53 protein-coding genes (2 of these 53 only partly in view) are annotated in these 56,343 nt (G+C 71.3%); 23 read left to right on the top strand and 30 right to left on the bottom strand.

Translation table 11 applies throughout. The annotated features are described in order from the left end of the window. The 5 genes from FDF13_RS04760 to FDF13_RS04745 all read right to left on the bottom strand — a co-directional run. On the bottom strand, positions 1–443 hold the 5' portion of the coding sequence (locus FDF13_RS04760) for an arginase family protein (RefSeq protein WP_137318660.1). The gene continues 454 nt to the left of window position 1, outside the view; only the first 443 of its 897 coding nucleotides appear in the window; its start codon is at positions 441–443; the stop codon falls past the left edge of the window. Between the two features lie 38 nt (positions 444–481). Next, positions 482–883 carry a Rid family hydrolase gene (locus FDF13_RS04755; RefSeq protein WP_137318659.1) on the bottom strand — a complete coding sequence of 134 codons (402 nt, stop codon included), beginning with the start codon at positions 881–883 and terminating at the stop codon, positions 482–484. 140 nt (positions 884–1,023) lie between these two features. Then, the gene (locus tag FDF13_RS04750) at positions 1,024–1,206 is read right to left on the bottom strand and encodes a hypothetical protein (protein WP_137318658.1); all 183 of its coding nucleotides are present in this window, start codon (positions 1,204–1,206) and stop codon (positions 1,024–1,026) included. Between the two features lie 90 nt (positions 1,207–1,296). Continuing rightward, positions 1,297–1,419 (bottom strand): hypothetical protein, encoded by a 123-nt coding sequence (locus FDF13_RS15455; RefSeq protein WP_265809202.1) that lies wholly within the window; start codon positions 1,417–1,419, stop codon positions 1,297–1,299. Further along, the gene (locus tag FDF13_RS04745; protein WP_137318657.1) at positions 1,416–1,820 is read right to left on the bottom strand and encodes a hypothetical protein; all 405 of its coding nucleotides are present in this window, start codon (positions 1,818–1,820) and stop codon (positions 1,416–1,418) included. Before FDF13_RS04745 ends, FDF13_RS15455 begins: the two co-directional genes overlap by 4 nt. A 225-nt stretch (positions 1,821–2,045) precedes the next feature. Here FDF13_RS04745 and FDF13_RS04740 point away from each other — a divergent pair, with 225 nt between their 5' ends. The 3 genes from FDF13_RS04740 to FDF13_RS04725 all read left to right on the top strand — a co-directional run bounded on the left by FDF13_RS04740 (position 2,046) and on the right by FDF13_RS04725 (position 4,121). Next, positions 2,046–2,585, top strand: a complete 540-nt coding sequence (locus FDF13_RS04740) for a cell wall-associated hydrolase (protein WP_137318656.1) — start codon at positions 2,046–2,048, stop codon at positions 2,583–2,585. 155 nt (positions 2,586–2,740) lie between these two features. Beyond that, complete coding sequence (locus FDF13_RS14675; protein ID WP_175406861.1) at positions 2,741–3,589, top strand: hypothetical protein; 849 nt, start codon at positions 2,741–2,743, stop codon at positions 3,587–3,589. Between the two features lie 139 nt (positions 3,590–3,728). Further along, positions 3,729–4,121, top strand: a complete 393-nt coding sequence (locus FDF13_RS04725; RefSeq protein ID WP_137318654.1) for a helix-turn-helix transcriptional regulator — start codon at positions 3,729–3,731, stop codon at positions 4,119–4,121. 16 nt (positions 4,122–4,137) lie between these two features. Here the strand turns inward: FDF13_RS04725 and FDF13_RS04720 are convergent, their stop codons facing one another. The 3 genes from FDF13_RS04720 to FDF13_RS04710 form a co-directional block, all read right to left on the bottom strand. Further along, entirely contained in the window at positions 4,138–5,070 is a 933-nt protein-coding gene (locus FDF13_RS04720) for a DMT family transporter (RefSeq protein ID WP_137318653.1), read from the bottom strand. An 18-nt stretch (positions 5,071–5,088) separates the two neighbouring features. Next, on the bottom strand, positions 5,089–6,384 hold the full coding sequence (locus FDF13_RS04715) for a pyridoxal phosphate-dependent aminotransferase (RefSeq protein WP_137318652.1): 1,296 nt from the start codon (positions 6,382–6,384) through the stop codon (positions 5,089–5,091). Between the two features lie 135 nt (positions 6,385–6,519). Beyond that, on the bottom strand, positions 6,520–8,016 hold the full coding sequence (locus FDF13_RS04710; RefSeq protein WP_137318651.1) for a glutamate--cysteine ligase: 1,497 nt from the start codon (positions 8,014–8,016) through the stop codon (positions 6,520–6,522). 149 nt (positions 8,017–8,165) lie between these two features. Between FDF13_RS04710 and FDF13_RS04705 the strand changes: the two genes are divergently transcribed. Continuing rightward, positions 8,166–9,443 (top strand): M20 family metallopeptidase, encoded by a 1,278-nt coding sequence (locus tag FDF13_RS04705; RefSeq protein WP_254668908.1) that lies wholly within the window; start codon positions 8,166–8,168, stop codon positions 9,441–9,443. 153 nt (positions 9,444–9,596) lie between these two features. Here the strand turns inward: FDF13_RS04705 and FDF13_RS04700 are convergent, their stop codons facing one another. Beyond that, positions 9,597–10,571 carry an FkbM family methyltransferase gene (locus tag FDF13_RS04700; protein ID WP_137318650.1) on the bottom strand — a complete coding sequence of 325 codons (975 nt, stop codon included), beginning with the start codon at positions 10,569–10,571 and terminating at the stop codon, positions 9,597–9,599. Between the two features lie 307 nt (positions 10,572–10,878). On the opposite strand from FDF13_RS04700, the gene menC reads away from it, so the two are divergent. Together menC and mmuM are read left to right on the top strand one after the other, a co-directional pair. Beyond that, positions 10,879–12,000, top strand: coding sequence for an o-succinylbenzoate synthase (gene menC, locus FDF13_RS04695; protein ID WP_137318649.1), 1,122 nt, complete (start codon positions 10,879–10,881; stop codon positions 11,998–12,000). Between the two features lie 143 nt (positions 12,001–12,143). After that, positions 12,144–13,148: a homocysteine S-methyltransferase gene (gene mmuM / locus FDF13_RS04690; RefSeq protein ID WP_175406860.1), complete on the top strand. Its 1,005-nt coding sequence runs from the start codon at positions 12,144–12,146 to the stop codon at positions 13,146–13,148. Between the two features lie 28 nt (positions 13,149–13,176). On the opposite strand, the gene FDF13_RS04685 is transcribed toward mmuM, so the two are convergent. The 3 genes from FDF13_RS04685 to FDF13_RS04675 all read right to left on the bottom strand — a co-directional run bounded on the left by FDF13_RS04685 (position 13,177) and on the right by FDF13_RS04675 (position 17,343). Further along, positions 13,177–13,974, bottom strand: a complete 798-nt coding sequence (locus tag FDF13_RS04685) for a thioesterase family protein (protein ID WP_137318647.1) — start codon at positions 13,972–13,974, stop codon at positions 13,177–13,179. 82 nt (positions 13,975–14,056) lie between these two features. Beyond that, positions 14,057–15,085, bottom strand: a complete 1,029-nt coding sequence (locus FDF13_RS04680) for a cation diffusion facilitator family transporter (RefSeq protein ID WP_137318646.1) — start codon at positions 15,083–15,085, stop codon at positions 14,057–14,059. Positions 15,086–15,348: 263 nt separating this feature from the next. After that, entirely contained in the window at positions 15,349–17,343 is a 1,995-nt protein-coding gene (locus tag FDF13_RS04675; protein ID WP_137318645.1) for an SPFH domain-containing protein, read from the bottom strand. 320 nt (positions 17,344–17,663) lie between these two features. On the opposite strand from FDF13_RS04675, the gene FDF13_RS04670 reads away from it, so the two are divergent. After that, entirely contained in the window at positions 17,664–18,782 is a 1,119-nt protein-coding gene (locus FDF13_RS04670) for a serine hydrolase (RefSeq protein ID WP_137318644.1), read from the top strand. Between the two features lie 32 nt (positions 18,783–18,814). Continuing rightward, on the top strand, positions 18,815–19,747 hold the full coding sequence (locus tag FDF13_RS04665; RefSeq protein WP_137318643.1) for a dihydrodipicolinate synthase family protein: 933 nt from the start codon (positions 18,815–18,817) through the stop codon (positions 19,745–19,747). A gap of 44 nt (positions 19,748–19,791) precedes the next feature. Here the strand turns inward: FDF13_RS04665 and FDF13_RS04660 are convergent, their stop codons facing one another. Further along, positions 19,792–20,250 (bottom strand): DUF3817 domain-containing protein, encoded by a 459-nt coding sequence (locus tag FDF13_RS04660; protein WP_137318642.1) that lies wholly within the window; start codon positions 20,248–20,250, stop codon positions 19,792–19,794. A 166-nt stretch (positions 20,251–20,416) separates the two neighbouring features. Next, the gene (locus tag FDF13_RS04655) at positions 20,417–22,177 is read right to left on the bottom strand and encodes a M20/M25/M40 family metallo-hydrolase (protein WP_137318641.1); all 1,761 of its coding nucleotides are present in this window, start codon (positions 22,175–22,177) and stop codon (positions 20,417–20,419) included. Between the two features lie 304 nt (positions 22,178–22,481). Here FDF13_RS04655 and FDF13_RS04650 point away from each other — a divergent pair, with 304 nt between their 5' ends. The 7 genes from FDF13_RS04650 (at position 22,482) to FDF13_RS04620 (ending at position 29,790) form a co-directional block, all read left to right on the top strand. Then, positions 22,482–23,405: a hypothetical protein gene (locus FDF13_RS04650; RefSeq protein WP_137318640.1), complete on the top strand. Its 924-nt coding sequence runs from the start codon at positions 22,482–22,484 to the stop codon at positions 23,403–23,405. Positions 23,406–23,596: 191 nt separating this feature from the next. Then, the gene (locus FDF13_RS04645) at positions 23,597–24,691 is read left to right on the top strand and encodes a VIT1/CCC1 transporter family protein (RefSeq protein ID WP_345029237.1); all 1,095 of its coding nucleotides are present in this window, start codon (positions 23,597–23,599) and stop codon (positions 24,689–24,691) included. A 48-nt stretch (positions 24,692–24,739) separates the two neighbouring features. Beyond that, complete coding sequence (locus FDF13_RS04640) at positions 24,740–25,087, top strand: hypothetical protein (protein ID WP_137318638.1); 348 nt, start codon at positions 24,740–24,742, stop codon at positions 25,085–25,087. Further along, positions 25,084–25,839, top strand: coding sequence for an alpha/beta hydrolase fold domain-containing protein (locus FDF13_RS04635; RefSeq protein ID WP_175406859.1), 756 nt, complete (start codon positions 25,084–25,086; stop codon positions 25,837–25,839). Before FDF13_RS04640 ends, FDF13_RS04635 begins: the two co-directional genes overlap by 4 nt. Positions 25,840–25,849: 10 nt before the next feature. Continuing rightward, complete coding sequence (locus FDF13_RS04630) at positions 25,850–26,848, top strand: aminodeoxychorismate lyase (RefSeq protein WP_254668907.1); 999 nt, start codon at positions 25,850–25,852, stop codon at positions 26,846–26,848. 13 nt (positions 26,849–26,861) lie between these two features. After that, on the top strand, positions 26,862–27,176 hold the full coding sequence (locus FDF13_RS04625; RefSeq protein ID WP_137318636.1) for a DUF4235 domain-containing protein: 315 nt from the start codon (positions 26,862–26,864) through the stop codon (positions 27,174–27,176). A gap of 253 nt (positions 27,177–27,429) precedes the next feature. Next, a complete protein-coding gene (locus tag FDF13_RS04620) occupies positions 27,430–29,790 on the top strand; it encodes a (Fe-S)-binding protein (RefSeq protein WP_137318635.1) in 2,361 nt (786 codons plus the stop codon). A 144-nt stretch (positions 29,791–29,934) separates the two neighbouring features. Here FDF13_RS04620 and FDF13_RS04615 read toward each other — a convergent pair whose 3' ends face one another. The 5 genes from FDF13_RS04615 to FDF13_RS04595 all read right to left on the bottom strand — a co-directional run bounded on the left by FDF13_RS04615 (position 29,935) and on the right by FDF13_RS04595 (position 34,758). Further along, on the bottom strand, positions 29,935–30,720 hold the full coding sequence (locus tag FDF13_RS04615) for a 2-keto-4-pentenoate hydratase (RefSeq protein WP_137318634.1): 786 nt from the start codon (positions 30,718–30,720) through the stop codon (positions 29,935–29,937). Between the two features lie 63 nt (positions 30,721–30,783). Continuing rightward, positions 30,784–31,554, bottom strand: coding sequence for a type I 3-dehydroquinate dehydratase (gene aroD / locus FDF13_RS04610; RefSeq protein WP_137318633.1), 771 nt, complete (start codon positions 31,552–31,554; stop codon positions 30,784–30,786). A 31-nt stretch (positions 31,555–31,585) separates the two neighbouring features. Then, positions 31,586–32,890 carry a Dyp-type peroxidase gene (locus tag FDF13_RS04605; protein ID WP_137318632.1) on the bottom strand — a complete coding sequence of 435 codons (1,305 nt, stop codon included), beginning with the start codon at positions 32,888–32,890 and terminating at the stop codon, positions 31,586–31,588. A gap of 222 nt (positions 32,891–33,112) precedes the next feature. Further along, complete coding sequence (locus FDF13_RS04600) at positions 33,113–33,793, bottom strand: copper chaperone PCu(A)C (RefSeq protein WP_217494901.1); 681 nt, start codon at positions 33,791–33,793, stop codon at positions 33,113–33,115. A 359-nt stretch (positions 33,794–34,152) separates the two neighbouring features. Beyond that, a complete protein-coding gene (locus FDF13_RS04595) occupies positions 34,153–34,758 on the bottom strand; it encodes a hypothetical protein (RefSeq protein WP_137318630.1) in 606 nt (201 codons plus the stop codon). Positions 34,759–35,278: 520 nt separating this feature from the next. Here FDF13_RS04595 and FDF13_RS04590 point away from each other — a divergent pair. The 4 genes from FDF13_RS04590 (at position 35,279) to FDF13_RS04575 (ending at position 40,730) form a co-directional block, all read left to right on the top strand. Then, positions 35,279–36,820: a glycine betaine/L-proline ABC transporter ATP-binding protein gene (locus tag FDF13_RS04590; protein WP_137318629.1), complete on the top strand. Its 1,542-nt coding sequence runs from the start codon at positions 35,279–35,281 to the stop codon at positions 36,818–36,820. Between the two features lie 3 nt (positions 36,821–36,823). After that, positions 36,824–37,687: a proline/glycine betaine ABC transporter permease gene (locus FDF13_RS04585; protein WP_137318628.1), complete on the top strand. Its 864-nt coding sequence runs from the start codon at positions 36,824–36,826 to the stop codon at positions 37,685–37,687. 106 nt (positions 37,688–37,793) lie between these two features. Beyond that, a complete protein-coding gene (locus tag FDF13_RS04580) occupies positions 37,794–38,804 on the top strand; it encodes a glycine betaine ABC transporter substrate-binding protein (RefSeq protein WP_137318627.1) in 1,011 nt (336 codons plus the stop codon). A gap of 237 nt (positions 38,805–39,041) precedes the next feature. Beyond that, positions 39,042–40,730, top strand: a complete 1,689-nt coding sequence (locus FDF13_RS04575; RefSeq protein WP_175406858.1) for an HNH endonuclease signature motif containing protein — start codon at positions 39,042–39,044, stop codon at positions 40,728–40,730. 121 nt (positions 40,731–40,851) lie between these two features. On the opposite strand, the gene FDF13_RS04570 is transcribed toward FDF13_RS04575, so the two are convergent. Next, on the bottom strand, positions 40,852–41,313 hold the full coding sequence (locus FDF13_RS04570) for an isochorismatase family protein (RefSeq protein ID WP_137318625.1): 462 nt from the start codon (positions 41,311–41,313) through the stop codon (positions 40,852–40,854). Positions 41,314–41,428: 115 nt separating this feature from the next. Here FDF13_RS04570 and FDF13_RS04565 point away from each other — a divergent pair, with 115 nt between their 5' ends. Next, positions 41,429–42,742: a magnesium and cobalt transport protein CorA gene (locus FDF13_RS04565; RefSeq protein WP_137318624.1), complete on the top strand. Its 1,314-nt coding sequence runs from the start codon at positions 41,429–41,431 to the stop codon at positions 42,740–42,742. A gap of 103 nt (positions 42,743–42,845) precedes the next feature. Here the strand turns inward: FDF13_RS04565 and FDF13_RS04560 are convergent, their stop codons facing one another. Then, entirely contained in the window at positions 42,846–43,760 is a 915-nt protein-coding gene (locus FDF13_RS04560) for a LysR family transcriptional regulator (RefSeq protein ID WP_137318623.1), read from the bottom strand. Between the two features lie 132 nt (positions 43,761–43,892). Here FDF13_RS04560 and FDF13_RS04555 point away from each other — a divergent pair, with 132 nt between their 5' ends. From FDF13_RS04555 to FDF13_RS04545, 3 genes are all read left to right on the top strand, one after another. Continuing rightward, positions 43,893–45,212 (top strand): aromatic ring-hydroxylating dioxygenase subunit alpha, encoded by a 1,320-nt coding sequence (locus tag FDF13_RS04555; protein ID WP_137318622.1) that lies wholly within the window; start codon positions 43,893–43,895, stop codon positions 45,210–45,212. Beyond that, entirely contained in the window at positions 45,209–46,669 is a 1,461-nt protein-coding gene (locus FDF13_RS04550; protein ID WP_254668906.1) for a flavin reductase family protein, read from the top strand. The genes FDF13_RS04555 and FDF13_RS04550 overlap by 4 nt, the downstream gene beginning before the upstream one ends. A 132-nt stretch (positions 46,670–46,801) precedes the next feature. After that, the gene (locus FDF13_RS04545) at positions 46,802–47,590 is read left to right on the top strand and encodes an HpcH/HpaI aldolase/citrate lyase family protein (protein WP_137318621.1); all 789 of its coding nucleotides are present in this window, start codon (positions 46,802–46,804) and stop codon (positions 47,588–47,590) included. Between the two features lie 114 nt (positions 47,591–47,704). Here the strand turns inward: FDF13_RS04545 and FDF13_RS04540 are convergent, their stop codons facing one another. The 9 genes in view from FDF13_RS04540 to FDF13_RS04500 are tightly spaced (each overlapping or abutting the next) and all read right to left on the bottom strand, a layout consistent with a single transcriptional unit that may run on beyond the window. After that, entirely contained in the window at positions 47,705–48,385 is a 681-nt protein-coding gene (locus tag FDF13_RS04540; RefSeq protein WP_137318620.1) for a hypothetical protein, read from the bottom strand. Continuing rightward, entirely contained in the window at positions 48,385–50,019 is a 1,635-nt protein-coding gene (locus FDF13_RS04535) for a sensor histidine kinase KdpD (RefSeq protein ID WP_137318619.1), read from the bottom strand. Before FDF13_RS04535 ends, FDF13_RS04540 begins: the two co-directional genes overlap by 1 nt. Beyond that, positions 50,016–50,768 carry a response regulator transcription factor gene (locus FDF13_RS04530; RefSeq protein ID WP_137318618.1) on the bottom strand — a complete coding sequence of 251 codons (753 nt, stop codon included), beginning with the start codon at positions 50,766–50,768 and terminating at the stop codon, positions 50,016–50,018. The genes FDF13_RS04535 and FDF13_RS04530 overlap by 4 nt, the downstream gene beginning before the upstream one ends. Then, a complete protein-coding gene (gene mnhG / locus FDF13_RS04525; protein WP_137318617.1) occupies positions 50,765–51,157 on the bottom strand; it encodes a monovalent cation/H(+) antiporter subunit G in 393 nt (130 codons plus the stop codon). The genes FDF13_RS04530 and mnhG overlap by 4 nt, the downstream gene beginning before the upstream one ends. After that, positions 51,154–52,041, bottom strand: coding sequence for a monovalent cation/H+ antiporter complex subunit F (locus FDF13_RS14960; RefSeq protein WP_217494900.1), 888 nt, complete (start codon positions 52,039–52,041; stop codon positions 51,154–51,156). The genes mnhG and FDF13_RS14960 overlap by 4 nt, the downstream gene beginning before the upstream one ends. Continuing rightward, positions 52,038–52,658 (bottom strand): Na+/H+ antiporter subunit E, encoded by a 621-nt coding sequence (locus FDF13_RS04515; protein WP_137318616.1) that lies wholly within the window; start codon positions 52,656–52,658, stop codon positions 52,038–52,040. The genes FDF13_RS14960 and FDF13_RS04515 overlap by 4 nt, the downstream gene beginning before the upstream one ends. Next, on the bottom strand, positions 52,655–54,232 hold the full coding sequence (locus FDF13_RS04510) for a Na+/H+ antiporter subunit D (protein ID WP_137318615.1): 1,578 nt from the start codon (positions 54,230–54,232) through the stop codon (positions 52,655–52,657). Before FDF13_RS04510 ends, FDF13_RS04515 begins: the two co-directional genes overlap by 4 nt. Next, positions 54,232–54,906 carry a Na(+)/H(+) antiporter subunit C gene (locus FDF13_RS04505; protein ID WP_137318614.1) on the bottom strand — a complete coding sequence of 225 codons (675 nt, stop codon included), beginning with the start codon at positions 54,904–54,906 and terminating at the stop codon, positions 54,232–54,234. Before FDF13_RS04505 ends, FDF13_RS04510 begins: the two co-directional genes overlap by 1 nt. Beyond that, on the bottom strand, positions 54,903–56,343 hold the end of the coding sequence (locus FDF13_RS04500) for a Na+/H+ antiporter subunit A (RefSeq protein WP_368074053.1). The gene runs 1,610 nt beyond the window's last position; only the last 1,441 of its 3,051 coding nucleotides appear in the window; its start codon lies off the right edge, out of view; its stop codon occupies positions 54,903–54,905. Before FDF13_RS04500 ends, FDF13_RS04505 begins: the two co-directional genes overlap by 4 nt.

Genomic DNA, 56,343 nt, shown 5'->3' with positions numbered 1-56,343 from the left:
TCGTAACCGGTGGCGTTGGTGTCAGTGTCGGGATGCGAGTCGATCCAGACCACGGCTAGATCCTCGCAATATTGCTTCGCGAGGGCGGCGAACGGAGCCACGCTCACCGAGCATTCCCCACCGAGGGTGAGGATGCGATCGGCCTCGTGCCGGGCGATAGCTTCCTGCGCGGCAGCCAGAGAGTCGATGACCTCCTGACGGGATTCAACGCCGTCGGTGGAGTCGCTCTCGCTGTCGGCGACGGGCACGACTTCGGTGGGGCCGTCGTGGTCGGGCAGGATCGCCAGCAGCACGCGCGAGCCGAACGCGTATCCGCACCTGGCCTCATCCAGGGAGAACTCCGACAGCATCTCGGCGACCCCGTTGCGGCCCGCGCCTTGCCACTGCGGCCAGACCAGGCGCAGCGTGCTCGTGGCCTCGGTATCGTTCACGTTCTCGGTCATGTAGTTCGCTTCTCCTCGTCAGGTCTCGGTGCGATGTCTCAGTCGTGGATGATCGCGGTGATCTCGATCTCGACGCGCATCTTCTCGTCACCGAGCGCTGCGACACCGATGTTGGTCCAGACCGGTGGCTGCTCGGGCATGTACTGGCGCAGCTTCGAGGCCATGTAGGCGACCGTCTCGGCATCGATGTCGACGTGGTAGGAGCGCACGTTGACCACATCCGCCCAGCCCGCACCGGCAGTGGCGAGGGTGCGCTCGATGTTCTCGAACGCCTGGTCGGTCTCCTCGGTCAGGGTCCCGGGGAACTCCCACTCGTCATTCCAGCCGCCCTGACCTGCCAGCTCGACCCGGTCACCGATCTTCACAGCTTGCGAGTAGTGGAACAGTTCCCGATTGCGGTCGCCATAACCGGGGGTGGTGAAGAACTCGACGCCGCTCATTCTGTGGATGCTCCCCTCGTTCTCGGTGCAGCTTTTCGCACATGAGCTACTCACATGCGGTGACCAACAATCGTATCGACTGGCCACCGACCCGAGCGAACTCGCGGTCAAGACGCTCCCGTCTGCACGAACACACACCACTACATAGAGCAAAGAACCCAGAACACCATGTAGTACGGGATCAGGATCGATTCCGTGTATTCGGTGAGCCACGCCAGGCCCTCCGGACTCGCCTCGGTGCGGTCGGCCTCGCGGATGATGACGGGGACGAAGATCGCGGTGGCGCCGACGACGCCGACGAGCCCGGCGATGTTCGCGCGCACGGTGTCGGAGTAGCGACGCGGGATCGCGCGGGCGCCCGTCCGCTCCTCCCGGCGGCTGCGCCGCGTCGACGCGGTGTCGGTGTCGGCGGATCAGGTGTCAGCAGCGTCGGCACCGGCCGCGGCACCGGTGGTGGCGGTCCCGGCGTCATCGGCGGCGGGATCGGACCCTGCCGCCCCCGCCTCGGCCGAGGTGCCCTCGCCCCGGGTGGTCACGGCGCGTCCGGCCGGTCCCCCAGGGGCCCGTTGCTCGCCGGGCCGGGCCCCTCGGCCACCGGACCCGGCGCCTCGGGACCGGTCGCCCCGGGACCGGTCGCCTCGTGGCGGGCGGAGCGGTCGATCGGCCGGTTCCACGAGCCGTCGCGCTTCTGCGCCCGGCGCAGCTCGCGCGCCTCCGCGCGGGCGGCCTCCTCGATCTTGAGCCGCTTGTCGCGCTCCTCGTGGTCCTCGCTCGGGCTCCGGTACTCCCAGACGAGGAGCACGGCGACGAGCACGACGCCGGCGATCGTCCCCAGTCCCAGGCTGCCCCAGGGGCGCGGCAGGCTGCCGAGCCCGAACGCGAGGTGCACCCCGGAGGTGACGGCGGCGGCAGCGAGGATGGCGACGATGTAGCGCATGCGCTCATCATTCCAAGGCTGCACACAACCGGCAAACAGGCGGGCCATGCCGCACGCGGATGCCGATCGCGCAGGCCGCCCGGAAATCGGACGGTTGAAGCCTTAGTCTCAGTTCACCGGACCTTCATCCCGGACCGGCCGCCGACCCCTTGAGACCCGGCCGGGCACCTTGCCACGGTGGGTGGTGTCCAGCGAAGCCGAGCACACCGACAGGAGAGATCCCGAATGCTCACCCGCACCGCAGGAACCACTCTGGCCGCAGCCGGGCTCGTCGCCGGCGGAGCGCTCGTCGGCCCGACCGTCATCGCCCCGGAGACCTCCGGCACCGTCGCAGCGGCCCAGTCCGTCGAGGACCGGAGGCAGAACATCATCGACCGCGCGAAGCACTGGACCGACCAGGGCGTGCCGTACGACATGACGAAGTACGCCGCGGACCCCGACGGCGTGAACTACCGGACGGACTGCTCCGGGTTCGTGTCCATGGCCTGGGGACTCGACACCTCGCTGAGCACCGTCACCCTGCTCGAGGTCGCCCACGAGATCCCCAAGGACGACCTCCAACCCGGCGACATCCTTCTCAAGGGCGGACCGGGCACCGCCGGGGCGGCCGGTCACGTGACGATCTTCAACGGCTGGGCGAACGCCGAGCGCACCGCCTACCACGGACTCGAGCAGGCCGGGGCCACGGGAGCCGTCGAGCGCGTGATCTCCTACCCCTACGATCAGGACGATTCGTACGTCCCCTACCGCGGCAACGGGCTCTGAGCCCCGCGCCCGGATCCCGGCCGCCACCCCGGCACGGGATCCGGGCCCCGCACCCCGGCGCGTGCCGGGCACCTGCAGACCCGGGTACCCGGCACGCGCCGTGCCGTCACCGCGCTTCCCCGAACCTCCCAGCCGGCGTCGCTACGATGGTCGCGATGTCCCAGCGCACGTCTGCCCGCCCTGCCCCGCGCCGTACCGCCCCCGCGGTGCGGCGCTCCGCCGCGTCCGCCGCGACCGGGCGGGACAGCGGGCGGGCGAGCCGCCGGGATGGTGACCGGGAGAGTCGCCGGAACGGTGGCCGCGCGGCCGGGAGGGCGCAGCCGAGGTCGGCCGGTCGTGCCGCCGGGCACGCGGCAGGAGTTGCCGGCCGGCGCGCGACACCCCGCAGCACCTCGACCCGCAGCGCTTCGTCCCGCAGCACCGCTCGCCGCCGCCCGGCCCGCCGCTCCGGGGGCGCCCGCGGCCCGCTCATCGGGCTCGCGCTCGCCGCGGGTTTCCTCGCGGTCGTCATGGCGTTCAGCTGGGCCGGCGGCCTCGTCGCGCCCGTCCCCTCGCAGATCCGACAGTGGGAGTACAGCAGCGTGGACCGACTCAACCGGGCCCAGATCGACAACGCCCGCACGATCATCGCGGTGGGCCGCGGCGGCGACATGTCCGACGACGCGATCACCATCGCGCTCATGACCGCCATGCAGGAGAGCTCCCTGCGCAACCTCGACCACGGCGACCGCGACTCGCTCGGGCTGTTCCAGCAGCGCCCGTCCCAGGGCTGGGGCACCCCGGACCAGGTGCGGGACCCCGTGTGGGCCGCGAAGTCCTTCTACGGCATCAACGACCGGGGGTCCAACCCGGGGCTCGTGCACATCCGCGGCTGGGAGTCGATGACCCCGACGGAGGCCGCGCAGGCCGTCCAGCGTTCCGCCTACCCCGACGCCTACGCCCAGTGGGAGGGCCTCGCCGCGGAGCTCCTCAGCACGCAGGACGACGTGGCGCCCATCGTCTGAGTCCGCGGCGCAGGATCCGGAGGCACGATCCGGGGGTGGACGGGCCGGGCCGCACCCGCGGGAGCGCGGCGCACCGGTGCGGACACCGCGCACGCGGACGCGCCGACCGCACCCGCGCCCGAGGTGTAGCATTCCATCCATGACTCACCCGGTGCGCACGCACACCCATCCCGGAACCGACTCCCACAGCCACGGCGTCGAGGAGAGCAGCGGGTCCGCCGACGGGCTCGGGCACGTCGACGATCTCGCCGCGATCGAGCGCACCGCCGAGGTGTTCAAGGCCCTCGCCACCCCCTCGCGCCTGCGCATCCTCCTCGTCCTGTCCCACGGGCAGTCGACGGTGACGAACATCGTCGACATCACCGGGCTGTCGCAGCCGCTCGTGTCCCAGCACCTCAAGCTGCTGCGCGGGCTCCACCTGGTGAGCGTGCAGCGCCTGGGACGCGAGGCGATCTACTCCCTCATGGACGACCACGTCGCCCACATCATCCTCGACGCGATGGCGCACACCACCGAGCCCCTCGAGGGCTGAGGGCCGACCCCGGCGTTCACCCCCGGCGTGCGGACCAGCGCTGCGCCAGGCGCCGTCCGCCGGACACCCACCACACGCTCAGCGCGACGAGCGCCATCCCCGCGAGCTGGGCGAACGTCGGCTGCTCGCCGGCGAGCACGACCCCGAGCAGCAGCGCCGAGGCCGGCTGCAGGAGCATGAGCGAGGCGCTGACCTCGGGGCGCACCCCGGTGGCGGCGGCGCTCAGCAGCAGCCACGGCAGCACCTGGCCGAACACCGCGAGCGCGACGAGCCAGCCCACCGACTCCGCCGCCGGGATGACGGACAGGGTCCCGGCCGCGCTGCCGAGGACGAGCACGGTGAGCGCGGCGGTGCTCGTCGCCACCGCGACGGGCACCGCGATGAAGCGGCCGTCGACGGCCCGGCACCGGTGGTTGCCGTAGAGGTACACCCCGTAGCAGACCCCGGCGAGCACCCCGAGCACACCGCCGCGCAGCGGGTCGACGGCGAAGGGGTCCGCGCCGAGCACCCCGGCGGCGAGCACGAGCCCGGCGAGCATGACGGGCAGCGCGAGGACGAACTGGCGGGAGGGCCGGTCGCGGTGGAGGAGCCACAGCAGGCCGGGGAAGACGAACACCTGGGTGCTGATGAGGAGCGTGGACACCGCCGCCCCGGTGTCGAGCACCGACTGCGCCCACATCATGAAGTCGAGGCCGAGGAACACCCCACCGCCGGCGGCCAGGCCGAGCACCGCCGCGCGCGGCCGGCCGCGGCGCCGGATCTCGACGAGCGCGAGCGGCAGCAGCACGAGCGCGGCGAGGAAGCAGCGGTGGAACGCCGCGGTCGACGCGTTCGCCTGGGAGAGCGCGACGAGCACCGCGGACGAGCCGAGCATCACCGCGCCCGCGACGACGAGCGCAGGCGCCGCCGGGACGGGTGCCGGCGCCGGTGATGCGGGCGCGGGGGGCATGCGGTGCTCGAACCGGGCTCAGGCCGGAGCGGGGCCGCCGGCCGGTCCCTCGCCGGTCCCGCCTGCCGCACCGGTCGCCGGGGCCGCGCGGACGGTGAGGCGCTGCTGGAAGGCGCGGATCCGTTCGAGCGCGGCATGCGTCCGGTCCGGTCCCACGGCGAGCGAGAGACGCACCCACCGGTTCCCGTTGACGTTGTCGAAGTCGAGGCCCGGGGTGAGCGCCACGTGCTCCTCCTCGAGGAGGGCCGCGCACCACTCGGTCGCGTTCCGGTACGGCCCGAGCACGTCGTCGATCCGGGCGTACATGTAGAAGGCGCCGTCGGCAGGGGCGATGTCGAGCCAGCCGAGGTCGTCGAGCGCGTCGAGCACGTACTGGCGGGCGGCGGCGAAGCCGGCCACGGCGAGCTCCCCCTCGGCGTATGCGGCCTCGGAGAACGCCTCGATCGCGGCGTGCTGGGCCGGCACCGGCGGGCACAGGGTGAGATTGCCGGTGATCGCGAGGCAGGGTGCCACGAGGTCCTGCGGCAGGATGGCCCACCCGAGCCGCCAGCCGGTCATGCCCCAGAACTTCGAGAACGAGGAGATGACGATCGCATCGTCGTCGAAGGCGAGCGCGGTCTCCCCGATCGAGTCGGTGAAGGTGATGCCGTGGTAGATCTCGTCGGAGATCAGCTGCACGTCGTTGGCCCGGCACCAGTCGCTGAGCTCGGTGAGCTGCTCGGCGTCGAGCATCGTGCCCGTGGGGTTCGCCGGGGAGGCGACGAGGAGCCCGGACAGCGGCGATTCGGCGTGCGCGGCCGCTAGCAGCTCGACGGTGGGCTGGAACCGCTCGTCGACGCCGCAGTCGAGCTCCACGACCTCGCAGCCGAGCGCGGTGAGGATGTTCTTGTACGCCGCATAGCCGGGGCGGGCGAGTGCGACCCTGTCGCCGACGTCGAACAGGGCGAGGAAAGTCATGGAGAACGCACCGGAGGACCCGGTGGTGACGAAGATCCGCTCGGCCGGGACGTCGAGGCCGTACCAGCGCCGGTAGTGCCCGGCGATCGCCTCGCGCAGCGGGCGCACTCCCTGGACCTGGGAGTAGCCGAGCTCGGTGCCGTCGCTGAGCACCTCGGCGGCGCGCGCCCGGACCCCGGCCGGGGCGCCCTGCGCGGGCTCGCCGACGCACAGCGAGATGACGTCGGCGCCCTCGGCCTTGAGCTCGGCGACGCGCTCGATGATGTTCATCACCGCGAAGGGCGGGACCCCGCGGGCGCGCTCGGACACGCGGGTGCGGGAGACGGGACGGGCGGGTGCGGCGGGGGTGTCGGTCATGACCTCACTGTGCCACACGCGCCGGAGCGGCGCCCGGACCCCGGTGAGGAACCCGCGTCCCGGTCCCGGCCGCGCGCCCCGGTCGCGGCCGCGCGCCTCGCCCGCAGAGGTGGGCCCGTCTGCGGGGGTCGACGCTCAGACCTCGCCGACGGGCCAGGTATGGACCGGGGCCTCAGTGCGCTGGTGGGCGATGTAGAGCTCCATGAGGCGGGCGAGCGCGGCCCGCCGCTCCGGGGAGTCGGGTTCGGTGACGCGCGGCTTGAGGGCGTTGAGGGTGCGCAGCTGCCAGGTCGCGCCGTTCTGCCGGGTGCGGGCGCGCTCCTCGATGATCGTCATGTAGTGGTCGATCATCTCCGCATCCGCATCGAGCATCTCGAGCCCCTTCCGGGCGCGCGGTGCGAGCCCGGTGCGGATGAGCTCGGCGACGTCGACGCGTCCCGCCTTCGGCCACACGACTCTGGAGTACAGGCCTGACCGGGCGGCGGAGAAGAAGTTGCCCTCGGCCTCCGGGAAGGACAGCCGGGACCACACCGGCCGGTTCTCCTCGGTGAGGTACTTGACGAGCCCGTAGTAGAAGGCAGCATCGGCGACCATGTCCGCCACCGTGGGGCCGGCGGGCAGCAGCCGGTTCTCCACCCGGATGTGCGCGAGGTCGTCGCCGCTGGGTGCGTAGATCGGCCGGTTCCAGCGCCACACGGTGCCGTTGTGGAGGTTGAGCGCATGGAGGGTCGGGGCATTGCCCTGCATGACGGGGGTGCCGGCGTCCTCGCGGGACTCCGGGAGCATCGGCGGGAAGTAGCGGACGTTCTCCTCGAACAGGTCGAACACGCTTGTGATCCACCGCTCCCCGAACCACACGCGCGGGCGCACGCCCTGCGTGACGAGCTCCGGGGTGCGGGTGTCGATCGACTGGGTGAAGACCGGAATGCGGTTCTCGTGCCACAGCTTGCGGCCCATGAACAGCGGGGAGTTCGCGCTCAGCGCCACCTGGATCCCGGCGATCGCCTGCGAGGCGTTCCATGCGCCGGCGAACCGGTTGGGCGCGACCTGGAGGTGGAGCTGCATCGAGGTGCACGAGGACTCGGGGGCGACATCGGCGAAGTCGTGCTGGTAGAACTCGCGGTCGGTGACGTCGATCCGCACGAGCTCGCCGCGGGCGTCGAGCACAGCGTTGCTCAGCGCCCGGTACCGGTTCTCCTCCGTCATCCACGCGGGGTCCTCGAGGAACTCGGTGGTCAGAGTGGGGAGGGTGCCGATCATCCCGATCTGCGCATCGTGCGCCCGGGCCCCGGCGTGGGCGGCGGCGAGGCGGGCGCGGAGACCGGATTCGAGCTCGCGCAGGCCGGTGCCCGACACCTGGAGGACCGGGTGGTTGAGCTCGATGTTGTAGGAGCCGATCTCGCTCTGGAACTCGTCCGAGTCGATCGCGGCGAGCACCTTGTCGTTGACGCGGAACGGCTGCATGTCGGCGTCGACGAGGTTGAGCTCGAGCTCCATGCCGATCGTCCCGTGGTCGACGAACGTCGCCTCCTGGAGGTAGGAGTCGAACGTCTCGAGGTCCGCGTTGAGGAGCTCCCGGTAGCGCGTCCGCTGCTCGGGGGAGTATCGCTGAGAGGAAACCGCATCGCCCATGACAGTAGACAACCACACTTGTGGACGCGCGCGCACCGGTTCTGCACGGATTCGGGTGGCCCCTCCCCTGCCGGACCCGGTGGACGGGGGGGCCGGGTACTAGAGTGAATCGGGCCAGCCGATCCCATCCGCGACCCCCAGGAGACCCCGTGACCCAGCCCGCCGCCCTCGCCGACCTCGACCGCAGCGCCCTCGTCGCCGCCGCGCAGAACTCCCTGCCGCAGATGCTCGCCGACATCGAGCGGGTGATCTCGATCGAGACGCCGAGCGACGACCAGGAGGCGGTGGCCCGCGGAGCGGCGGACTTCGCCGCGCTCATCGAGGAGCGCCTGGGCGTCGCGCCGGAGTCGCTCGTCGTCGACGGCACCACTCACCTGCGGCTGCGCTTCGGCGACGGCCCCGCGCGGGTCGTGCTCGTCAACCACCAGGACACGGTGTGGCCGCACGGCACGCTCGAGCGCCTGCCCTTCAGCACCGAGGACGGGATCCTCCGCGGGCCCGGCAGCTTCGACATGCTCACCGGTGCGATCATGAGCGTCTGGGCCACCCGGCTCCTCCTCGCCGCCGCCGGCGTCCCCGTGCCGGACACGGAGAGCACGACCACCGCCTCGGGCGCGGGAGCAGCGGCGACCGGCGGGGCCTCGGCAGACGCCGGCGCCTCGGGACCGGTCCCCTCCCCCGCCGAGGCGCTCGCCGGGCTGTCGATCCTCGTCACCGGGGACGAGGAGATCGGCTCGGTGACCTCCTCGGACCTCATCCGGGCCGAGGCGAAGGAGGCCCGCGCCGTGTTCGTCATGGAGGCCTCCGCCGACGGTGCGCTCAAGCTCTCCCGCAAGGGCACCTCGATGTACACGATCCTCGTCCACGGGAAGGCCGCACACGCCGGGCTCGAGCCGGAGAAGGGCATCCACGCCGGGCTCGAGCTCGCCCATCAGATGCAGGTCGTCGCAGGCCTCGCCGACCCCGCGGAGCAGACCACCGTGACGCCGACGAAGTTCTCCGGCGGGACCACGACGAACACGGTGCCGGCGCTCGGGCAGTTCGACGTCGACGTCCGCGCCCTCACCGCCGAGGAGCAGCAGCGCGTCGACGACGCGATCCGCGGCCTCACGCCGAGCATCGACGGCACCCGGATCGCCGTGCGCGGCGGGATCAACCGGCCGCCGTTCGAAAAGGAGATGTCGGCGGCGCTGTTCGACCGCGCCGTCGCGCTCGCCGCGGAGATCGGGATCGAGGAGCCGCGCGGAGTGCCGGTGGGCGGCGCCTCGGACGGGAACTTCACCGCCGGTGACGGCATCCCCACCCTCGACGGCCTCGGTGCGGTGGGCGACGGCGCGCACGCCGAGCACGAGCACGCGATCATCGAGCGCATCCCGCCGCGCACCGCTCTCCTCGCCGCCCTCGTCGCCGACGGCCTGACGGACTGAGCGTCGCGTGTATACACGTGCCGGCAGGACAGCGACACGTGCATGGGCCTCCCGGTGCACCCCAGTGCGGATACTCGCGGGTAATCGCACTGCATTGCACCGGGCACCCCATCTGGGGCTCCGCTCGCGGGCCTGGCTCGGACCGCGGTCGCCTCAGGCGATGATGCGGCCGAGGTCCGCCTCGAGCGCGGCGGGGGTGCGGGCGGAGAACAGCCAGTCGCGGTGGACGGGATCCGGGACGATGCGCTCGCGCGCGGCGATGTCGTCTGCCCGGACGAGGTACCAGCGGTAGCCGTGCGGGGCGAGGAGCGCCTCGAGCGCCCGGCCGTCGGCCTGCCCGTGGAGCACCTCGCACAGGATGTCGGGACGGTGCCGGGCGAGGAGCTCCTGGCCGTGCTCGAGCACCGCGTCCTCCGCACCCTCGACGTCGATCTTCATCACCACCTGCCCCGGCGCATCCGCGCGCTGTTCCGCTTCGACCTCGGGGAGCTCGAGCGGGAGCAGATCGTCGAGGGCGAGGAACTCCACCTCGGAACCCTCGGCGAACTCCATGTGCGCGGAGTAGAAGGAGGGGAGCGCGGAGCCGCCCTCCCCGCTCGGCACCCGCATCCGCGTGCCCGAGGCGCCCACCCCGGTGGGGTGCACGCGCACCCGGTCGGCGATCCCGTTGCGATCGACGTTCCTCTGCAGTCCGGCGACGACCGCCGGCACCATCTCGAAGGCGTGCACCCGCAGCCCGGGGTTCGCCGCTGCAGCCGCCACGGTGAACACACCCGTGTACGCACCGACGTCGAGGAGGACCGCGGCCCGGCGGGCGAGCGCGGTGACGATGTCGAGGGCGAGCGCATCGGCCGGATCGGGACGGCGCCCGCCGCTCCAGTAGAACTCCTTGGCGATCTCGCAGCGGCCCGGGTCGACGAGCACGAAGCGGGCCCCAGCCGCCGTCCCGGCCACCTCGGCGAGACCGGCAGGGGCGGGCAGACGGCCGACACGGATACCCGGGACCAGCCGGGCGGCCACACGCAGGAGGGGATGGAGCGGCCGGGCGGACAGCCCGGTCTTGACGAGAGGCTTGAGGCCGAACCAGCGCTGTCGTCGGCCGGCGAGGGTGCGTCTGTAATCCGTCATCGGATGTCTCCCACGGTCCGCGCGGCATCTGCGACCGCGCTGTCCTGAGTATCGCTGTCCTGAGTCGTCGTGCGTCCTGTGTCGTCGTGGTCCTGCCACGGTACTACGGGACGCCGAGGCGAGGCCCGCGCTGCAGGACGACTCCGAGCGGCCGCACCGACCGACCCCCTCCAGGGCGGCCCCCGCCGGCCATCTGTCCCGCGTCCGCGCCGGTTGTTAGGGTGGGTGGAAGCGACCGACAGTCTCTCCCGCGCCTGCCCGCGTTCCGGGCCCGCGCCCGCCGCACCCGCGCAGAAGGAAGTGCCCCATGCAGCTCACCGGACTCACGCTCCACCGCCTCTCGATCCCCCTGGTCACCCCGTTCACCACCTCGTTCATGACGGAGACGGAGAAGGACTGCTACCTCGTCGAGGCGCGGTTCGACACCCCGTCGGGCCCGGTCACCGGCTGGGGCGAGTCGGTGGCGATGATCGCCCCGCTCTACTCCGAGGAGTACATCGACGGCGGCATGGCCGTCACCCGCGACTGGCTCGCGCCGATCCTGTTCGACGTCGAGGACCTCACCGCGGAGACCGTCGGCTGGCACCTGCGCCACGTCATCGGGCACCGGATGTCGAAGTCGGCCCTCGAGATGGCCGTCATCGAGGCGCAGCTCAAGCAGGCCGGCCTATCGTTCCAGCAGTACCTGGGCGGCGTGGTCGACACGATCCCCTCCGGCGTCTCGGTCGGCATCCAGGACACCGTCGAGGACACCGTGCGGGTCATCGGCGAGTACCTCGAGGAGGGCTACGCCCGCATCAAGCTCAAGATCAAGCCGGGCGCGGACATCGCGCCGGTGGCCGCGGTGCGCAAGGCTTTCGGCGACGACTTCCTGTTCCAGGTCGACGCCAACGCCGCCTACACCCTCGTCGACGCCGCGCACCTGAAGAAGCTCGACGACTACGGCCTGCTCCTCATCGAGCAGCCGCTCGGTGAGGCGGACATCCGCCAGCACTCCGAGCTCGCGAAGCTCATGGACACCCCGATGTGCCTCGACGAGTCGATCGTGTCGGCGGAGGCCGCCGCAGACGCCATCGCGCTCGGCGCCACCTCGGTCATCAACATCAAGCCCGGGCGTGTGGGCGGGTTCATCGAGGCCAAGCGGATCCACGACCTCGCCTCGGCCCACGGCGTCGCGGTGTGGCACGGCGGCATGGTCGAGACCGGCCTGGGCCGGGCCGCGAACGCGGCGATGGCCTCGTTGCCGGGCTTCACCCTGCCCGGTGACGTGTCCGGCTCGAAGCGCTTCTTCCACGAGGACATCACCGAAGAGATCGTCATGCACGACGGCGTCGTCGACGTGCCGACCGGCCCGGGCTTCGGCGTCACGATCGACCCGGAGAAGCTGCGCCGCTTCACCACCGACACGATCGAGATCACCCGGAAGTGACCGCAGGGCCGGGCGGGTCGCGGCCCTGGGAGCCGAGGTCGGGCCGGACCGTACCCGGGCAGCCGGGACCGGGCGGGTCGGATGGGCCCGACCGCCCCTTCGCGGCCGCACTGAACCGGGCGCGCACGGAGCATCGGGCGCTCGTGCTCGACGGCGCCTCGGGCACGGAGCTCGAACGCCGGGGCGCGGATGTGTCCGGCGACCTGTGGGCGGCCGCGCTCCTCGAATCCGATCCCGGCCTCGTCACCGCCATGCACGTCGCCTACCTCGACGCCGGGGCCGAGGTCATCGAATCGATCTCCTACCAGGCGACGGTCCCGGGGCTCGTCGCCGCGGGGAATCCGGAGGACCGGGCCCGCGCGCTGCTCGCCCGCTCCTGGGATCTCGTCGCGCAGGCGGCCTCCGGCCGTCGCACCCCGGACGGCCGCCCGGTGCTCGCGGCCTCCTCGATCGGGCCCTACGGCGCGTACCTCGCCGACGGCTCCGAGTACACCGGGGACTACCCGGCAGGTGTCGACGCGACGCACCTCCGGGAGTTCCATGCCGAGCGGATCGAGGTGCTCGCTGCGGCCGGCTGCCGGCTGTTCGCGTGCGAGACGATCCCGCACGCCGCAGAGGTCGCCGCACTCGTGGCCGTGATGCGCGAGCACCCGGAGGCCGAGTGGTGGCTCAGCCTCTCGATCCGCACGGACGCCCACGGCGGGATCACGCTGGCCGACGGCACGCCCCTCTGCCGGGCCCTCGCCGTGCTCCCGGCGTCCGGTTCGCCGGGTGGGCCTGCGGCCGTGGGCATCAACTGCTGCCCGGCCCGCCTCGTCGCCCCGGTCCTCGCCGAGGTGCGTGCAACCGGGCACGCGGGCCTCGCCTACCCGAACTCCGGGGAGACCTACGACGCCGCGACCGGCACCTGGTCGCCGCCGGACAGCGAGCACGCAGGCGATACGCCACCGGCCGGTCCGGTGCCGACCGATGAGCACCCGGCCGGTGACGGCACAGACCCGGCAGGCGGACACTCGACCCACGACGCGGTGGACCCGGTCGGCTTCGCGGCGGCGGCCGCGGACTGGGTGGGGGCCGGTGCGGCGATGATCGGCGGGTGCTGCCGGACCACGCCCGCAGTCGTCCGCGCCCTCGCACAGCGCACCTGACCTTGCACTGCGCGCCTGACCAGCAGGCTCACCGCATGTTCTGTGCGACCATCGTCTGCAGACCGTAGCCGATCCCGCCGTGGACGTCGGTGAGCTCGGTGTGGACGACCCCACCCTGACCGGGAGTGACGATCGACTGGGCGTTCATCCGGATCCACTCGCCCTCGGGCTCGCGGTCGAGCACGACGTGGAGGTCGCAGTTGATGAGGCGGTGGCGGGCCGGGTCGACGGGCAGGCTGACGCCGCCGCCGGAGTCGGCGAGGACGAGCGCGCGCTGCCAGCCCGTGGGCTCCTCCCCCTCGACGAGTGCGTTGTGCTGCCGGCCCCACACGAGTGCGGGCGACCGGTCCCCGCCCTCGATGAAGCGCCATTCGACTGCGGTGCCATAGCCGCCGGTGTGGGCACCCGGGATCGTCGCGAGGCGCTCCTCGGGAACGGGGAGGTCGTCGGGCAGCACAGCGGGGTCGTCCGGATCGCGCCGTCCGGGCACCGCAGGGTAGTTCTCCGGTGCGGCCAGGATGCGCCAGGCGCGGGCGAGCAGCGCCGGTCGTCCGCCGGCCGAGGCGGTGGCGGACACGAGCTCCATCGAGCGGCCGCTGCGGATGACCTCGGTGGTGATCTCGAGCGCGGCGACCGGCACGGGCCCGAGGATGTCGATACGGACGTCGGCGAGCCGCTGGCCCTCCTTGGGGTCGACGGCGAGCATCTGCCGGGCGAGCAGCGCGGCGGGCGGGCCGGCGTGCTGGAAGTCCGGGCTCCACGGCCCCGCGGTCATCGGCGTCGACTCGAACCGGGCCTCGTCGAGCTGGCGGTAGAAGGCCTCCATCGGCAGTGCTCCTCACGTCGTCGGGGGGTCTGTTCCGACCCTACTGCACCCGTGACGCACGTCACCGGCCCGGCGCCGCAGGTCACACATCCCGCGCCGATGGACACCGGCTCGGCGTCGCCGGCCACCGGCTCGGTGCATCGACCGGCGCGAACCCGGCCGCCCCGGCGCACGCCGCGGCGTCCCCGGCCGGTTCGAGCTGGAGGGTGGTGTGGGTGAGCGCGGGGCTGAAGTGCGCGGCCAGGCAGGAGCGCAGATCGCGCAGGACCGGGCCGGCCCGCCCGGACTCGAAGCACGCCTCGGCGACGACGACGTGCGCGGTGAGGACGGGCAGGCGGGAGTCGATGAGCGCGATGTGGAGGTCGTGGACGTCGAGCACCTCGGGCCGCTCGGTGAGATGGCGGTGCACCTCGGCGAGCTCGATCTCCGCCGGCACGCTCTCGAGCAGGATCCGGACCACCGCCCGCAGGATGACGAGCGCGCGCGGGACTATGACGAGGGCGATGAGGATGCCGGCCACCGCATCCGCGCGGCCCCAGCCGGTGGTCCAGATGACGAGCGCGGCCGCGATCACGGCGACCGAGCCGAGCGCATCGGCGGCGACCTCGAGGAAGGCCGCACGGAGGTTGAGGCCGTCCGCCCGGCGGGAACGCAGGAGGAGGAGTCCGGCCATGTTCCCCGCCAGACCGATGGCACCGAACACGAGGAGCAGCCCGCCGGGCACCTCCGGGGGCGCGAACAGCCGCCGGATCCCCTCGACGAGGCCGTAGACGCCGACCCCGGCGAGCAGCAGCGCCTGCGCTCCGGCGGCGAGCACCTCGACGCGGCGCAGCCCCCAGGTCCGGCGGGCGGTCGCCGGGCGCCGGACGAGGCCGGCGGCGAGGAACGCCATCGTCAGGCCGCCGACGTCAACAAGCATGTGGGCGGCGTCGGTGAGCAGCGCGAGCGAGCCGGTGAGGACGGTCCCGATGAGTTCAGCGAGGAGGACCGTCGCGGTGATCGCGAGCACGAGGCCGAGGCGCCGGCGCGTCCCCGCCGCCGTCGCTTCACCGTGCGCCGAGCCGTTCGCGAGGTCGTCCGCCGGTCGCGCGTGATCGTGGCCGAGTCCCATGGGATCTCCCTTCACTGCGGTGATCCCATTGTATATCAATACATGGTCATATGTTGATACTTCGTCGGAGTGCGCTTCCACTGGCCGCCCACCGCGACGCTCGGATCCGCCCCTCGGATCCAGCCCTGCCCCGGGTGCTGCACGACTCCGCCCGCCGGTCCCGGGCACGACCGCACCCGGACATGACCGTGGCCCGCACACCACCCGGCTCGGGAGACGACCGTGACCCGGGGCGCTGCGGCTCCCGGGGCACGGTCCTCGGATCAGGTGCTGCCGTCGCGGCGGCCCGTCTCGTCGGAGTCGTCGTCCTCGGCGGAGTCGGACCCCGCCGCACTGGAGGTACCGGATGCACTGGAGGTACCGGAGGTGCCTGTACCGGGCCGGGCAGTTCCGGACGGTCCGCCCGCCCCGCCGGTCCGCTTGGTGCGCAGGGCCTCCTCGATGAGGGCGTTGACGTCGATGCCGGTCGAGCGCTTGACGTCGTCGCCGAGCCGGCCGAGCCCGGCGGCGAATTCGCTGCCGGACGCGGTCCGCGGATCGGTGCCGCCGCGCACATCGGCCGGACCCCGGTCGCCGGCGCCGTCGTCACCGGGATCCCCGGCGCCGTCCGCTCCCGCGGCGTAGCGCTCGACGATGTCGGAGATCGCACTCGCCGCCTCGGAGGCGCTGCGCGGCATGCCGGTGCCGTCGGGGGCGAATCCGCCGGACTTCCCCGACGCCCGCTTGACCATGTCGGCGAGGTCGACCCCGGTGGTGCCGCGGAGCACCTCGAGCACCGAGGCGAGGTTCGACGACATGCTCTGCGCGAGCTTCGACTCCCCGTCCGTCGACACGATCGACAGGTCCTTGATGTTCGCGTAGGGCTCGACGAGCTTCCCGGCGAGGCTCGGCAGGGTGTGGAGCACCTGGTTGAGCACGGCTGCGTCGTTGAAGTGCTTGTACGCGGCGGCCTGCTTCTCCAGTGCCTCCGCCTCTGCGGCGCCCTGGGCGCGACGGGCCTCGGCCTCGGCCTCACCGCGGGCACGGATCGCGGAGGCCTCGGAGTCGCCCTCGAGGCGCACCGCCTCGGCGTCCTTCGACCGGCGCGCGAACTCAGCGGCCGCGTCGGCCTCACCGCGCGCCCGGGTGGCGGCGGCCTCGGCCTCACCGGCGAGCCGCACGGCCTCGGCATCCTTGGACCGGCGGGCGAGCTCCGCGGCGGCCTGCGCCTCGCCCTCGAGCTTGACGGCCTCGGCCTCCTTCTCACGGCGGTGGAGCGCGGCGGCGGCCTCGGCGCGGCCGCGGGCGTCGATCTCGTAGGCCTGCGCGTCGGCCTCGGCCTGGCGGCGGTACTTCTCCGCGTCGGCCGGCCGCTTGACCTCGGCCTCGAGCTGCTCGGCGCGGACCTCGGCCTGCTCCTTGGCGACGATCCGCTCCCGCTCGAGGAGCTTCTGCTGCTCGGCGGCCGCGGACAGCGGGCCGGCGTTGTCGGCGACGGCCTGGCGGACGTCGGCGTCCTCCTTGAGCTCGGCGCGGCGGAGCGCGAGCTTCTGCTGCTGCTCGGCGATCGCCTGGTCGGTGAGCGCCTGCTGGCGCTGCGTCTCCTCGTTCTGCAGAGCGGCTGCGACGGCGGCCTCGCGGTGGGCGTTCGCCTCGGCGATGGCGGCGTTCTTCGCGACCTCGGCGGCCTGCGGGCGGCCCCAGTCGCGCAGGTAGGAGCCCTCGTCCTCGACGGCCGAGATCTGGAAGGTGTCGATGACGAGGCCCTGGTTGTTCATCGAGTGCGCGGACTCCTCCTGCACCTGGGCGGCGAACGAGGCGCGGTCCTGGATGATCTGCTCGACGGTGAGCGTGCCGACCACGGCGCGCAGGGTGCCGGACAGGATCTCCTGGCTGTAGTGGTCGATCTGCGCCTGCTGGTCGAGGAAGCGCTGGGCGGCCCGGCGCACGTCGTCGACGTTGCCGCCGACCTTGACCTGCGCGACGCCGCGCAGCCGCAGCGCGATGCCGTTCTTCGAGATGCCGTCGATCTCGACGGAGATCTGCCGCGATGACAGCGACATGACGAAGGCCTTCTGTACCACCGGGTACACCACGGCGCGTCCGCCGATGACCACGCGGCCGCCCTGCGCGACGTCCTCGCTCGAGGAGCCGCGGCCGGTGATGATGAGGGCCTCGGACGGGGAGGCGATGCGGTAGGACCGCAGCAGGACGAACAGCCCGATGAGGACGACGACGATGATCGCCGCGATGATGAGAACGGGGACGAGATCCGGCATGGGCGCGGCCTTTCGCGATGGGCCGGTGCGAGCGGCCCGGGAGCAGTGATCCTCCCACTATGCCACGCGGTCCGTGGCGGCGGTGCGGGCGCGATGTTCCCGCTCCGACACCCGGGTGGCGGTGGCGGCGCCCCGTCGCGGCGGAGGCGTGGGTGCCGAGCACCGGCTCCGCGGTCACTGTGCATGACGGGGCATCGGCAGCGGTCCCTCACCCGGATGTCCGGCGAGGAGGCTGATCCGATTCGGGGGTATCGTTCCCATCACACCCGAGCAGGGCCGGCCGGAACAGCGGGCGCCTGCATGCCGGAGAGGAGAGAGCAGTGAAGACGCTGCTGGAGACGTGGATGACCCCGGAGACCAACCGGTGGGCATTCACCCATGTCCGAGAGATCATCCCCACCGCGAAGGTGGCACGGGGGAACAGCACGTTCGAGCTCACCGCGGCCGCGCGCAGCGCAGTGGGCCCGGATACGCCGCTGCGCCACAGCGGCGTTCCGGTCGAGAAGTACCTCGAGAGCACCGCCACCGACTCGATCGTGGTGCTCTCCCGGGGTGAGGTGCAGTTCGAGTGGTACGCCGAGAACACGTCCGCCGATGCCGTCCACATCAACTTCAGCGTCACGAAGTCCCTGCTCGGCGTGCTCGGTGGGATCCTCGCGGCCGACGGCGCGTTCGCCTTCACCGACCCGGTGACGAAGTACGTCCCGGAGGTCGCGGGCTCCGGCTTCGACGTCGGGATCCAGTCGCTGTTCGACATGGCGGTCCCGCTCGCGTTCTCGGAGGATTACGCGATGGGCGACCCGCGCATGATCGAGTACCGCCGCGCGACCGGCTGGATCCCGGGCGGGAGCGAGGGACTCCACGCCTTCCTGCCCTCCCTCGAGCGGCGGGCACCGGAGGGCGCCGAGTACCACTACGCCTCCCCGACGTCCGACATGGCCGGCTGGGTGCTCGAGCGCGCGACCGGACGGCGGCTGGCGGATCTGTTCTCGACACACCTCTGGACGCCGATCGGCGCCGAGTCCGATGCGGACCTCACCGTCGACGCCCACGGTGCGGGGCGGGCCGCCGGAGGCCTCTCCTGCTCGACCCGTGATCTCGCCCGCCTCGGCCACCACCTCACCATCGATCGCTCGCCGGTGCCGGAGGGCTTCGTCCGCGATCTCTTCACCGGAGACGCTGCGCGGTGGCGAGCGGGCGCCCACATCCGCGATTTCCCCAACGGCACCTACCGGAACTTCTGGTACGTCCCCGACGCCGACGCTCCGGTCGTGTGCGCCGTGGGCATCCACGGCCAGATCCTCTATGTCGACCTCGCCGAGGGCATCGTCATCGCCAAGCACAGCTCCTGGCCGACTCCCCTCGACGACGAGATGCGCACCGTCCAGTTCCGCGGCCTCAGGGACATCGCCGCCGCTGTCGCCGACGGAAGGCAGTGACGGTGGGCCGCCACGATGCGACCGGGCACGGCATGACACCCCTACCGCACGGACCGTTCCACGGCCTGTCCGCCTTCCCGCTCACCCCGCTGCGCGACGACGTCCTCGATGCGCCCGCCCTGCGCGGACTCGTCGGACGCCTGGCCCCGGCGCCCGCTGCCGAGGGTGCGGACATCGGCCCGGCTCTCGTCGACAGCATCGGTGCCCTCGGGTCGACCGGATCGTACGCCTATCTCGACCGGGAGGAGTGGACGACGGCGCTGCGCACGATCCTCGCGGGGGCCGGGGGCACACCCGTGGTCGCCGGCGTCGGAGCCCTGCGCACCCGCGAGGTCCTCACCCGGGCGCGCACGGCCGAGCAGCTCGGCGCCGCGGGGCTGCTGCTGGCCCCGGTGAGCTACCAGCCGCTCCGGGATTCCGAGGTGATCGGCCTGTTCGCCGCCGTCGCCGAAGCGGTCGACCTGCCGATCTGCATCTACGACAATCCCGGCACCACCAGGTTCCGGTTCTCCCTCGACCTCTACGCCCGCCTGTCTGGCATCCCCTCGGTCACCGGGGTGAAGATCCCGCCGACCGACGGCACCGAGGCGCAGCCCGCAGACCGGCTGGCCCGGATCCGGGAAGCGGTCGGACCCGATGCGGCGATCGGGATCAGCGGCGACGCGGCAGCGGCGGCGCACCTGGCCGCGGGCGCCGACGCCTGGCACTCGGTGGTCGGCGGCCTGTTCCCGCGAGCCGCCCGCACGCTGTTCGACGCCGCCCGATCGGGCGCGTCGGACACTGCACACGACCTCGAGGAGCTGTGGCCGCTCCTCGCCCAACACGGCAGCGTCCGGGTCATGGCCGCCGCCGCGGCGGAGCTCGACCTCGCCGCGGATGACTGCCTGCCGCATCCGCTGCGCCCCCTCGAGGAGGACGAGCGCGCCGAGGTCGCCCGGACGGTGCGGGGTGCGGGACTCGCCTGACACTCGCCAGGAGACGGCGCCCACAGTGCGAGCCGGGTGTCGGCTCAGCCCTTGGGGATCGGCGGGCCGAGCATGAGGAGCACGGTGAAGAGCAGTGCGACGCCGAGCAGGCCGACGACGACCGCGAGGAGCGGGTGGGCGATCGCCCAGGCGCAGAGGCGTTCGAACCAGTTCCGCGGAGCATGGCCGCCGCGAGCGAGCTGCCAGTCGCCATCGAGGAGGCCGCGGCGGCGTGCATCGATTTCGAACGGGATCGTCGCATACGGGATGACGGCGCTGAACAGGCCGAGGATCGTGCGGCCGAGCGGCCAGCGCTGCGAGGTGCCGACGAGCACGGTCACGACGCAGTAAGTGAGGAACACGAAGCCGTGGATACCACCGCCGATCCGCACCCCCACCTCCGTCGTCTGGGTGACGTACTTGAGGATGAGGCCGATGATGAGCAGGGTCCAGGTGATCGCCTCGGCGATCGCGAACACGGTGAAGAGCTTCTTGGGAGTCACCCGGACAGTATCCCCGGTCCGGCCAGGCGATGCATCAACCGTTCGGTCGATCCCGTGCCCGCGCCTGCTCGCTCACACGTGAAACGGCAATATCCTGCGGTTCCGTTCTCAGGAACCGCAGGATATTGCCGTGTGGCGGATGGGTCAGATGGGTCGGGTCAGGCGATCAGCCCTTGCCGCCCACGGTGAATCCGACCTCGACGGCGGTGTCGCCGGTGTCGACGCTCACGGTGTAGCCGCCGGGCAGGCCCCGGACGGCGCTCGGGTCGATGCCCTTGACGGTGAAGGTCGCGGTGCCGGACTCATCGGCGGTCGCGGTGCCCGAGGCCGGCGACTTGCCCGGCTTCGTGCGACCGTCGGCCGTCAGCGTCCAGTCCACGGTCTGGCCCGGTTCGAGGTTGGTCACGGTGACCTCCACGCCGGACTTCTTGAGGTCCTTGACGGAGATACGGTCCCGATCGACAGAGGCGACCGGATCGAGATCGTAGGCGACGACGTGGGCCGCGTAGGCCATCGCCGGCACCATGATGCCCATGGCCTCCTGGTCGACGTTCTCGTAGGTGTCGTCGATCGTGTGGTAGTTCCGGTCCTGCTGGACGCCGGCGGTGCCGCCGAACAGCTCCACCTCTTCCTCGGTCTTGATCGCGTCGGCACCGGTGAACAGGCCGGAGACCGGGATGCCGTTGTCGATGAACGCCTGGTAGTCGGAGCGACCGGAGAACTCGGTGCCGACGTGCGGCTGGCCGATCGAGTCGAAGTAGCCGGTGAAGATCTCCTCGAGCTCCACCGATCCCTCCGGCACGTTGACGCCGTCGGGGATCGGGACGTCCGAGCCGTCGGAGTCGAGCGTGCCGATGACGTAGTTCTCCGAGCCGATCATGTCGTAGTTGAGGTACGAGGAGATCCGCTCCTTCTCCTCGTCGCTCAGCGACGCGACGTACTCGGTGGAGCCGACGAGACCGATCTCCTCGGCACCCCAGAATCCCATCCGGACCTGGTTGTCGACGTCGTGCGGCTGGGCGGCGAGGCCTTCTGCCACGGCGAGCAGCCCGGCCACGCCGGAGGCGTTGTCGTTAACGCCGGGGCCTTCGGCTACGCCGTCGAGGTGCGCGCCCATCATCTGCACGTCGTCGGGGTCGCCGGCCTTGGTCTCGGCGATGACGTTCCAGGTCTCGATGTCCTCGAAGGTCGTCTCCACGGTGAGGTCGCCGAGCACCGGGGTGTCCCCGGCGGCGAGGATCTGTTCGCGCAGCGCATCGCCCTCGGCGAGCTCCATCGAAGCGCCCGCGATGTTTCCCTCGACGCGGTCGCCGACGGTGCCGTTGAGCGCGCCCGGGGAGTGGTTGTAGATGACGACGGCGGCCGCACCGGCCTCGGTCGCGGCGGTGACCTTCTCGCCGAAGGCGCAGACGCCGCGCTGCACGAGCACGATCGTGCCGGCGTTGGTGTCGCTGTAGTCGCCGGCCTCGCAGCCGAGCTCGCCGCCGGCCTGGTCGCCGTAGGCGTCGTCGGTGGGCAGGGTGACCGCGGTGTCGGTGAGCGGGGCGTCGGTGCCCTCGGCGTTCGACAGCGTTGAGAACGTCTCCTGCGCCTCGCCCTCGACGCTGAAGGAGACCTCGCCGAAGGTCTGGGTCGGCACGGTGAAGGTGTCGCGGGTGACGTCGAACTTGCCGCTGGCCTCGAGCACCTCCTCGACGTATTCGCTCGCGGCCTCGTAGCCGGGGGTGCCGACGGCGCGATGGCCCTCGTCTGCGTGGGCCAGGGAGATGTCGGAGAGCTCCTGGAGGTGGGCCAGGGCGGCCTCTCCGGTGACATCCATGTCGGTGTGCTCGGAGATGGGCGCCGCGAGTACGGGGCCCGCGGTGGCGAGCCCGAGCGAGGCGGCCGCGGTGACGGCGAGCGCGCTGTGGGTGATTCTTCTGGACATGTCGACCTCTCGATTCGGTGGTGCGGATGCGTCTCTGTCAGTCGTTCGACGGAGCCGCCCAGCGGTGCCGGTCGTGCAGTGGAGCTGGTCGTGCGTCGCCGGATGGTGCCGCCGGAGGACGGTGCGTGCAGTGCGTGGTGCGAAGGTCACGATTTGGTGACACGCATCACATGGTCCACCACGGTAGTACACAGACAGTTCACAATTGAGGCCCGAAAGTCACGAAAAGATAAAGAAAAAACGGCAATTGTCTTGACATCCGAGACACCGATAACTTCTCAGACTCGAGTGGAACAGTGATTCCATGGGACATTCCGAGGACCCGAACACCGCCCCCGCCCGTGACGACCTGCTCTCCGCAGAGGACTTCCTCTCCCTCCCGAGCGAGACCCTCGCCGAGGGCGAGCGCGGCCGCATCGACGCCACCCGGATGGGAGCGGTCGACCTCCTCGTCCTCCGCTTCGACACGGCTGTCGCCGTGGTCTCGCGTTTCGGCGCGCAGGTGCTCGCCCATCGTCCCGCCGGCCGGCCCGACACCCTCTTCACCTCCTCGCTCGCCCGTTTCGACACCGGGGCGGCGATCCGCGGCGGGATCCCGGTGTGCTGGCCCTGGTTCGGCCCCGCATCGACCCCACAGCACGGCTGGGCGCGCCTGCACACCTGGGAGGTCGAGGCGCTCACCGTCGACGGCACCGGGGCCGAGGTGCGCCTCGGCTTCTCCCACCGCGGCGCCGCGGCAGGTCTCACCGTGCGCCTCGCCGACGGGCTCTCCGTCGAGCTCGCCCACCGCGCCGATCCCGTGCCGGAGACCGCTGCCGGGACTCACCTGCGGGCCGTGCGCGCACCCGGGGCCACCCCGGCCGCGCCCGAGCTGCCCGTCACCGCCGCGCTCCACGCGTACTTCGCGGTCGGCGACGCGCAGCGCACCGAGATCGCAGGAGTGACCGACCGGACGCTGCGCGTCCCGGCCGAGGGCATCGACTCGGTGTTCCCGCTCGCCGGAACCGCGGGCACCGCCGCCCACCGCATCGCCATCACCGATCCCGCGCTCGGCCGGCGCCTCACCGTGACGACGAACGCGAGCGATGCGGTGGTGTGGAACCCCGCGCAGCAGCTCGGCGACACCACCGCCGCCGCACACCACGGCTTCGTGTGCGTCGAGCCCGCCCGGATCTCGTCGCCGCTGACCCCCGGCGACACCCTGCGCATGCACCTCGCCGTCGACTGACGCACGCACCGGCCACACCCCCACCGGCGAGCCGGGGGCTCCACCGGGAGCCCTGGACCCCACCGGCGAGCCCGGCCCCTGCAGCACCGTCCCGACGGCCGCCCATCGCCTGACCCTGACCTGCCGCACCCATCATTCAACCAATTGCGCAAGTATTGAATTCATGCGCGGATCCTCATATGCTCATGACCGTGCCCGAACGCAGAGCAGTCCCCCAGGAGCCGAGCTACAAGCTCATCCATCGCTGGCAGCGCCACCTCGCCAACGAGCGCCTCGAGGAGCGCGTCTACCGCAGCCTCGCCGACCGCAAGACCGGCCAGGAGCGGGAGATCCTTCTCGGCCTCGCCGACGCCGAGCACCGCCACCAGCAGCACTGGATCACCCTGCTCGGCCCCCATGCCGAACGGCGCCGCCTGCCCGACCTCGGCACCCTCATCCTGTCCGTGCTCGGCCGCATGTTCGGCTCGGTGTTCGTCCTCGCCCTCGCTCAGCAGTCGGAGACGAGCTCGCCCTATGACAGCGACTGGTACGCCACCGACGCGATGGCCGCCGACGAGAAGATCCACGCCGAGGTCGTCCGAGCGCTCGCCGCCCGTTCCCGCGCCAAGCTCTCCGGCAACTTCCGCGCCGCGGTGTTCGGCGCCAACGACGGCCTCGTCTCCAACCTCGCCCTCGTGCTCGGCGTCGGGGCCGCCGGCGTCTCCACCGGCACGATCCTCCTCACCGGCATCTCCGGCCTGCTCGCCGGCGCACTCTCGATGGGGGCCGGCGAATACGTCTCCGTGCGCTCCCAGCGCGAGCTCCTCGAGGCCTCGACCCCGGACCCGGAATCCCGCACCGCGATCGCCGCCCTCGACATCGACGCGAACGAGCTCGCCCTCGTGTTCCGCGCCCGCGGCATGGACACCGACGAGGCGGAGGCCGCCGCCGCCGAGGCGATCCGCACCGCCTCCCACCCGGGCGGCCGCCACGGACTGCACGTGCCCGCCGAAGGCGAGCACGAGGAGCTCGGCACCGGCCTCGGCGCCGCCTCCTCCTCGTTCTGCTTCTTCGCCTCCGGCGCGGTCATCCCGATCCTGCCCTACATGTTCGGCATGTCCGGATACCCCGCGATCATCCTCGCCGCCGTGCTCGTCGGCCTCGCGCTCCTGTTCACCGGCGGCGTCGTCGGCGTGCTGTCCGGCCGCGCGCCGCTGCCGCGGGCGCTCCGCCAGCTCGCGATCGGCTACGGAGCGGCGGCCGTGACCTTCGCCCTCGGCCTGCTGTTCGGCACCGCGATCGGCTGACGCGAGAGCTGCGCCGGCGGGGCGCACTGGGCGGGTACAGTCGCTCGCATGTCCCGGTTCACCCTGAACGATGAGGCGCGCGCGTACCTCGCGGAGAATGCGCGCCGCAATCCTGTCCCCGCCCCGCAGCTCACCCTCGCCGAGGCGCGCGCCGCCGCCGTCGACCTCGCCTGGCGCCAGTCCGCACCGGTCCCCGTCGCCGCGGTCCGCGATACCTTCGCCGTCGGGCCGGCCGGCTACGTCCCGCTGCGCATCCACGACCCGGGGCCGGCCCCGCGGCGGGCCCGCCGGGAGCCGCGGGCACCTCGGGCACGGATGCCGCGGATCCGGCTCCGGCCCCTGCGGAATCGCCCCTGCGCCCCGCGCTCCTCATGCTGCCCGGCGGAGGCTGGGTGACGGGGACCGCGGAGATCGCGGATGTCGCGGCCCGCCGACTCGCCGTCGACGCCGGCGCGGTCGTCGTCACCGTGACCTATGCGAAGGCCCCCGAGCACCCGTTCCCGCTCCCCCTCCTCGACTGCGTCGCGGCCTTCGCCTGGGTCGTCGCGCACGCCGCGGAGCTCGGGGTCGACCCCGCGCGGATCGGGATCATCGGGGACTCCGCGGGCGGGAACCTCGCCGCCGCCACCGCACTCGCCCTGCGCGACACGGCGGAGATCGCCGTGCCGCAGCACCGGGCGGCCGCGGGGGCCGACCCCGCCGTCCCACCCGTCCACCGCTGCACGAGCACCCACCGACCGGCGGCCCTCGTCCTCCTCTATCCCGCCACCGACGCCGCCTGCGACACCGCCTCCTACCGCGACTTCGCCACCGATCACGGGCTCACCGCCGACCGCATGGCCTACTACTGGGACTGCTACACGGACGCGGGATCGCGCTTCCACCCGCTCGCCTCGGTGGGGCGGGCGGAGCTCCACGAGCTCCCGCCCACCGTCGTCGTCACCGCCGGCTGCGACGTGCTCCGCAGCGAGGGCGAAGCGTTCGCCGCCGGCCTCGCCGCGGCGGGGACGCCGTGCGAGCTCTGGGTGTACCCGCACACGGTCCACGGCTTCTTCCACTCCGACGGAGTGCTCCACGACGCGGCGGAACTCCTCGGTCGGCTCGGCCGCACGCTCCCCGCCCTGCTCGGCGACCGCGCATCGCTCTAGGATGAGCCTCATGCCAGCTGCCCCCGTGTCCGACTCGCTCGCGCTCATCGACCTCGCCGGCGCGGAGTTCCGCCTCGTCGACCCCCGCGCCCCGCACCTGCGGGTCGACGACCTCGCCCCGCACCGCGGCGACGGCATCTTCGAGACCGTGCTCGTCACCCGGCTCGCCGGCGCCGACCACGTCCACGCGCGCGAGCTCCACTTCTCCCGGTTCCGCGCCTCGGCCGCGATGCTCGACCTGCCCGCACCGGACCCGACGCTCTGGCACGCCGCGCTCGACGCGGTCATCGCCGACCATCGGGAGCGGCGCGGCGACGACGAGGCGTTCACCGTCCGCTACAGCATGAGCCGCGGCCTGGCCGAGGCCTCGGGCTGGGTGCTGTCGATCCCCCTCGACGCGAAGTACCCCGGGCAGCGCGCGCACGGGATCGACGTCATCACCCTCGACAAGGGATTCCCGGCCTACGTCGGGCAGTCGGCGCCGTGGATGCTCATCGGCGCCAAGACGCTGTCCTATGCGACGAACCAGGCCGCCGCACGCTGGGCGGCGTCCCAGGGCGCCGACGACGTCATCTTCCTCTCCCACGACGGCCGTGTGCTCGAGGGCCCCACCGCGAACGTCGTGATCCGCCGCGGCGGCGAACTCCTCACCCCCGACCCCAAGGCCGGGCTGCTCCACGGCACCACCCAGCAGACGATCTTCGCCCACGCGGCCGAGGCGGGCCTCCTGTGCTCCTACACCGACCTCACCGTCGACGACCTCACCGCCGCCGACGGCGTCTGGCTCACCTCCTCGGCCCGCATCAGCGTGCCGCTCAACACCCTCGACGGGGAGGAGCTGCGGCGCGACCCGGAGCTCTCGGAGCAGATGCTCGCCTGGGTGCTCGGCGGCGGAGACCCGGAGCCGCGCGCCGCACCCGGGCACGCACCCCGGAACCTGCGCACGCACCGCACCGGATCCCGCGCCTTCGGACTAGGCTGGACCCGACACACCCGATACGACTTCTGAGGAGACCACTCGCATGGGCGGAAAGATCGCTTGGCAGATCATCGGCGTCGGCGGTGCGGCACTCGCCGCCATGGCCGCGCGCAAGACCCTCGGCCTGGTCTGGGAGAAGACCACCCACAAGCCGGTGCCGATCAACACGCAGGACGACGAGATCGGGCTCGGCGAGGCACTCGCCTGGACGATCGTCTCCGGCGTCGGCATGGCCGTGGTGCAGCTCGTCGTGCAGCGCGCCGCCGCGACCACCGTGCGCAACAACTGGGGCGAGACCGCCCTGCCCAAGAAGCTCCAGAGCGCCGCGCGCGTGAGCAAGGACGACGAGCGCGGCTGAGCCGCACCGGCAGATGCCCGGGGCGCACGGGCCACCTGCCCGTGCGCTCCGGGCATCCGCTCCGCCGCACCGCCCCGGAGTCCTCCTCCGGCGCAGCTCCGACACCCGGCGCGTCCCGCGCATGTGTCCAGGTCATGGGCGATTCTGATCAATCGTTCAGGCCCCGGTTACAGTATGCTGAGCACTTCAGTAGAATTGCCGCACAACTGTATCCGCGCCCGACTTCCCCTCGGGCCACCTGGGAGGTTCACTCATGCACGCCCTGCAGATCCTCGCGATCATCATCGGCGTCGGCGCGACCATCGTCGGCTGGTCGTTCTTCCTGACCCGGGTCGGGAAGTTCGTCGGCTTCTTCAAGCTCGGTGCCCCGACCGCCGCCGGCGAGCGGACCTCCGAGCCGGGGAAGCGCACCGGAACCCTGATCAAGGAGTTCCTCGGCCACACCCGCATGGCCCGCCTCCCGATCGTCGCGATCGCCCACTGGTTCACGATGATCTCCTTCGGCGTGCTCGTCCTCACGCTCGCCCAGGCCACGATGCAGCTGTTCGACCCGCACGCGGTCCTCCCGCTCATCGGGCACTTCTTCCCGTACGAGTGGATCACCGAGTTCTTCGCCGTCACCGGCCTGCTCGGCATCATCGCGCTCATCATCATCCGGCAGCGGAACCATCCGCGCGACCTCCATCGCAAGTCGCGCTTCTTCGGCTCGAACTTCTGGCAGGCGTACTACGTCGAGTTCACCATCCTCATGGTGGCCCTGTGCATCGCCCTGCTCCGCGGCCTCGAGTACGTGCTCCAGGGCCGCGCCGGCCAGGAGAACCTGCTCCTCCACTTCCCGCTGACCTTCTGGATCGGCGAGCTCTTCTCCGGCCTGTCGACCGGCGCCGTCGAGGCCCTCATCGTCGTCATCGCGCTCATCAAGATCCTCGTCTCCTACGCCTGGATGGTCACCGTCGGCCTCACCCCGACCATGGGTGTCGCCTGGCACCGCTTCCTCGCGTTCTTCAACATCTGGTTCAAGCGCCATGCGGACGGCCGCACCAGCCTCGGTGCCCTGCAGCCCATGCAGAACAAGGGCGAGGCGATCGACCTCGAGGCCATGGAGGACATGGACGAGGACGCCGTGCTCGGCGTCGGCAAGGTCGAGGACTTCACCTGGAAGGGCCTGCTCGACTTCTCGACCTGCACCGAGTGCGGTCGCTGCCAGAGCCAGTGCCCGGCCTGGAACACGGAGAAGCCCCTGAGCCCCAAGCTCATGATGATCAACCTCCGCAACCACGCCGACGCCAAGGCGCCGTGGCTCAAGGCCGCGGAGCAGGCGAAGGCCGAGGCGACGCCCCCGGCCCCGCTGCCCGAGGACGCGGACAAGAAGGCGAAGAAGGCCCACGCCAAGGAGATGGCCGCCTACCAGGGCATCACCGACCCGCACGAGAACCTCGACCTGCTCGGCACCCTGTCCCAGGCCGCCCAGACCGAGGCGGTCCGCCCGCTCGTCGGCGCCCAGGACGTCGAGGAGCTCGCGGAGATGGGCGTCATCGACCCCGATGCCCTGTGGTCGTGCACCACCTGCGGCGCCTGCGTCGAGCAGTGCCCCGTCGACATCGAGCACGTCGACCACTTCGTCGACATGCGTCGCTACCAGGTGCTCATCGAGTCGGCCTTCCCGACCGAGCTGTCCGGCCTGTTCAAGAACCTCGAGAACAAGCAGAACCCGTGGGGGATGTCCCAGCGCAAGCGCATGGAGTGGGCGAAGAACCTCGACTTCGAGATCAAGCAGGTCGGTGCCGACATCGAGGACCTCGGCGAGGTCGAGTACCTGTTCTGGGTCGGCTGCGCAGGCGCCTTCGAGGACCGCGCGATGAAGACCACGCAGGCGATCGCGGAGCTGCTCCACACCGCGGGCGTCGACTTCGCCGTGCTCGGCGACGGCGAGTCCTGCACCGGCGACCCGGCCCGCCGCGCCGGCAACGAGTTCCTCTACCAGATGCTCGCGCAGGCGAACGTCGAGGTGCTCAACGAGATGAAGGCGCGCAAGATCGTCGTGTCGTGCGCGCACTGCTTCAACACGATCGCCAACGAGTACCCGCAGATCGGCGGCAAGTTCGAGGTCGTGCACCACACCCAGCTGCTCAACAAGCTCGTCCGCGAGAAGCGCCTCACCCCGGTCGCCCCGGCCGCCGGTGAGACCGTGAGCACCCCGGTGACCTACCACGACCCGTGCTACCTCGGCCGTCACAACGGCATCTACACCCCGCCGCGCGAGCTCATCGGCTCCCTGCCGGGCCTCGAGTACCGCGAGATGGAGCGCTCCCAGGAGCGGTCGTTCTGCTGCGGCGCCGGCGGTGCGCGGATGTGGATGGAGGAGACCATCGGCTCCCGCATCAACATCAACCGCACGCAGGAGGCCGTGGCCACCGGTGCCGAGCAGATCGCCGTGGGCTGCCCGTTCTGCCGCGTCATGCTGTCCGACGGCCTCACCGCCGAGCAGTCCGAGGGCAACGCATCGGAGGGCGTCGAGGTGCTCGACGTCGCGCAGATGCTGCTCGCCGGCGTGCGCCGGGGCCAGGGCGGACAGGGCGGTCGCACCGACGCCGAGGAGCCCGCTCCCGTCTGATCCGCAGGACCGGGAACGCTCTCACATCACCGGATCCCCCGCACGGCCTGCACCGCTGGCCGGACGGGGGATCCGGTGCGTCCGGGCACGAACGGTGCCGCGGCCCGAGCTCGCGGGAGCGCGGCCCCTGCGACTCGGGGCCTCCTACTCGAAGGGCAGGGTGACGGCGCCGAGGCCGGCGAACTCGGCGCGGACCACCTGGCCGGCGGCCACCGGCACGGCCGCGCACACCGAACCGAGCATGACGACGGAGCCGGCACGCATGACCGTGCCGCGTGCACCGAGCTCGTTCGCGAGCCACACGAGGGCGTTGAGCGGGTTGCCGAGGACCGCACCGCCGGCACCCGAGGCGACGGTGCGGCCGTCGACCTCGAGGACGCAGCCGGTGAGGACCGGATCGAAGTCGTCCCAGCGGATGCGCCGGGTGCCGAACGCCGCGGCTCCGAAGCTCGCGTTGTCGGCCACTGAGTCGACGACGGTGATCCGCCAGTCGGCCACCCGGGAGTCGATGATCTCGAGCGAGGCGAGCGCGTGGTCGATCGCGGCGAGCGCCTGCAGCGCGGTGACGCCGGGCCCGGCGAGATCCTGGCCCAGGACGACGGAGATCTCCGGCTCGATCTTCGGTGCGATGAACCGGCCGGTGTCCACGGGAGCCCCGGACAGCAGCAGTCCGCTGCGGGTGAGCACCCCGAAGTCCGGTTCGCGGACACCGAACTGGTCCTGCATCGCGCGCGAAGTCAGACCGATCTTGTACCCGACGACCGCATAGCCGGATCCCACCCACTCCTCGATCTGGAGACGCTGCACCGCGTAGGCGTCGTCGAGGTCCATGCCGGGGTGGGCCGCGCTCGGCTGCGGGATCGGCGTCCCGGTGCGGTGCGCCTCGGCGAGGGCGGAGGCGAGTGCGGAGCGCTGGGTGTCCTCGAGCATGGTGTCCTCCTGGCGGGCGGCTCCCGGCGGGTCTGTTCCGGCAGGAGCCGGTGGGGGCTGAGGTCAGTCGGCGCCGAGCGCGTCGAGCGCGGCCCGCACCTGGGGGACGGTGAGCTGGCCGGGTGCGGAGATCTCGCCGACGGCGGCGAAGGTGGCCGCGGAGCCGAACTCGCTGCCGACGAGGCGGGTGGCCTTGCCGAGCTCGCCCATGGAGATCGCGACGACCGGGATCGGCAGGGTGGCCTGGGCGCGCTCGCCGACGCTGAGCACCTCGAGCACGTCGGTGCGGTGCTCGGGCATGACGGCGATCTTCGCGACGTCCGCACCGGCCCGGTGCATCTTCGTCATGAGGCTCATGAGGTGCTCGGCCGGAGGGGTGTGCTCGAAGTCGTGGAAGGACGCCAGCACGGACACCCCGGCGTCGTGGGCGCGGCCGATGAGCGACTCGGCGGTGTGCCGCTGGAACTCGATGTCGACTGCGGCGGGGGCGAGCTCGATGAAAGTGCTCACGAGCCCGGCGTAGGCGTCGTCCGTGAGCGGGGCGAAGCCGCCCTCGCCCCGGGTGCGGACGGTGACGAGGACGGGCTGGTCGGCGGCCGCGCGCAGTGCCTCCCAGCCCTCGCGCACGACGCCGCGGATCCCTTCGAGCTCGTGGGTCTCGAGCGGGTGGTCGGCGCCGCGGAGGACGTCGAGGGCGTCGACGCGCCATTCGATGACGTCGACGCCCTCGGCGCACCGGGCCGCCTGCTCGCCGAGCGCGGACGGGGTGGGTGCGGTGAGCGGGACGATGACGGCGGGAAAGGCATCCGCGGGCGCGAAGGGCAAGGGCTTCATGCGTCCCACTGTAGTCCGCCCGCGCGGCGTCTCATCCCTCGAACAGGCGGCTGCCGATGTAGTCGCCGTCCGCGATTCCCGGCGGGATCGCCCACACCGTCGAACCGATCGGGGTGGTCCACTGGTTGAGCAGGTCCATGCCGCCGAGCCGGCGCTGGATGGGGAGGAACTGGCGTCCTATGTCCGCCTGGTACGAGGCGAACATCAGTCCGGCCGTGCTCACCCGGCGGGACCCCGACGGGCCGGTGCCTGCCGTGGAGGCCTCGGGCACCCCGTGGTAGTTGTACACCCGCCGGAAGATCTGCTCCTCCGGCTTCGCCTCGTTCCGGGACCGCGCCACGTGGCTCGCCGGCGAGATCCTCGTGAGCCCGCGGGCGTCCACCGCGGTGAGGTCCGGGACATCGTGCTCGTCCGTGCCGGTGAGCGGCGCGCCGGAGGCGAGGTCCCGGCCGACGGCGAACTCACGTGCCGGCCGGTCCGCCTCGTCCCAGGTCTCCATGTCCATCGCGATGTCGCGCAGCACGAGGGTGGTGCCGCCCTCGCGCAGCCAGGCGGGATGATCCGCGCCGAGGTCGAGAGGCGGCTCGCCGCGGGCGGAGAACACCGGATCCGCCCGGCCGGTGCTCTCTCCCCAGACGAGGCGGGCGAAGTCCTCGGAACCGGGGCCCGGATTGGCGGTCCCGTCGACCTGGCCGAACATGTTGCGCTGCGTGGTGCCGGTCGGATCGGACCCGTAGGCACGGCGGAACGCGGTGCGCGACCAGGCGACCGCGGCGAACGCGCGCGCGTCCTTGAGCAGCATCCGTGCGGCGTGCGCGACGGCGAGCGCATCGTCGCCGCAGATCTGCAGGAGCAGGTCGCCGCGGCTGCGCTCCGGTTCGAGACGGTCGATCGTGAACTCCTCGAGGGGTCGCAGCCAGTCGGGGACGTGGCGGCGGCCGGCGAGCGCGACGAGTCGCTCGCCGAATCCGAACGTCACGGTGAGCCTGGCCGGCTGCGGCGTGAGCTCGGGCTCGGGGTCGGCGAGCGGGGCGCGGCCCTGGGTGAGGGCCGCGGCGTCGTCGGTGAGCAGCCGCAGCATGCTCACCGCTCGGCGCGCGGTCGTCTCCTCCTCGAGATCGAGGCCGATGAAGAGGGCGTGGGCCGGCGGAATCGTCTCGACCCCGGCCTGGTGGCGGGCGTGGAAGGGCTCGAGGCGGGCTCCGTTGAGGCCGGAGGTGTCGGGCAGCGCGGCGGGTGCCGGTGCCGGGTCCCGCGGTGCGAGGAGACCGGCGCCGACCCCGGCGCCGACACCGAAGACCGAGGCGCCGAGGACGTGGCGGCGACGGATGTCCATGGGTTCAGCTCCTGGAGGTGTGTGGTGGTGGATGGGCAGCGCATCGGAGTGGGCAGTGCGCTGGAGTAGGCGGAGATGGTGGGCAGTGCGTCGGGGTGGGTGGAGACGGGACCGGGGCGGAGCCGGCCCAGCACCGGTGAGGAACCGGTCCCAGGAGGAGCGGGTCGAGGTGCTCCGCGGCCCGGGCACCTCGCGCCCGGGCCGCGGTGCACCCTCGGCCGGTCAGTGGCCGTGGTCCTGCACGTACTCCTCCTGGGCGCCGGTGAACTCCTTGGCGACGACCGTCGTCTCGACCTCGCCGCCGTCGGTGAGCAGGGTGATCGTCACCTCGTCGCCGGGGAGGATCGGCTCCTGCAGGTCCATGAGCATGACGTGGTCGCCGCCGGGCTCCAGGGAGAGGGAGCCGCCGGCGGGAACGAGGAACCCGCCCTCCTTCTCCTGCATCATCGTGCTCCCTCCGTCGTCGCTCGCGGTCTCGTGGAGCTCGGCGGATCCGGCGGCCGCGCTCTCGGCCCCGGTGATCCGGAGTTCGGAATCGGTGGGGTTGCGCAGGGTGCCGAAGGCACCGGTCATCCCCTCCTCGGCGGCCTTGACCCAGCCGTCCTCCCAGACGAGGGGCGCTGCGTCGGAGGCCTCGGCAGCGGCATCTCCGGTCTCGGAGCCGCCGGGGTCCGCTGCGGCCCCCGCAGTCGGATCCGCAGCGCCGGATTCGGACGGGCCGGGTGCGGAGCTCCCTGTCGGACCGCAGGCGGCGAGGCCCAAGCTCAGGCCGATCGCGGTCGCGGTGAGGAGCGCTCGGCCGAGCCCTGGAGCGACTGCTCGCGAGGTGGCCCGGGTCGTGGTGGTCGGTGCTGTAGCGGCCAGTGCTGTTCTGGCCGGTGCTGTGGTGGTCGGTGTCTTCACGGTGTGTCCTTCTGGGGGTGATCGGTCGAGCCGCTCGGCACCGGGGACAGGAGTCGGCACCGCCGCGCTCCGCCGTGGTGCCGCGCCGGCAGCCGCAAGGCCGGTCGGCCGGTTGGGCAGACGGGCGGACCGGCGGGAAGGCCGGCGAACCGTCGTCGAGCGCGCGACCAGTTGGGCCGGGGCCATGGGCTGGGCCGGCGATTGCGCCGAATGCTGGACCGACGGTCCATCACGGCCGGCGGGCCGCCGCGGGGGCGGGTCAGCGGGAGCGTGCGTGCACCTCGGCGTCGGAGCGAGCGACCGATCGGTGGATGGGATGAAGCACCCGAGCGGGTGCGCTGTGCCGGACGACGGCGGCGTCAGGCAGGGAGCGCCGACGGGGGCCCCCGGCGGAACTGCGCGCCGAGGACCGCCGTGGAGACCCGCAAGACCAGCGGGGACCGCGGAGTGCGGGGCGCCCGGCGCTGCACGAGCTGGGCACGCGGAGCGAGGAGGAGTGCGAGCGGGGCGAGGAACTCGTCGAACAGTGCGAGCAGCATCCCCTCGCCGTGCCGCAGGAAGGCGACGGTGAGGACGGTGGCGCACAGGTGGGCGAGCAGCATCGCCGAACCGGTCCCGGCGCCCGCCACGTGGGCCGCGTGGGCCGCATGCGTCGTGCTGCCCGCGGTGCCGAGCACGAGCAGCTCCGCACCCGAGTGCATGCTGCGAACCACGATCGGGCCTGCGGAGAACACGGTCATGGTGCCATGGAGGAGCACCTGGCCGAGCGCGACGACGACGGTCAGGGAGAGGACGCCGAGGCGCCGGCGGGCGAGCACCGCCCCCACCCACAGAGTGAGGACGAATGCGACGGCGACGGCGAGCACGGATCCGGCTCCCCCGGCCCCTGCATGGAAGACGAGGGCGGTGAGCGTCGCGCCGGAGGCGGCGGCCAGTGATCGCCGCAGGCGCACGTGCCCGGCCATCCGATCGCCTCCTCCTGGCTGTCGCCGTTCCTGCGGGCCGCGGTGGCGAGCGAACGACAGCGCCACCGGGTCGGCGCCATTCTACCAATCGTAGAAATACCTGCTGCCGACCGGAGGAGCAGGCGCGGATGCCCAGGCGGGGAGCCGGCCTCGCGCCACGGCAGTCGGGGGGCGACTCCCGGGGTCAGAGGCTCAGGATTGTGACCGCGCGGGCCGTTTCCGACCGGCCGGGAGTAACGATCCCGTAACTCCCCACTGGCGATCATCGTCCCAGGTGAGAAGGTCATAAGTGGCCAGATTCGCACCTCGGCCACGGGATGGGACTGCTCGCTGAGACAGTCCTGACGACGCCGGTCGATATGGTCGATGAGTCAGAGGTGGAGCACACCCGAGGTCCCCACGCGCTTCTCGCACCGTCTTCCGCGGTCGTCCGCGACGCCCAGCGCCGCACCGAGCGGCCCCGCAGCCGGCACCGGCGAGCTCGCTCCACTGCACGCACCGACAGGAAGGACTCGTCCTAGTGACAGCTGTCCGCGCCTCCCACGTCTACAAGGTTTTCGGCCGCAACGGGAAAGAGGTCGTCCAGGGCCTCAAGGCCGGTAAGACCCGGGACGAGCTCAAGAGGCTCGGCACCGCGGCCGTCATCGACGCGAGCTTCGAGGTCGAGAAGGGCGAGAGCTTCGTCGTCATGGGCCTCTCCGGCTCCGGCAAGTCGACTCTCATCCGGATGATCAACGGCCTGTGGGCCCCCACCGCCGGCACCGTGGAGGTCGCCGGTCAGGACATCTCACGGATGAGCTCCGGCCAGCTGCGCAAGCTCCGCAGCGACAACATCGCAATGGTGTTCCAACACTTCGCGCTCCTGCCCCACCGCACGGTGCGGGAGAACGCGGCATACGCGCTCGAGATCAAGCAGGTCTCGAAGACGCACCGGCTCGAGCGCGCCGACCACTGGCTCCAGGTCGTCGGGCTCGGCGGCTGGGGCGACAAGTATCCCGGCCAGCTCTCCGGCGGCATGCAGCAGCGCGTCGGCCTGGCGCGCGCGCTCGCCGCGGAGACCGACATCCTCCTCATGGACGAGGCGTTCTCCGCACTCGACCCGCTCATCCGGCGCGAGATGCAGGACCAGCTCGTCGAGCTCCAGTCGACCCTCAACAAGACGATCATCTTCATCACCCACGACCTCAACGAGGCGATGTACCTGGGCGACCGGATCGCGGTCATGCGCGACGGCCGCATCGTGCAGATCGGCACGGCCGAGGACATCCTCACCGACCCGACCGATGAGTACGTCGCGAGCTTCGTCCAGGACGTCGACCGCACCCGTGTGCTCACCGCCTCGTCGATCATGCAGAGGCCGACCGCGGTCATCACCGACACCGCCGGGCCGCGCATGGCGATCCGGATGATGGAGGACGTCAAGACCTCGGGCCTGCTCGTCACCACCCGCGACCGGCGGCTCGTCGGCCAGATCAGCGACCGGGCCGCCGTCAACGCCTCGCGCGAGGGCGCCAAGGACCTCCGCAGCGTCATCACCACGGAGAACGTCCTCACTGTGCGACCCGAGACCCCGATGTCGGAGCTGTTCGCCCAGAGCTCCTCCTCCCCCGTGCCGCTGGCCGTGGTCGACGAACAGGACCGTCTCATCGGCGTCGTCCCGCGCATCGCGCTGCTCAACTCGATGGCGAGCGTCAGCCCGTCGACCGGCGAACTGCCGATCACCCGGCTGTCCGACAGCGACACCGGCCAGCAGGCGGAGGCTGATGAGGTGGTCGCGAGTCGGCCGACCGCCGGCGATCCCGCCGGTGCTTCCGCGGTCGGCGGCGCATCCGCAGTCGACTATGCATCCGACTCCGCCCCAGAGGGCGTCTCGGGCGAGGGGCCGAACGACATCGACGATGCCGGACGACCGGGAGCGGCCTCACCGATCGGCGGCACCGCCCCCTTCGTCTTCACTCCCCCGGAGTCGGCCGGCGCGTCCGCATTCGGCGGCGAGTCTCCCGAAGCGGAGCCCCCGACCGGCCCCGATGCCCCCGCACCCACCGACGAGAAGGGAGTCTGAGCCATGGAGTTCGATTTCTTCAACCCGCGCATCCCGTTCGGTCAGTGGATCGAGAGCTTCATCGATTGGTCCACCGAGACCTTCAGCCTCCTGCTGAGCCTCCTCTCCACCGTGCTCGGCGGTCTCTACGACTTCTTCTTCTGGGCGCTGAGCTCGCCGGTGTACCTCATCATGATCGTCGTCCTCGCCGCACTGGCCTGGCTCGCGAGCGGCTGGAAGCTCGCCGTCTTCACCCTCGTCGGCTTCTATCTGATCCGCGCGCTCGACCAGTGGACCAACTCGATGTCGACGCTCGCTCTCGTCATCGTCGCCGTCCTCATCGCAGTCGCGATCTCGATCCCGCTCGGCATCCTCGCCGCCAAGTCGGACATCGTCTCGACGATCCTCAAGCCGGTCCTCGACTTCATGCAGTCGATGCCGGCACTCGCCTACCTCGTGCCGATCATCGTGATCTTCGGCATCGGCCAGGTCCCGGGAGCGATCGCCACGATCATCTTCGCGCTGCCCCCGGGAGTGCGCCTCACCGAGCTGGCGATCCGCCAGGTCGATCCCGAGGTCGTCGAGGCCGGACAGGCGTTCGGCGCCTCGGACGGGCACATCCTCTCCCGGATCCAGCTGCCCCTGGCGATGCCGACGATCATGGCGGGCATCAATCAGGTGATCATGCTCGCCCTGTCGATGGTCGTCCTCGCCGGCATGGCCGGAGCGCAGGGCCTCGGCGGTGCGGTGATCTCCTCGATCAGCTCGCTCAACATCGCTCTCGGTGTCGAGGCCGGGCTCGCCGTCGTCATCATCGCCGTCTACCTCGACCGTGTCACCGCCGCGCTCGGCAACCGCTCCGCCCTCGAGCGGGCTCGATCCGCGTGACTCGACCCGGGCACGGGCGCCGACCCCGGTGCTCGCTACGCGGCTCTTCAGCCCCATCGCACTGACCATCTTCCGATACCAGCATCCGATCCACCGAGGAGGAACCATGAAACTCACCACGATGTCCAAGGTCGGCGGCGTCCTCGCCGCCTCCGTGCTCGCACTCACCGCCTGCGGCGTCTCGAACGAGGGCGGAAATTCTGGAGGAGGCGGAGACGAGACCGCCGCCGGCGGCGGCTCCGAGGTCGACTGGTCCGACTGCACTCCGGGTGAGGAGTCCGCGGACACCAGCTCGATGGAAGCCGATTCGGACACCGACATCACCATCGGCGCTTTCGACGGCTGGGACGAGTCCTTCGCCGCGGCCCACCTCTACAAGTACCTCCTCGAACAGGACGGCTACACCGCCGACGTCCAGTCGTTCCAGGCCGGGCCGGGCTACACCGGCCTCGCCGAGGGCGACATCGACGTCATCCTCGACGGCTGGCTGCCCCTGACCCACGCCGACTACCTCGAGCAGTACGGCGAGGACATCGAGGCGCACGGGTGCTGGTACGACAACGCCAAGCTCACGCTCGCCGTGAACGAGGACTCGCCGGCCCAGTCGATCGCCGACCTCGCGGAGATGGGCGACGAGTACGGCAACCGGATCGTCGGCATCGAGGCGGGCGCAGGCCTGACGAAGACCACCGAGGAGTCCGCCATCCCGACGTACGGCCTCGAGGACTACGAGTTCATCGTGTCGTCGACCCCGGCGATGCTCTCGGAGCTCAAGAAGGCGACCGACAGCGGTGACAACATCCTCGTCACCCTGTGGCGTCCGCACTGGGCCTACGACGCCTTCCCGGTCCGTGACCTCGAAGATCCCGAGGGTGCGATGGGCGAGGCCGAGCTCATCTACAACTTCACCCGCTCCGGATTCAGCGACGACCACCCGAAGGCCGGTCAGCTGCTGAAGAACCTCGTCATCGACGACGAAGCCCTCTCCAGCCTCGAGAACGTCATGTTCTCCGAGGAGAACTACAACGGTGAGGACCTCGACGGTGCCGTGGAGGAGTGGGCCGGCGACAACGCCGAGTTCTTCGAGAACTGGAAGTCGGGCTCGATGGCCGGCTGATCCCGACCCGACCGACGAGGAACGGCCCTGCAGCGTCACGCTGCAGGGCCGTTCCGTGTGCAGGGCCGTTCCGACAGCTGCTCTCCACAGCATCCGGTGGATGAATCCTGCCGCGCGAAACTCTGTTCGAATATACCCTTGCACTGTTCGATTCCATCGGCTAGCATGGTCGTATGATTCGAACACATTATTCATTCGATGACGATTGGATCGGAATGCGTAGAGGAAGCGACGGCGATGCTCACTGTGCATGAGCCCACGGGCTACCGCAGCCGCCACACGCGTCCTTCACCGGCGCTGGTCTCCGAATCGGACCTCAGCGCGATCACCGCAGGCTTTCCCGAGGTCCTCGAATCGATCACCGCCATCACCCGCCTCGCGGCCGACATCCGGGCGCACGCCCGCAGCCTCAGCGCGTCGGACATGCTCGCCGGTCTGCGTGGGATCGAGGACCTGCGTCGCCGCCTCGATGGCCTGTCGGCCGAACTCACCGCCCAGTTCTCCCGTGAATCCGATACCGCTGCCTATGGCGCGCGCAGCACTCGCTCGCTGCTGCGGGAGAAGCTGCGCATCTCCGGCGGGGAGGCGCAGAGGCGGCTGCGACTGTCGGAGGCAGTCGGTTCGCGTACGAGCCTGACCGGGGAGAGCATGGAACCGGAGATGCCCGCACTCGCCGAAGGCATCCACTCCGGCACCTTCTCCGCCTGCCAGGTCACCGGTGCCGCCCGGGTCGCACACGAACTGCCGTCGACGGTGTGGGAAGCCGAAGCTCCGACGATCGACCGGCTGTTCGCCGAGAACCTCAACACGGTGCAGGTCGCCGACATCCCCACCCTCAACCGACGGGTGCTCGATCGCCTCGATCCGGATGGGGAGATGCCGAGCGAGCGCACGCACCCCGACCGCTACCACGTGACGCTGTCCTCGCGGAAGAACGGCGACTGGTCGCTCACCGGACTGCTCACTCCCGCGACCGGCACCGCCCTGCACGCACTGCTCACCGACCGGTCCGCCGACCGCGCGGACCAGCGCTCAGGGGATCCGCGATCAGGCACGCCAGGATCGATTGACGCGGGCTCCTGCGAAACCTCACCCCCGAGCGGTGGTGACGGAGCCTCACCCCCGAGCGGTGGTGACGGAACGACCGCAGACATCCCTCCGCGCACAGCAGAAGCAGCAGATTCACCCGCCGGATGGAGCTTCCTCACTCCATCGGCCACGGGTGTCACGCGGGACGGAGAGCCGGCCCATCATCATGTGGAGCCTGATCGCCGCCCCGACGGCGTCCGCCGGCACGAGCGCTTCTCACAGCTCATGACCTCCGTCGCCCGTGATCGCACGCAGCACGGCCCCGGGTTCGCTCTCATCGTCAGCGCGACAGCAGAGCAGATGGCCCGGGGCCGCGGAGAGGTCGAGACCCAGGCCGGGACCCCGATCCGGCTCGAGGATCTGCTCGCGCTGTCAGCCGGCGGTCAATTCTTCTACCACTCGACCAAGCCGGGCACCGAGAAGGTCGAGATGCGCACCGAGAACCGCTTCGCGAACAAGAAGCAGATGGTCTGCCTCACCGCACGCGACCACGGGTGCACCTTCCCCGACTGCGACATGCCCGCCGGCTGGTGCGACGCCCACCACATCGTTCCCCACGCCCGCGGAGGGCCGACCGACACCGAGAACCTCACCCTCGTCTGCGCCTTCCACCACCACCAGCACGAGCGATGGGGCTGGGAGGCCGTGATGATCGACGGGCTGCCCGCCTGGCGCCCGCCGGGATATCTCGATGCCTTCCGCGAACCGGTCTTCCACTCCCGCTTCCGCGCTCGGCTCCTCGAGCTCCCCGCCGCACTCGTCAGCACCCCGTCCGGAGCGAACGGCAGAGAGGAAGCACGCCGACGATCATGGGACGACGATGTGCCGCCGTTCTGAGAGCGTGGGGTCGCTCAGCTCTGTGCGCGTGCGGTCCCTCAGATCTGAGAGCGGGTGTCACTCAGTCCTGAGCGCGTGCGGTCGCTCAAAGCGCGGGCCGGTCGCTCAAGGAGACAGAGCGTCACATCCGCAGCCAGACGTCGGCGACGTCCTTGATCATCGCGCCGGACTCCTCGGCGTCGGAGAGCCACTCGACCGGCGTACCGGAAAGATCGCGGGTGCCATCGGCGAGGACGATCACATCGAAGTTGCACGCCAGCGCCGCCATCGCGGTGTGACGGATGGCCTCCTGGACGTCGACGCCGCCGATGATGATCCGGTCGACCGCGAGGTCATGGAGACCCGCCGCCAGATCATCGACACCGTCGAATGCATCGGCGGACTCCGACACCAGGCCCAGGTCGTCCCCGACCTCGAACACCGACTCCGGCAGCTCCGGGGCGCCCGGCGCCACGGGTGCCGACACGAACACCACGACCCCGCCGGTGGCCCGTGCACGGGAGATCAGATCAGCGATGACCTCGGTGATGCCCGTCGCCTCCGCGCGCGTCTCCTCCGTGTTCATCACCATGAGTGCGTCCATGGGATTAGCATGCCATAGTGAGGCATCACCCGATCGGCGCGGACATTCGGCCCCATCCCGGGGCGGCGGACACGCGGATCCACGCTCGACCGAGCGGCACACGAGGAGGCACAGGATGTCCGACCCGAGCGACGAGGCGCCTCCCGGTCCCGGCGGAATGCCGGGCGGCTCCGCGCCGGGTGAGCCACCTCGACGCCCCGACACCGCCTCGACCTCCGGCACCTTCGTCCTCTACACCGACGGCGAGGACTCGACTCACCTCTCCACGATCACCGAGGCCGCCGATGCGCTCGCCGCGGCACCCACCAACCCCGACGCCCCGCCGTTCCTGTGGATCGACATGCTCCGACCCACCGACGCCGAGCTCGCCGAGCTCGCCGCACGCTTCGACCTCCACCCGCTGGCCGTCGAGGACGCCGTGGAAGCCCATCAGCGCCCCAAGTACGAGCGCTACGGCTCCACCGACTTCATGGTCCTGCGCCCGGCGGCGCCTCGGCCCGGACGCCGCCCTGCGCACTCCCCCGTGAACCGGTTCACCGAGGCGCCCGCTGTCGACTCCGGCCCCGCCGAGCCCCGGTCGTCAGCCGCCCTGACGACCGCGCACGCCGCCCCGCGGGCCCCGCACACCCCGGAGGCCGCGGAAGCCGACGCCGCAGGGCTCGACCGCACAGCCCCGGAGGAGGCCGAGATCACCGAGGTCGTGATCGGCGAGCTCCACATCTTCCTCGGCACCGACTTCATCATCGTCGTCCGGCACACTCCCGCCTTCGACATCGACGCCGTGAGGACCGTGTTCGAGGACGACCCGCGCTTCCTCGACCACGCCCAGTTCTCCGCGCTCTACCGGATCATGGACCGGGTGGTCGACGACTACGACCCTCTGCTCATCTCTCTCGAGGATCGCGCGGACGGTCTCGAGGAGCAGCTCTTCGGCACCGGCCCCATCCCCTCTCAGCAGGTGTACCAGCTGTCCCGCGAGCTCATCGAGCTCGAGCGCGCGGTGAGTCCCCTGTCCCCGCTCATGTCCGCCGTCTCCACCGTCCTCGAGCAGCACACCGCTCCTCCGGACCTCGCCCGCGGGCTGCGCGACGTCGCCGACCACGTCCACAGCGCCACCGAGCGCATCGAGCGGCTCCGCCAGCTCCTCCGGGAGATCTTCACGGTCAACTCGACCCTGATCTCCGAGCGCCAGAACGAGGACATGCGCCGCATGAACGAGCTCTCGATCACCCAGAACGAGCACATGAAGAAGATCTCGGCGTGGGCCGGCATCCTCTTTTTCCCGTCCCTCGTCGCCGGCGTCTACGGCATGAACTTCCAGCACATGCCGGAGCTCCACTGGCTCATGGGATACCCGTTCTCGCTCGCGATCATGGTGGCCGGCTGCGCGATCTTCTATGTCATCTTCAAACGCGTCGACTGGCTCTGAGCACCGGCCCGCCCGTCGACGACTGCCGCGCGACGGCGCGGACCTTCCGGCGGCGCTAACCTAGCGGCGACGCTAACCTACCGACGACGCCGTGCGCCCCGTCTCACCGGTAGCCGAGCCCGTCCCGCGCCTGCTCACGGAGGGCATCCACCGTGCGTGCGATGAGCGGACGCTCCCGCGCACCCCGACGGATCGCGGCGACTACCCGTCGGTGGGGTGCCGCCGGGCCGGCGACGGGGACCCGGACCACCCGGTAGTCGCTCGAGATCCGCGCCAGCCGCGGGACCAGCCCGATCCCCAGACCCTTCTCGATGAGCGTCGCCTCGGTGTCCCACTCAGCGACCTCGTGCGCCACCCGGGGTGTCGTCCCGGCGGCCGTGAATGCCGCGATGAACAGGGCTCGGTACGGAGTCCCCGGTCGCGCCGCGATCCACGGCTCCTCACCGACCTCCTCGAGGGAGATCGACTCCCGCCCGGCCAGGCGGTGGTCCGCCGGCAGCATGATGTCGAGCGGATCATCGAGGAGCGCGATCCGCTCGTAGCGGGGATCGCCGGCCCCGGCGCTGGCCTGCATCGACACGACGATCGCCAGGTCGAGGCGGTCGGCCAGCAGGAGGTCGAAGCAGCGCTGCGGGTCCGCCTCGACGATGGAGATCCCCAAACCGGGGGCCTCGGCCCGCAGCCGCACTGCGACCGGCGCGAGCAGGGCCGCCGTAGCTGTCGACATGCCGCCGAGCCGCAGCTGCTCCGCCTCCGCTCCGCCATCCGCGGCGAGGGCTGCACGCACGCCCTCCCAGTGCGTGAACAGGCCGTCGGACTCCTCGACGAGCCGCCTGCCGGCCGAGGTGAGCCTCAGCCCGCGTCCGTCCTTGTCGACGAGTCGCAGTCCGAGATCCGCCTGCAGCCCTCTGAGCTGGGCGGACACTGCCGACGGGGAGTAGTCGAGTGCCTCGGCGGCAGCCGTCACCGACCCGCAGGCGGCGAAGGTGCGGAGCACGGTGAGCCGATGATCGATCATCCACCTATTCTGCACGATACTGTCGATTTTCCTGCGCTTTTATTCGTCACTCACCGCTCGTACGCTGAGAGGACATGAGGATTCCGGGGCCGCCCCGGAGCCTTTCGGCCCCATCGCTGTGGAGCACAGATCATGACACTCGACTCGGTCCAGCACACCTCGGCAGCCCCGGCCCGCCGAGCCGCTCCCCCATCTCCCGCTGCGGAAGACGCCGCGTCCCTCGAGCGGCTCCGCACCCTCCTCGACCGGCGCCGCCGGTGGACCGCGCTCGAATCGCCCTTCTACTCCGACCCGGCGATCTTCGCCCACGACATCGCCGGGATCTTCGATCGTCACTGGTTCTTCGCCGCCTCGGTCGCGGAGATCCCCGAGCCCGGCGACTTCGTCACCATCGACGTCGGCAGCCGCTCCATCATCCTCATCCGCGACGACGACGGCGGGGTGAATGCGCTGCGCAACGTCTGCCGCCACCGCGGCGCCCGCGTGCTCACCGAGCCCAGCGGAAGCGTCGGCAACCTCGTGTGCGCCTACCACTCGTGGACCTACGGCCGCGACGGCTCGCTCATCCACGCCGCCGCGGCAGGTGCGGACTTCGACCCGGGCTGCTTCGGTCTCCGCAAGGTCCACAGCATGACGGTCGCAGGCCTGATCTTCCTCTGCCTCGCCCCGGAACCGCCCGCCGACTTCGCCGCCGTTGCCGAGATCTTCGCCCCCTTCGTCGAACCGCACGACATCCCCCGGACGAAGGTCGCCTTCCAGCAGGAGATCGTCGAGGAGGGCAACTGGAAGCTCGTGATGGAGAACAATCGCGAGTGCTACCACTGCGACGGTCATCCCGAGCTCGCCTGCTCCTACTTCACGACCTGGGGCCTGGAGGAGCACGAGGTGCCCGAGCACCAGATCGACACCTGGCACCGCTCGGTGCTCGCCGACCACGAGCTGCGCGAGCGCTGCGAGCGCTACGGCATCCCCTGGCAGGTCTACGACGCCCCGGATTCCCGCGAGGCCGGGATCCGGATGGGCCGCGATGCGCTCGACGGGGACGGCGAGTCCTTCTCCGCGACCGGCCGGCGACTGAGTGAGAAGCTGCTCGGCGACCTGCCGGACTTCCGGCTCGGCGACGGTTCGCTCCACCTCCAGCCCAACAGCTGGTTCCACCTGCTCGCCGACCACGTCATCACCTTCGCCGCGTTTCCCATGAGCGAGAACCGCACCCTCGTGCGCACCACCTGGCTCGTCGCCGACGACGCCGTCGACGGGGTCGACTACCGCGCCGAGGACCTCACCCACGTATGGCGGCAGACGAACATCCAGGATGCCGGCTTCGTGGGTCTGACCCAGCGCGGCGTCACCGATCCCGGCTACGTCCCGGGCCCCTACACCCCGACCGAGCACCAGGTCGAGGCCTTCGTCAACTGGTACACGATGCGCATGCAGGAGTACATCCGATGACCGCAGAGACGCAGCTCCATCCCCATTCCGGATTCGCCGACACGGCCGCGGAGGCCTTCCCCCGTGATGACGCGGGACGAGAGCACCGTGCCCTCGCCGAGGCGTCGGCGGACATGGCCACCGGGCCGGCGCTGCCCCAGGAGCACGTGTGGTGGCGGACCATCGGCCCCCGGTCCCCGGCGCGGCGCGGTGTGCGGATGCCGTGGGTCGCCGACCCGTCACAGCGGGCCGACCGGACGGCGTCCGCGGAATCACCCGGGCTCGAGGCCGCGGCCGAGGCCGTGATCGCACGCACCCCGGCACCCATGCACGCCCACGAGTTCGACATCGAATGCCTCGCCGTCACCCCGGAGACGCCCGAGATCATGAGCCTCACCTTCCGGCGCCGCGACGGCCGGCCGCTCGGGTTCCGGCCCGGGCAGTACCTCAATGTCGTCTTCCCCACCGACGCCGGACCGCGGGAGCGGAACTACTCCCTGTCGTCGTCCCCGACCGACCCCGCAGCCTTCCGGCTGAGCATCAAGCGGGAGGATTCCGGCACGGTGTCCCGCTGGGCCCACCACCACGTGCGCCCCGGCACCGTGCTCGAGGCGCTCGGACCGCTCGGCGGCTTCCACCTGCCGGACTTCGACCGGCGCGCCCGCTACCTCCTGCTCGCCGCCGGGGTCGGCGTCACCCCGCTCATCTCGATGGCGCGCACCCTCCACGCGCTCGACGGCAGCGCCGACGTCGTCGTCCTCCACCACGCGAGCACACCGCGCGACTTCGCCTTCGCCCGCGAGCTCCGCATCCTCGACGAGACCGATCCGCGGTTCACCGTCCGCTTCAGCCTCGGCGACCGGCCCAGCTCGGACTGGCGGGGGCTCACCGGCCGGCTCAGCGCGGACGCCCTCGGCGCGCTCGTCCCCGACGCCTGCGGCCGGATGGTGTTCGCCTGCGGGCCCCCGGACTACCTGGCGCGGGCCCGCGCGGTTCTCGCGAAGCTCGGCGTCTCCCCCGTCTCCTTCTTCACCGAGACCTTCGACGACACGACCACTGCCGAGGGCACGGGGGCCGTCGATGCCACCGGAACCGGTGACGGACGGCGGGCTGCGGAGCACACGCTGCGCGATAGCGGCACGAGGCCTGCCGGCGGCGCGCTCACCCGCGATGCCGCGCCCGCCGCGGCCTCGCCTCAGCGCGACAGCGCGGATACCCGCCCGTGGGTCACCTTCGCCCGGACGGGCACCTCGGCCCCGGTCGAGGACGGGGACACGCTGCTGAGCGCCGGCCGGCGGGCCGGCGTCCCCCTCCGATCGAACTGCGCCTCCGGCATGTGCGGCACCTGCAAGGTCGGCCTGCTCTCCGGGCCGGTGGAGATGAAGCACGCCGGCGGCATCCGACAGCGTGAGATCGACGCCGGCACGATCCTCCTGTGCTGCTCGACCCCGGACGGCGACGTCGTCGTCGACGCCTGAGCCCCGGCTCGCGCAGGGCCGGCCGGTCTCAGACCTGCACCACCGGCTGCACACCGCCGGGTTCCGCATATCATCGGGAGTACGAGGCGACGCAGTCCGCGCGCCCCGCCGCTCCGATCGCAGAGGATCCGCATGACCACCGAGAACGTCCGCCGCGCCCTCGCTTCCGGCGACCTGTCCCTGGGCACTTTCGTCATCGAGTTCGCGACCGAGGGCATCGGCGCTCTCACCACCCGCGCCGGAGCGGACTGGGTGCTCTACGACCTCGAGCACACCGGCTGGTCCCTCGACCGGATCCGCCCCGCCCTGGCGGTGTCCCGCCGGGAGGAGATCGCCTCGTTCGTGCGCGTCATCGGCACCGCCCAGCACCTGGTGTCCGGCGCCCTCGACGCCGGGGCCGAAGGGATCATGGTCCCCTACGTCAACTCCGCGGAGCAGGCCGCGGCCGTGGTGTCGTGGATGAAGTACCCGCCGCTCGGCGTGCGCGGCTCCGCGATGGGCATCGCCCACGATTTCTACACCGGCGGCAAGCCCGGACCCAAGCAGGCCGCAGCCAACGAGTTCACCCTCTTCCTCCCGCAGATCGAGACCCCGGAGGCCGTCGCCCACGCTCGTGCGATCGCCGCGGTCGACGGCGTCGACGTGCTGTTCGTCGGCCCGATGGATCTGAGCACCAACCTCGGCGCGCCCGGCGACTTCACCACGGTGGAGTTCCGCGATGCCCTGGCACGGGTGGGCGAGGCCGCGCGCTCCGCGGGCAAGGCCGCGGGCATCTTCTCCGTCGACGACGAGCTCACCCGCGCCGCGATCGCCGAGGGGTTCCAGGTGATCTCCCACACCGCCGACTTCGCGATCTACCAGAGCGCCCTGCGCTCCCAGCTCACCGCCATGCGGTCCTGGGCCTCCGACTCCGGGGAGTGAGTTCCCGGTCGGGGTGGGCGGCTGCGGAGCGGCCGCCTCCAGGGTGATCGCTCGGCCGACATCATCGATTGCGGAGTGGCCTTCTGCGGCACCGCCGGCTGCGCGGGTGACCGCTCAGCCGGCCCAGTCGGGCATCGGCACGAACCGGCCGTCGACCTCGACGAAGTCCGCCGCCGGCTGCAGCCGGTGCTGGCCCGCGACGTCCTCGGTGGGCGCGGTCGCTGCGTACTTGAGCGTGAACAGGCGACCCTCGGCGGTATAGGCGATGTCGGCACCGTAGAGCATCGTCTGAGAGGTCCCGGCGAAGATCTCCCGCGGAGACATGTCGACCTGGTAGCTCCAGAAGTAGCCGTTGCCGAACTGGCCCTTCCGCTCGGAGATCTTGGTCGTCCCCGCCTCCTGATAGCCGTAGCTGCGAGTCGTCTCGATGTGCTCGGCCGCGGTCTCGCTCAACACCGAATCCGAGCAGTAGATCGAGATCGTCGGGTCGTCGAGCGCGGCGGTGCCCTCGACGAAGGTCACGTAGTCGCCGGTGGAGGAGCCGACGGAGAACCCGTCGGGGACCGCGACCCGCATCGGGACCCCGCACCCCTCGGAGAACGGCACGTCGACGAGCTGGTAGCCGTCGGCAAGAGCCGGTCCGGTCTCCGTGGGCGTCGGGGTGGGGCCGGCGGTCTGTGCCACGCGCACCCCCATCACGCCGCCGCCCTCCTCCGAGGTGCGGACCTGGAAGGCTCCGCAGCCGGCCAGCAGAACGGCTGCGCCGGCAGCGCACAGGGCCTGGATGCGCCGCATCAGTGCCGGGGCTCCGAGCCCGAGGTGGTGTCCCGCGGGGGCTCGTCGCCCTCACCGGAAGGGGCCTGCCGGGACGGAGCCGCACCGCGCTCATGGGCCACCGGGCCGCCCTGCTGAGGCGCGGAGCCGTACTGCTGTGGCGCGGAGCCGTAGTGGTGAGGAGCGGAGCCGTAATGCTGGGGAGCGGGCGCCGGTCGTCCCATGGGAGCCCGGTCCATCGCCCGCTGCTCCGACCCGCCCTGCTGATACGGCTGCGCCGCAGGTGCCTGCTGGTACAGCTGGGCCTGGCCCGGGCCGCTCGGGCCCACCGGCCCCGAGCCGTACTGCTGGGGGCCTGAACCGACGTTCTGAGGTCCCGAGCCGTACTGCTGCGGCACCGAACCGACATTCTGCTGGCCCGGCCCGAGGTCCTGCGGCCCCGGCGCGTGCTGCTGCGGTCCCGACCCCATCGGCTGCGGGGGCGGCGCGGCCGGCCGCGGCGGCTTGAAGTGCTGGTAGGGACCCGAGTCGAACGGCACCTGATCGCCGAAGGTCTCGCCGGTCGCGGAATCGTGGAGCTCGCCGTTGACCCGCTGCAGGCGACGCTTCGAGGTGCGCCTCGGGGTGCCGAGGATGCGTCCGTCGAGCTCGGCCTCGGAGGGCTGACGCGGCGGCAGGAATCCGCCGGCGCCCCCGCCGCGGCTGCTGTCGTTGAACGGCTGCACCGGGGCCGACGCCGCGGCGACCTGCGCCCCGTCGTCGTGGGGCGCGCCGGGTGCCTGTGCGTCGCCGAGCACCGGGAGCACGAGCCGCACCGAGGTGCCCACGCCCTCCTGGCTGAACAGCTCGACCGATCCGCCGTGCCGGGCGATGATCGAGCGGACGAGCGACAGGCCCATGCCGGAGCCGGCCACGGAGCGCACGCGCTTGCCGCGCGACAGCTCGTCCCACACGGTGTCCTGCTCATCGGACGGGATGCCCTGCCCGGTGTCGGCGACCTCGACGACCACCCAGCGGTGGTTGCGGATGATCTGCTCGTTGGCGCGGAGCTCGACGACGTCGGTGTCCGCGGAGTACTTGATCGCGTTGCCGAGCAGGTTGAGGATCGCCGACAGCAGCAGGTCCTCCTCGCCGGCGACATCGGGCAGCTTCCACGGGGCGCGGGCGACCGTCGCGACGATCATCCGGTCCTCGGCGCCGGGTGCGGTGCGCGCATCCTCGACAGCCTGGTGGATAAGTCGATCCATGTCGACGCGGGTGAACTCGATCGTGCGGGACTCGACATCGGCGAGCTTGCGCAGATCGGCGAGCAGGCGCGCGACCCGGCGGGCCGAGGTGTCGATCTGGCGCACGACGGGCGCGATCTCGTCCGGGTTCGGGCTGTCGTCACGGATCATCTCCCGCACCGTCGCCGCGGAGGTGCGCAGCGCGGTGAGCGGGTTCTTGAGCTCGTGGTCGAGGCGGATGAGCATCCGATTGCGGCGGGTGAGCGCGTCCCGCTCCGCCGTCCGCCGGTTCTCCGCCACCAGCCGCGCTTCACGCCGCTGCAGCCAGCGCCACGCGAGGTAGGCCGCGCCGGCGAGCAGCAGCAGACCGACGAGCAGGAGGACGAGGAAGAGCCAGATCCGGATCTCGAAGACGAGGAAGGTGTTCATCGGCCGCCCAGATCGTTGGCGCCGCGCACCTCGGCGACGAACCGGTAGCCGCGGCCCTGGACGGTCGCGATCCACCGCGGGTTCGCCGCGTCCTCGCCGAGCACGCGTCGCAGCTCGGCGACGCGGGAGTCGACGGCGCGGGTGCCGACGGCATCGTCGAAGCCCCACAGCACCTCGAGCAGGCGGGTGCGCTCGATGAGCTCGTCCTGGTGCACCATGAGGTACTCGAGCAGCGTGAAACCCTTGGGGGTGATGACGAGGTTGCGGTCGTTGATCCATGCGCGGCGGCCCACCCGGTCGAGCTTGAGCCCGAACGTCGAGATCAGCACCGGGGCGTTCGCCAGCGGCGGCCCGTCCTGACGGGTCCGGCGCAGCACCGCGCGGATCCGGGCGATGAGCTCGTGCGGGTCGAAGGGCTTGTTGAGGTAGTCGTCGGCGCCCTCCTCGAGCGCCATCGCCCGCTCCACCGCCTCGCCCACCTGGGTGAGCAGCAGCACCGGTACCCAGTTCTCCTCGCTGCGCAGCGTGCGTAGCACCTCGCGGCCGTCCGCACCGGGCATGAGCACGTCGAGGACGCACACGTCGGGCTGATGGCGGCGGATCTCATCGAGGGCGAGCTTGCCGTCCGGGGCGCTGATCACCCGGAATCCCGAGCGGCTGAGGAAGGGCACCACCGCGCCCAGCACATCGGGCTCGTCGTCGGCGACGAGGACGAGCGGTCGATCGTCCTGGGCGAAAGCTGAGGTCATGTCTGCGAGTCCTTCGGCACTGTGCGGGCGGTGCGCTGTGCGGAATCCCGCGCCTCGGCACGGGCGACGGCGTCCGCCAATTCATCTCGGTACAGCATAGATCGGCGCAGCCGTTTCGTGCGATAGCCCGCGCGGCCCACCATGTGAGTGCCCACCGGGGTGGTCATCATCTGGAAGGTCACGACGAGGAACATCGTGGTGATCGGCCCCCAGTGCGGGATCTGGATCGCGATCGCGAACATCATGAGGATGAGGCCGAGGATCTGCGGCTTCGACGCCGCGTGGAGCCGGCTCATGAGGTCGGGGAAGCGGACGAGGCCGATCGCCGCAGCGAGCGACAGCGCGGCTCCCGCGCAGATGAAGACCAGGGTGACGATGTCGGCGATCATGACCGCCCCTCCTCCTCGTCGTCGCCGAACAGGGGTCCGACGGAGTGCTCGGTGGCGCGGTGCTCAGTGGCGCGGTGCTCGACAGGTGAGTGCTCGTCGGTGGGCGCCGCGGCGCGGTCCGCGGCGGGTGCGGCGCTGCTCGGCTCGATGCCGATCTCCGCATCGGCGTTCTTCGCCGCGGAGTCGCGCACCGCCTCATCGACGAGATCCTCCTCGTCGGGGCCGGCCGCGGGGTGCTCCTGCTCGGACGGCGCCTGCCCCTGCCCGGGCCCTGCGCCCTCGGGCGCGGTTCGCGCCTCGCCCTCCTCGGGCGATCGCTCGCGCTGCTCGGGCAGCGTGCGGATCGGCTCCTCCTCGCCCGTCACCGCCGGGCCGGCGACGTCCCCCGCGGGCCCCGGATGGTGGTCACGGGCGGCTCCGGCGGCCACCATTCCGTCGTCGGGACCGCCGGCCGGCGACGCCGCCCCACCTGCCGAGGTGCTGGCCGCGGTGCGCGCGGCGCGCGGGATCGCGCCGTCCGCGGCCACCTCGTCGTCCGCCTCGTCCATCTCCTCGAACACCGACGACCCGATGACCGGGGCGGAGGTCTCCGAGCGGGACACGTAGCGCGACACGCTCACCGAGCCGAGGAAGCCCAGGCACGACAGCGCGAGCAGCACCGGCAGCAGATCGACGCGACCGGTCACTGCGACGTACCCGCCGAATCCGCACATCAGCGTCGCGAGCAGCACATCCGAGGCCATCATCCGGTCGAGGATCGATGGGCCCCTGATGATCTTGAACACCGCGATGAGCATCGCGACGAAGAAGACGACGCCGATGATCGGTCCGGCGATCCGGAGGATGTCAGGATCGACGATCGGCGTGGACGAGAGCCCGGTCATCGGTCGGCCTCCTTGCCCGCAGGTCGGATCGTGCGCTGTGCGAGGACCGGCTTCCGGCCGTTCTCCACCCGCCACTCGTTGAGCGCGGTGAGGTCGTGGGCGGAGCCGAAGGTCGCGATGAGCAGGTGCTCGATCCGGTAGATCTGCTCGCGCGCCTTCTCGATCGCCTCCTCCGTCGAGCAGTCGAGGACGTGGACGTAGATCACCGAGTGCGGCCGGTCGACCTCGATGCAGATCGAGCCGGGGATGAGCCCGAGCACCACGGAGACCGCGGTGATGAGGAGATCGGAGCGCGTGTGGAGGTCGAGCTCGATGACGCTGCCGGCGCGCACCCCCCGGCGGCGCACGGCCGACCAGCTGACGTGGACGGAGGCGATGATCATCGAGGCGGTGAACCAGAGGATGAACTGGACGGCGTAGAAGGGGTTGAACCGGCCCGAGAGCTCGACCGGCGGCAGGTAGAACCAGCGCGTGACGAGGATCCCGAGCACCAGCCCGGTGACGATGTTGAGTACGGTGAACTGGTCCCACAGCATGATCCACAGCGCGCACAGCACGAGCACGAGCAGGGCCTGCTGGAGGATGGAGCGGCGCGCCTTCGACCGCTTGGTCGTCATGATCCGTCCTCCTCTCCGAGCACCGAGGACACATAGGTCGACGGGCTCCGGAGATTCTCCGCGGCCCGCGCGCTGATGTCCCAGAGATTGCCGGCGAACACCGTGACGAGCACGCTCACCGCGACCATCACCGTGGCCGAGCCGATCATCGTGCGCGGCATCGTCTGCGTGCTGCGCCAGCTGCGGCCGTCGGCGACGGCCTCCTTGCGCTCCTCGAACTCCTCGACGAGCTCCGGGGTGGGCTCCTCGGTGTCGTCCGGGTCCCGCCAGAAGGCGAGGTTCCACGTCTTGCCGATGACGTAGAGCGTGAGCAGCGAGGTCAGCGCGCCGGCGCCGATGAGCACGAAGATCAGCCAGTCGCGGGTCTCGAACCCGGCCTGGAACAGCGCGGCCTTGCCGATGAACCCGGAGAACGGTGGGATCCCGGCGAGGTTGAGCGCGGGGATGAAGAACAGCAGGGACAGGCCCGGGGCGAGCACGGCGAGGCCGCCGAGCTTGCGGATCGAGGTGGTGCCGTTGCGCTGCTCGACGAGACCGATGGCGAGGAACAGCGCGGTCTGCACGATGATGTGGTGCACGGTGTAGAAGATCGCCGCGGTCAGACCTTCGACCGTCCCCATTGCCACGCCGAAGATCATGTAGCCGATGTGCGAGATCAGGGTGAAGGACAGGAGTCGCTTGATCTCCGACTGCGCGACGGCGCCGAGGATCCCGACGAGCATGGTGAGCGCGGCGACGACGAGCAGCGGGGTGCGCAGGTTCGATTCGGCGAAGAGCACCGTCTCGGTGCGGATGATCGCGTAGATGCCGACCTTGGTGAGCAGGCCGGCAAACACCGCGGTGACCGGAGCGGGTGCGGTCGGGTAGGAGTCGGGCAGCCAGAACGCGAGTGGGAACACCGCGGCCTTGATCCCGAACGCGATGAGCAGCGTGATGTGGAGGATCATCTGGATGTCGGGCGGCAGCTCGCCGATCCGCACCGACAGCTGCGCGATGTTCACGGTGCCGGTCGCCGCGTAGACGAGCCCGATCCCCATGAGGAAGATCAGCGAGGACACGAGCGAGATGACGATGTAGGTCACCCCGGCGCGGATCCGCTGCGCCGTGGCGCCCAGGGTGAGGAGCACGTACGAGGCGCCGAGCAGCATCTCGAAGCCGACGTAGAGGTTGAACAGATCGCCGGCGATGAAGGCCGCGGCGACACCGGCGCAGAGGATGAGGTACGTCGGGTTGAATACGCTCACCGGCGTCTCGTTCGCGGTGTCGGCCATCTCCTGGCCCACCGCGTAGAGGAGCACGAGCAGGGTGACGATCGCGGACACGACGAGCATGACCGCGCTGAGCCGGTCGACGGCGAGCGCGATACCGAAGGGCAGCTCCCAGCCGCCGACCGCGACCACCTGCGTGCCGCGGGCGTCGACGCCGAACAGGAGCACGAGGTCGATCGCGAGCACGATCGCGAGCGTGATGACGGTGACGGCGGTCTGGCCCCGCCGGCGTCCGGACAGCATAAGGGTGATGCCGGCCCCGATGAGCGGCAGGACCACGGGCAGGGGCACGAGGACGGCGAGCATCAGGTGTCCCTCCCGGTCTGATCGGAGTCGGTGCGGCGGTCGGCGGCGCCCGGTTCGTCCGAGCCGGCCTCGCGGGAGCCGGGTTCACCGGAGTCGGTTCGACGGGAACCGGCCCGCGCCTCGGCCCCGGTGTCGGAGCCGCCCTCGGCCCGCGCCTCGGCCCGGTCCTCCGCCCGGTCCTCCGCCCGGCGCTCGACCGGCGAGCCGTCCTCGTCCAGGTCGAGCGCCCCGGCGATCGGGGTCTGGGCCTCGTCGCCGAACTCGGTGTCGTCGTACTCCCCGCTCGTGCCCGCCTCGTCGCCGGAGCCGCGGCCCTTGGCGAGCGCGATCCGCACGTCCTCGATGTCGTCCTCGAGGTTCTCGTTGCGGACCAGGCGCCAGGAGCGGTAGATCATCGCGAGCAGGAACGCCGACAGCGCGAAGGTGATGACGATCGCGGTGAGCACGAGCGCATGCGGCAGCGGGTCGTTCATCCCGTCGGTGGTGAGGTTCTCCCCGTCGGTGAGAGGCGGCCGCCCCGGAGGGCCGGCGGTGAGGATGATGAGCATGTTCACCGCGTTGCCCATGAGCAGGAAGCCCAGCAGCACACGGGTGAGCGAGCGGTCGAGCATGAGGTAGAGGCCGCAGGCGAACATCACGCCCATGGCGAGCAGCATCACGAAAGAGGTCGTCACAGTCGGCTCCCCCCTGCCGGCCCGTCGACCTCGACGTCGTCCATGCGGCCGAGGATCGCGTGGAGCTCGGTGGTGTCCGGCCCGGCGTGCTCGTCGCGGGAGAGCGATTCCGCCAGGCGCTCCTCGTCCGCCTCCTGGTGGCGGTCGACCCCCGCGCCGAGGCTGCGGAGGATGTCGAGCATGAGGCCGACGACGACGAAGTAGACCCCGATGTCGAAGATCGTCGAGGTGCCGAACGACACGTAGCCGAGCACCGGCAGCTCGGTGCTCCAGTAGGCGGACTCGAAGAATACGCTCCCCCAGAGGAAGCCGCCGAGCGAGGTGCCGGCAGCGAGCGCGAGGCCGAGGCCGAGGAGCAGACCGGCGTCGATCGGGGCCGCCTCCGCGAGCTCGTGGCGGCCGGCGGCCAGGTAGCGGGCGACGAGCGCCATGCCGGCGACGAGGCCGGCGGCGAATCCGCCGCCGGGCAGGTTGTGGCCGGCGAACAGGAGGTAGACGGAGAACACGAGGATGGGGTGGAACAGCAGGCGGACGAGCACCTCGAGGAGGATCGAGCGGTTCTTCGGGGCGAGCGCGCGCCCGGCGAGCAGCCAGGCGCTGCGCTTGGTGTCGGTGCTCGGGCCGTCGTCGGTGGTGCGCATGGGCGAGAACAGCTCGTCCTCGACGGGCCGGTGGCGCGCGGCGAAGCTGTCCGGCCGGTGGCTCTGGAAGCGCTGCAGGCGACCCTCCCGTCCGCGCACGAAGATCAGGCTCGCCACGCCGGTGGCGGCCGCGACGACGACGGACAGCTCGCCGAGGGTGTCCCAGGCGCGGATGTCGACGAGGGTGACGTTGACGACGTTCTTGCCGTGGCCGTACTCGTAGGCGAGGAAGGGGAACGCCTCGGAGATCGGAGCGGCGGTGCGGGCGCCGAATGCGACGAAGACGAGGAGCATCATCATGATCCCGAACACTGCGGCGATGAGGCCGCGCAGGGACGGGGAGAGGCGGCCCGAGGAGTTGCCGATCCGGGCCGGCAGGCGGCGGAGGACGAGGACGAACACGACGATCGTGATGGTCTCGACGAGCACCTGGGTGAGCGCGAGGTCCGGAGCGCCCTGGAGCGCGAAGAAGGCGACCATCATGTAGCCGGAGATGCCGACGATGACGACCGCCGCGAAGCGCTTCTGCGCGCGGGTCGCGGCGAGCGCGGCCATGATGATGGCGGCGGCCACGATGATCTGCAGGGCGTTGTCGGCGAGTGCGATGCCGCTGGGCCAGGTGTCGTTGAGGAGCAGGGCGGCGGACATCGAGCCGATGAACACGATGTAGATGACGCCCTGGTAGAAGGGCATCGAGCCGCGCTGGGTGCGCGCGGTGACGTAGGCGGCGGACGCCTCGAGCCCGGTGATCGAGCGGCGGTAGAGCCCGTGGAAGTCGATGCCGTCGGGCATCGCG

It is taken from the genome of Brevibacterium sp. CS2 (assembly GCF_005280295.1).
In the GTDB taxonomy this organism is placed as follows: domain Bacteria; phylum Actinomycetota; class Actinomycetes; order Actinomycetales; family Brevibacteriaceae; genus Brevibacterium; species Brevibacterium pityocampae.
Note: the sequence above shows the minus strand (reverse complement) of the source record. Positions and strands in the feature narration are given on the sequence as shown.

Coding starts and splice junctions, on each gene's coding strand:
- FDF13_RS04685 (WP_137318647.1), bottom strand. CDS start 13,974: ATGGAGGCCTTCTACCGCCAGCTCGACGAGGCCCGGTTCGAGTCGACG.
- FDF13_RS04580 (WP_137318627.1), top strand. CDS start 37,794: ATGAAACTCACCACGATGTCCAAGGTCGGCGGCGTCCTCGCCGCCTCC.
- FDF13_RS04515 (WP_137318616.1), bottom strand. CDS start 52,658: ATGACGACCAAGCGGTCGAAGGCGCGCCGCTCCATCCTCCAGCAGGCC.
- FDF13_RS04700 (WP_137318650.1), bottom strand. CDS start 10,571: ATGACGGATTACAGACGCACCCTCGCCGGCCGACGACAGCGCTGGTTC.
- FDF13_RS04550 (WP_254668906.1), top strand. CDS start 45,209: ATGACCGCAGAGACGCAGCTCCATCCCCATTCCGGATTCGCCGACACG.
- FDF13_RS04720 (WP_137318653.1), bottom strand. CDS start 5,070: ATGCCCCCCGCGCCCGCATCACCGGCGCCGGCACCCGTCCCGGCGGCG.
- FDF13_RS04535 (WP_137318619.1), bottom strand. CDS start 50,019: ATGAACACCTTCCTCGTCTTCGAGATCCGGATCTGGCTCTTCCTCGTC.
- FDF13_RS04555 (WP_137318622.1), top strand. CDS start 43,893: ATGACACTCGACTCGGTCCAGCACACCTCGGCAGCCCCGGCCCGCCGA.
- FDF13_RS04745 (WP_137318657.1), bottom strand. CDS start 1,820: ATGCGCTACATCGTCGCCATCCTCGCTGCCGCCGCCGTCACCTCCGGG.
- FDF13_RS04625 (WP_137318636.1), top strand. CDS start 26,862: ATGGGCGGAAAGATCGCTTGGCAGATCATCGGCGTCGGCGGTGCGGCA.
- FDF13_RS04740 (WP_137318656.1), top strand. CDS start 2,046: ATGCTCACCCGCACCGCAGGAACCACTCTGGCCGCAGCCGGGCTCGTC.
- menC (WP_137318649.1), top strand. CDS start 10,879: ATGCAGCTCACCGGACTCACGCTCCACCGCCTCTCGATCCCCCTGGTC.
- FDF13_RS04675 (WP_137318645.1), bottom strand. CDS start 17,343: ATGCCGGATCTCGTCCCCGTTCTCATCATCGCGGCGATCATCGTCGTC.
- FDF13_RS04630 (WP_254668907.1), top strand. CDS start 25,850: ATGCCAGCTGCCCCCGTGTCCGACTCGCTCGCGCTCATCGACCTCGCC.
- FDF13_RS04665 (WP_137318643.1), top strand. CDS start 18,815: ATGACACCCCTACCGCACGGACCGTTCCACGGCCTGTCCGCCTTCCCG.
- mnhG (WP_137318617.1), bottom strand. CDS start 51,157: ATGATCGCCGACATCGTCACCCTGGTCTTCATCTGCGCGGGAGCCGCG.
- FDF13_RS04605 (WP_137318632.1), bottom strand. CDS start 32,890: ATGGACATCCGTCGCCGCCACGTCCTCGGCGCCTCGGTCTTCGGTGTC.
- FDF13_RS04585 (WP_137318628.1), top strand. CDS start 36,824: ATGGAGTTCGATTTCTTCAACCCGCGCATCCCGTTCGGTCAGTGGATC.
- FDF13_RS04540 (WP_137318620.1), bottom strand. CDS start 48,385: ATGCGGCGCATCCAGGCCCTGTGCGCTGCCGGCGCAGCCGTTCTGCTG.
- FDF13_RS04725 (WP_137318654.1), top strand. CDS start 3,729: ATGACTCACCCGGTGCGCACGCACACCCATCCCGGAACCGACTCCCAC.
- FDF13_RS04560 (WP_137318623.1), bottom strand. CDS start 43,760: ATGATCGATCATCGGCTCACCGTGCTCCGCACCTTCGCCGCCTGCGGG.
- FDF13_RS04655 (WP_137318641.1), bottom strand. CDS start 22,177: ATGTCCAGAAGAATCACCCACAGCGCGCTCGCCGTCACCGCGGCCGCC.
- FDF13_RS14960 (WP_217494900.1), bottom strand. CDS start 52,041: ATGACCGGGCTCTCGTCCACGCCGATCGTCGATCCTGACATCCTCCGG.
- FDF13_RS04565 (WP_137318624.1), top strand. CDS start 41,429: ATGTCCGACCCGAGCGACGAGGCGCCTCCCGGTCCCGGCGGAATGCCG.
- FDF13_RS04530 (WP_137318618.1), bottom strand. CDS start 50,768: ATGACCTCAGCTTTCGCCCAGGACGATCGACCGCTCGTCCTCGTCGCC.
- FDF13_RS04615 (WP_137318634.1), bottom strand. CDS start 30,720: ATGCTCGAGGACACCCAGCGCTCCGCACTCGCCTCCGCCCTCGCCGAG.
- FDF13_RS04545 (WP_137318621.1), top strand. CDS start 46,802: ATGACCACCGAGAACGTCCGCCGCGCCCTCGCTTCCGGCGACCTGTCC.
- FDF13_RS14675 (WP_175406861.1), top strand. CDS start 2,741: ATGTCCCAGCGCACGTCTGCCCGCCCTGCCCCGCGCCGTACCGCCCCC.
- FDF13_RS04575 (WP_175406858.1), top strand. CDS start 39,042: ATGCTCACTGTGCATGAGCCCACGGGCTACCGCAGCCGCCACACGCGT.
- FDF13_RS04710 (WP_137318651.1), bottom strand. CDS start 8,016: ATGGGCGATGCGGTTTCCTCTCAGCGATACTCCCCCGAGCAGCGGACG.
- FDF13_RS04755 (WP_137318659.1), bottom strand. CDS start 883: ATGAGCGGCGTCGAGTTCTTCACCACCCCCGGTTATGGCGACCGCAAT.
- FDF13_RS04620 (WP_137318635.1), top strand. CDS start 27,430: ATGCACGCCCTGCAGATCCTCGCGATCATCATCGGCGTCGGCGCGACC.
- FDF13_RS04650 (WP_137318640.1), top strand. CDS start 22,482: ATGGGACATTCCGAGGACCCGAACACCGCCCCCGCCCGTGACGACCTG.
- FDF13_RS04640 (WP_137318638.1), top strand. CDS start 24,740: ATGTCCCGGTTCACCCTGAACGATGAGGCGCGCGCGTACCTCGCGGAG.
- FDF13_RS04715 (WP_137318652.1), bottom strand. CDS start 6,384: ATGACCGACACCCCCGCCGCACCCGCCCGTCCCGTCTCCCGCACCCGC.
- FDF13_RS04510 (WP_137318615.1), bottom strand. CDS start 54,232: ATGCTCGCCGTCCTCGTGCCCCTGCCCGTGGTCCTGCCGCTCATCGGG.
- aroD (WP_137318633.1), bottom strand. CDS start 31,554: ATGAAGCCCTTGCCCTTCGCGCCCGCGGATGCCTTTCCCGCCGTCATC.
- FDF13_RS04680 (WP_137318646.1), bottom strand. CDS start 15,085: ATGGGACTCGGCCACGATCACGCGCGACCGGCGGACGACCTCGCGAAC.
- FDF13_RS04595 (WP_137318630.1), bottom strand. CDS start 34,758: ATGGCCGGGCACGTGCGCCTGCGGCGATCACTGGCCGCCGCCTCCGGC.
- FDF13_RS04570 (WP_137318625.1), bottom strand. CDS start 41,313: ATGGACGCACTCATGGTGATGAACACGGAGGAGACGCGCGCGGAGGCG.